The organism is Paenibacillus sp. J22R160 (assembly GCF_059692135.1).
The window spans coordinates 1-57,671 of the sequence record NZ_JCAUAU010000028.1 but is presented as its reverse complement, the minus strand read 5'-3'; the positions used below and the strand labels follow the sequence as shown (position 1 = coordinate 57,671).

The 57,671-nt window shown below is 47.3% G+C and carries 54 protein-coding genes, 1 pseudogene and 2 riboswitches (1 of these 57 running past the window's edge); of the genes and pseudogenes, 53 read left to right on the top strand and 2 right to left on the bottom strand.

What is annotated here, in order from left to right:
• Positions 1-388, top strand: the 3' portion of a protein-coding gene (locus AC58UW_RS30730; protein ID WP_497424361.1) for an HD domain-containing protein. It extends 890 nt beyond the left edge of the window; only the last 388 of its 1,278 coding nucleotides appear in the window; its start codon lies off the left edge, out of view; it ends in the stop codon at positions 386-388.
• A gap of 27 nt (positions 389-415) precedes the next feature.
• A complete protein-coding gene (locus AC58UW_RS30725; RefSeq protein WP_497424360.1) occupies positions 416-1,183 on the top strand; it encodes a TatD family hydrolase in 768 nt (255 codons plus the stop codon).
• Here AC58UW_RS30725 and AC58UW_RS30720 read toward each other — a convergent pair.
• Positions 1,169-2,401 (bottom strand): ABC transporter permease, encoded by a 1,233-nt coding sequence (locus AC58UW_RS30720; RefSeq protein WP_497424359.1) that lies wholly within the window; start codon positions 2,399-2,401, stop codon positions 1,169-1,171. The two genes, AC58UW_RS30725 and AC58UW_RS30720, sit on opposite strands and share 15 nt — an antisense overlap.
• Positions 2,398-3,141: an ABC transporter ATP-binding protein gene (locus AC58UW_RS30715; protein ID WP_497424358.1), complete on the bottom strand. Its 744-nt coding sequence runs from the start codon at positions 3,139-3,141 to the stop codon at positions 2,398-2,400. The genes AC58UW_RS30720 and AC58UW_RS30715 overlap by 4 nt, the downstream gene beginning before the upstream one ends.
• Before the next feature lie 282 nt (positions 3,142-3,423).
• Positions 3,424-3,616, top strand: a riboswitch (cyclic di-AMP (ydaO/yuaA leader).
• Between the two features lie 289 nt (positions 3,617-3,905).
• On the opposite strand from AC58UW_RS30715, the gene AC58UW_RS30710 reads away from it, so the two are divergent.
• The 51 genes and pseudogenes from AC58UW_RS30710 (at position 3,906) to lysS (ending at position 57,349) form a co-directional block, all read left to right on the top strand.
• On the top strand, positions 3,906-5,045 hold the full coding sequence (locus AC58UW_RS30710) for a resuscitation-promoting factor (RefSeq protein ID WP_497424357.1): 1,140 nt from the start codon (positions 3,906-3,908) through the stop codon (positions 5,043-5,045).
• 116 nt (positions 5,046-5,161) lie between these two features.
• Positions 5,162-5,707 (top strand): ribonuclease M5, encoded by a 546-nt coding sequence (gene rnmV / locus AC58UW_RS30705; protein ID WP_497424356.1) that lies wholly within the window; start codon positions 5,162-5,164, stop codon positions 5,705-5,707.
• A gap of 44 nt (positions 5,708-5,751) precedes the next feature.
• A complete protein-coding gene (gene rsmA, locus AC58UW_RS30700; protein ID WP_497424355.1) occupies positions 5,752-6,660 on the top strand; it encodes a 16S rRNA (adenine(1518)-N(6)/adenine(1519)-N(6))-dimethyltransferase RsmA in 909 nt (302 codons plus the stop codon).
• A 55-nt stretch (positions 6,661-6,715) separates the two neighbouring features.
• Positions 6,716-7,588 carry a sporulation peptidase YabG gene (gene yabG / locus AC58UW_RS30695; protein WP_497424354.1) on the top strand — a complete coding sequence of 291 codons (873 nt, stop codon included), beginning with the start codon at positions 6,716-6,718 and terminating at the stop codon, positions 7,586-7,588.
• Between the two features lie 264 nt (positions 7,589-7,852).
• Entirely contained in the window at positions 7,853-8,128 is a 276-nt protein-coding gene (gene veg / locus AC58UW_RS30690; protein ID WP_028557365.1) for a biofilm formation stimulator Veg, read from the top strand.
• Positions 8,129-8,282: 154 nt separating this feature from the next.
• Positions 8,283-8,453: pseudogene (locus tag AC58UW_RS30685) on the top strand (small, acid-soluble spore protein, alpha/beta type); the annotation flags it as partial.
• Positions 8,454-8,812: 359 nt separating this feature from the next.
• On the top strand, positions 8,813-9,667 hold the full coding sequence (ispE, locus tag AC58UW_RS30680) for a 4-(cytidine 5'-diphospho)-2-C-methyl-D-erythritol kinase (RefSeq protein WP_497424353.1): 855 nt from the start codon (positions 8,813-8,815) through the stop codon (positions 9,665-9,667).
• 300 nt (positions 9,668-9,967) lie between these two features.
• Entirely contained in the window at positions 9,968-10,804 is an 837-nt protein-coding gene (purR, locus tag AC58UW_RS30675; RefSeq protein WP_497424352.1) for a pur operon repressor, read from the top strand.
• A gap of 4 nt (positions 10,805-10,808) precedes the next feature.
• The gene (locus AC58UW_RS30670) at positions 10,809-11,192 is read left to right on the top strand and encodes a RidA family protein (protein ID WP_497424351.1); all 384 of its coding nucleotides are present in this window, start codon (positions 10,809-10,811) and stop codon (positions 11,190-11,192) included.
• Positions 11,193-11,310: 118 nt separating this feature from the next.
• Positions 11,311-11,595: a septation regulator SpoVG gene (gene spoVG / locus AC58UW_RS30665; RefSeq protein ID WP_028557369.1), complete on the top strand. Its 285-nt coding sequence runs from the start codon at positions 11,311-11,313 to the stop codon at positions 11,593-11,595.
• A 138-nt stretch (positions 11,596-11,733) separates the two neighbouring features.
• On the top strand, positions 11,734-13,137 hold the full coding sequence (gene glmU, locus AC58UW_RS30660) for a bifunctional UDP-N-acetylglucosamine diphosphorylase/glucosamine-1-phosphate N-acetyltransferase GlmU (protein ID WP_497424350.1): 1,404 nt from the start codon (positions 11,734-11,736) through the stop codon (positions 13,135-13,137).
• A 142-nt stretch (positions 13,138-13,279) separates the two neighbouring features.
• Positions 13,280-13,918, top strand: a complete 639-nt coding sequence (locus AC58UW_RS30655) for a 50S ribosomal protein L25 (protein WP_497424349.1) — start codon at positions 13,280-13,282, stop codon at positions 13,916-13,918.
• A gap of 391 nt (positions 13,919-14,309) precedes the next feature.
• Positions 14,310-14,870, top strand: a complete 561-nt coding sequence (pth, locus tag AC58UW_RS30650) for an aminoacyl-tRNA hydrolase (RefSeq protein ID WP_497424348.1) — start codon at positions 14,310-14,312, stop codon at positions 14,868-14,870.
• A gap of 132 nt (positions 14,871-15,002) precedes the next feature.
• Complete coding sequence (locus tag AC58UW_RS30645) at positions 15,003-15,227, top strand: anti-sigma-F factor Fin family protein (RefSeq protein ID WP_145669352.1); 225 nt, start codon at positions 15,003-15,005, stop codon at positions 15,225-15,227.
• A 95-nt stretch (positions 15,228-15,322) separates the two neighbouring features.
• Positions 15,323-18,850, top strand: coding sequence for a transcription-repair coupling factor (gene mfd / locus AC58UW_RS30640; protein WP_497424347.1), 3,528 nt, complete (start codon positions 15,323-15,325; stop codon positions 18,848-18,850).
• Between the two features lie 34 nt (positions 18,851-18,884).
• The gene (locus AC58UW_RS30635; RefSeq protein ID WP_497424346.1) at positions 18,885-19,940 is read left to right on the top strand and encodes a peptidylprolyl isomerase; all 1,056 of its coding nucleotides are present in this window, start codon (positions 18,885-18,887) and stop codon (positions 19,938-19,940) included.
• 250 nt (positions 19,941-20,190) lie between these two features.
• Positions 20,191-20,733, top strand: coding sequence for a stage V sporulation protein T (spoVT, locus tag AC58UW_RS30630; protein WP_315955951.1), 543 nt, complete (start codon positions 20,191-20,193; stop codon positions 20,731-20,733).
• Positions 20,734-20,864: 131 nt separating this feature from the next.
• Positions 20,865-22,697 carry a putative polysaccharide biosynthesis protein gene (locus tag AC58UW_RS30625; RefSeq protein ID WP_497424345.1) on the top strand — a complete coding sequence of 611 codons (1,833 nt, stop codon included), beginning with the start codon at positions 20,865-20,867 and terminating at the stop codon, positions 22,695-22,697.
• 291 nt (positions 22,698-22,988) lie between these two features.
• Positions 22,989-24,506 (top strand): bifunctional methyltransferase/pyrophosphohydrolase YabN, encoded by a 1,518-nt coding sequence (gene yabN, locus AC58UW_RS30620; protein WP_497424344.1) that lies wholly within the window; start codon positions 22,989-22,991, stop codon positions 24,504-24,506.
• A 167-nt stretch (positions 24,507-24,673) separates the two neighbouring features.
• On the top strand, positions 24,674-24,946 hold the full coding sequence (locus AC58UW_RS30615) for an HU family DNA-binding protein (RefSeq protein WP_029197991.1): 273 nt from the start codon (positions 24,674-24,676) through the stop codon (positions 24,944-24,946).
• Positions 24,946-25,209 carry an RNA-binding S4 domain-containing protein gene (locus AC58UW_RS30610; protein ID WP_497424343.1) on the top strand — a complete coding sequence of 88 codons (264 nt, stop codon included), beginning with the start codon at positions 24,946-24,948 and terminating at the stop codon, positions 25,207-25,209. Before AC58UW_RS30615 ends, AC58UW_RS30610 begins: the two co-directional genes overlap by 1 nt.
• Positions 25,210-25,325: 116 nt before the next feature.
• Positions 25,326-25,613 (top strand): sporulation protein YabP, encoded by a 288-nt coding sequence (gene yabP, locus AC58UW_RS30605; RefSeq protein WP_157324487.1) that lies wholly within the window; start codon positions 25,326-25,328, stop codon positions 25,611-25,613.
• Positions 25,610-26,185, top strand: a complete 576-nt coding sequence (gene yabQ, locus AC58UW_RS30600; protein WP_497424342.1) for a spore cortex biosynthesis protein YabQ — start codon at positions 25,610-25,612, stop codon at positions 26,183-26,185. The genes yabP and yabQ overlap by 4 nt, the downstream gene beginning before the upstream one ends.
• A gap of 15 nt (positions 26,186-26,200) precedes the next feature.
• Positions 26,201-26,521: an FtsB family cell division protein gene (locus tag AC58UW_RS30595; RefSeq protein ID WP_497424341.1), complete on the top strand. Its 321-nt coding sequence runs from the start codon at positions 26,201-26,203 to the stop codon at positions 26,519-26,521.
• A 105-nt stretch (positions 26,522-26,626) separates the two neighbouring features.
• Positions 26,627-27,217 carry a S1 domain-containing RNA-binding protein gene (locus AC58UW_RS30590; protein WP_161407611.1) on the top strand — a complete coding sequence of 197 codons (591 nt, stop codon included), beginning with the start codon at positions 26,627-26,629 and terminating at the stop codon, positions 27,215-27,217.
• A 327-nt stretch (positions 27,218-27,544) separates the two neighbouring features.
• Entirely contained in the window at positions 27,545-30,037 is a 2,493-nt protein-coding gene (gene spoIIE / locus AC58UW_RS30585; protein ID WP_497424340.1) for a stage II sporulation protein E, read from the top strand.
• A gap of 279 nt (positions 30,038-30,316) precedes the next feature.
• Positions 30,317-31,045: a class D sortase gene (locus AC58UW_RS30580; RefSeq protein ID WP_497424339.1), complete on the top strand. Its 729-nt coding sequence runs from the start codon at positions 30,317-30,319 to the stop codon at positions 31,043-31,045.
• A 72-nt stretch (positions 31,046-31,117) separates the two neighbouring features.
• Positions 31,118-31,205: riboswitch (cyclic di-GMP riboswitch) on the top strand.
• A gap of 12 nt (positions 31,206-31,217) precedes the next feature.
• Positions 31,218-32,024: a transglutaminase-like domain-containing protein gene (locus AC58UW_RS30575; RefSeq protein WP_497424338.1), complete on the top strand. Its 807-nt coding sequence runs from the start codon at positions 31,218-31,220 to the stop codon at positions 32,022-32,024.
• 197 nt (positions 32,025-32,221) lie between these two features.
• The gene (locus AC58UW_RS30570; RefSeq protein WP_497424337.1) at positions 32,222-35,569 is read left to right on the top strand and encodes a collagen binding domain-containing protein; all 3,348 of its coding nucleotides are present in this window, start codon (positions 32,222-32,224) and stop codon (positions 35,567-35,569) included.
• A 165-nt stretch (positions 35,570-35,734) separates the two neighbouring features.
• Entirely contained in the window at positions 35,735-36,454 is a 720-nt protein-coding gene (locus AC58UW_RS30565) for a vWA domain-containing protein (protein WP_497424371.1), read from the top strand.
• Positions 36,438-37,349: a protein kinase domain-containing protein gene (locus AC58UW_RS30560; protein WP_497424336.1), complete on the top strand. Its 912-nt coding sequence runs from the start codon at positions 36,438-36,440 to the stop codon at positions 37,347-37,349. The genes AC58UW_RS30565 and AC58UW_RS30560 overlap by 17 nt, the downstream gene beginning before the upstream one ends.
• A 37-nt stretch (positions 37,350-37,386) precedes the next feature.
• Positions 37,387-38,802, top strand: a complete 1,416-nt coding sequence (gene tilS, locus AC58UW_RS30555) for a tRNA lysidine(34) synthetase TilS (protein ID WP_497424335.1) — start codon at positions 37,387-37,389, stop codon at positions 38,800-38,802.
• A 70-nt stretch (positions 38,803-38,872) separates the two neighbouring features.
• On the top strand, positions 38,873-39,412 hold the full coding sequence (hpt, locus tag AC58UW_RS30550; protein ID WP_497424334.1) for a hypoxanthine phosphoribosyltransferase: 540 nt from the start codon (positions 38,873-38,875) through the stop codon (positions 39,410-39,412).
• Between the two features lie 97 nt (positions 39,413-39,509).
• Positions 39,510-41,462, top strand: a complete 1,953-nt coding sequence (gene ftsH / locus AC58UW_RS30545; protein ID WP_497424333.1) for an ATP-dependent zinc metalloprotease FtsH — start codon at positions 39,510-39,512, stop codon at positions 41,460-41,462.
• 201 nt (positions 41,463-41,663) lie between these two features.
• Positions 41,664-42,602, top strand: coding sequence for a quinolinate synthase NadA (gene nadA, locus AC58UW_RS30540; protein ID WP_157324474.1), 939 nt, complete (start codon positions 41,664-41,666; stop codon positions 42,600-42,602).
• 139 nt (positions 42,603-42,741) lie between these two features.
• Positions 42,742-44,352 carry an L-aspartate oxidase gene (gene nadB, locus AC58UW_RS30535; RefSeq protein ID WP_497424370.1) on the top strand — a complete coding sequence of 537 codons (1,611 nt, stop codon included), beginning with the start codon at positions 42,742-42,744 and terminating at the stop codon, positions 44,350-44,352.
• A gap of 1 nt (position 44,353) precedes the next feature.
• Positions 44,354-45,223, top strand: a complete 870-nt coding sequence (gene nadC / locus AC58UW_RS30530) for a carboxylating nicotinate-nucleotide diphosphorylase (RefSeq protein WP_497424332.1) — start codon at positions 44,354-44,356, stop codon at positions 45,221-45,223.
• The gene (locus AC58UW_RS30525; protein ID WP_497424331.1) at positions 45,220-45,984 is read left to right on the top strand and encodes a type III pantothenate kinase; all 765 of its coding nucleotides are present in this window, start codon (positions 45,220-45,222) and stop codon (positions 45,982-45,984) included. Before nadC ends, AC58UW_RS30525 begins: the two co-directional genes overlap by 4 nt.
• 23 nt (positions 45,985-46,007) lie before the next feature.
• Positions 46,008-46,874, top strand: a complete 867-nt coding sequence (gene hslO / locus AC58UW_RS30520; RefSeq protein WP_497424330.1) for an Hsp33 family molecular chaperone HslO — start codon at positions 46,008-46,010, stop codon at positions 46,872-46,874.
• Between the two features lie 35 nt (positions 46,875-46,909).
• A complete protein-coding gene (locus tag AC58UW_RS30515; protein WP_497424329.1) occupies positions 46,910-47,860 on the top strand; it encodes a peptidyl-prolyl cis-trans isomerase in 951 nt (316 codons plus the stop codon).
• Between the two features lie 113 nt (positions 47,861-47,973).
• Positions 47,974-48,915, top strand: coding sequence for a cysteine synthase A (cysK, locus tag AC58UW_RS30510; RefSeq protein WP_127457161.1), 942 nt, complete (start codon positions 47,974-47,976; stop codon positions 48,913-48,915).
• A gap of 117 nt (positions 48,916-49,032) precedes the next feature.
• On the top strand, positions 49,033-50,571 hold the full coding sequence (locus AC58UW_RS30505; RefSeq protein ID WP_497424328.1) for an anthranilate synthase component I family protein: 1,539 nt from the start codon (positions 49,033-49,035) through the stop codon (positions 50,569-50,571).
• A gap of 33 nt (positions 50,572-50,604) precedes the next feature.
• The gene (pabA, locus tag AC58UW_RS30500) at positions 50,605-51,186 is read left to right on the top strand and encodes an aminodeoxychorismate/anthranilate synthase component II (RefSeq protein ID WP_497424327.1); all 582 of its coding nucleotides are present in this window, start codon (positions 50,605-50,607) and stop codon (positions 51,184-51,186) included.
• A 3-nt stretch (positions 51,187-51,189) separates the two neighbouring features.
• Positions 51,190-52,056 (top strand): aminodeoxychorismate lyase, encoded by an 867-nt coding sequence (pabC, locus tag AC58UW_RS30495; protein WP_497424326.1) that lies wholly within the window; start codon positions 51,190-51,192, stop codon positions 52,054-52,056.
• A gap of 30 nt (positions 52,057-52,086) precedes the next feature.
• The gene (folP, locus tag AC58UW_RS30490; RefSeq protein WP_497424325.1) at positions 52,087-52,902 is read left to right on the top strand and encodes a dihydropteroate synthase; all 816 of its coding nucleotides are present in this window, start codon (positions 52,087-52,089) and stop codon (positions 52,900-52,902) included.
• Positions 52,903-52,919: 17 nt separating this feature from the next.
• On the top strand, positions 52,920-53,288 hold the full coding sequence (folB, locus tag AC58UW_RS30485; protein WP_497424324.1) for a dihydroneopterin aldolase: 369 nt from the start codon (positions 52,920-52,922) through the stop codon (positions 53,286-53,288).
• Positions 53,285-53,800 carry a 2-amino-4-hydroxy-6-hydroxymethyldihydropteridine diphosphokinase gene (gene folK, locus AC58UW_RS30480; protein ID WP_497424323.1) on the top strand — a complete coding sequence of 172 codons (516 nt, stop codon included), beginning with the start codon at positions 53,285-53,287 and terminating at the stop codon, positions 53,798-53,800. Before folB ends, folK begins: the two co-directional genes overlap by 4 nt.
• Positions 53,782-53,994, top strand: a complete 213-nt coding sequence (locus tag AC58UW_RS30475; protein ID WP_090826647.1) for a helix-turn-helix domain-containing protein — start codon at positions 53,782-53,784, stop codon at positions 53,992-53,994. The genes folK and AC58UW_RS30475 overlap by 19 nt, the downstream gene beginning before the upstream one ends.
• A gap of 17 nt (positions 53,995-54,011) precedes the next feature.
• Positions 54,012-55,028, top strand: a complete 1,017-nt coding sequence (gene dusB / locus AC58UW_RS30470) for a tRNA dihydrouridine synthase DusB (RefSeq protein ID WP_497424322.1) — start codon at positions 54,012-54,014, stop codon at positions 55,026-55,028.
• 222 nt (positions 55,029-55,250) lie between these two features.
• A complete protein-coding gene (gene greA / locus AC58UW_RS30465) occupies positions 55,251-55,727 on the top strand; it encodes a transcription elongation factor GreA (protein ID WP_127457170.1) in 477 nt (158 codons plus the stop codon).
• A 125-nt stretch (positions 55,728-55,852) separates the two neighbouring features.
• Positions 55,853-57,349 (top strand): lysine--tRNA ligase, encoded by a 1,497-nt coding sequence (gene lysS, locus AC58UW_RS30460; RefSeq protein ID WP_497424321.1) that lies wholly within the window; start codon positions 55,853-55,855, stop codon positions 57,347-57,349.
• The last annotated feature ends 322 nt before the right edge of the window (positions 57,350-57,671 follow it).

The window sequence follows — 57,671 nt, the reverse complement described above, 5'->3', positions numbered from 1 at the left end:
TATTCTTGCTGATATGTGCAAGCGATTCTTGGACCGCAAACTGTATAAATACAGTACCTTTGATCAATCGAATCAGCGTATCATTCAGCTTATGGAGAAAGTAATGACGGAGGTTGGCTTCGATCCAATCTACTACATGGAAATTGATTTCCCGTCGAATCAATCCTATGATGTGTACAGACCGGGGGAGACGGAGGATAATTTGCCGATCCTGCTTTTGGATCATAAGGAAACGTTAACCGAAATCACCCATCGATCGGAGATTGTTCAGTCTATTAGCGGTTTTCAAATGGGTAAGCATCATGTCTATTACCCCGAGGAGCTGTTGGAGCGGTTGAATGCTTCGGCGTATCCGGAATTATGGGAGATGCTAGGCGAGCAGGAATAATACATAAGAGGAAGCAAGGAGAAGAACATGCTAACAGACTCACACACACATTTAAATGCGGAACAGTTCAAGGAAGATCAAGACGAGGTCATACAACGTGCTCACGATGCAGGAGTTACAAGAATGGTGAATGTTGGTTTTAATCGAGAGACGATTCCTAGTTCAATAGCACTTGCCGAAAAATACGATTTCATCTACTCAACAGTAGGTTGGCATCCTGTAGACGCAATTGACATGATGCCAGGAGATTTGGAATGGATTGAATCGCTGTGTCAGCATGAGAAAGTGGTGGCAATCGGGGAAATCGGACTGGATTACTATTGGGATAAGTCTCCTAAGGATGTACAGCAGCGGGTGTTTCGGGAGCAAATCAGATTAGCAAGAAAGCTTCAAATGCCGATAGTGATTCATAATCGCGATGCGCATCAGGATATTTTGACCATTCTAAAAGAAGAGAAAGCGGCAGATGTCGGGGGGATTATGCATTGTTTCTCGGGGAGCTGGGAGACCGCAAAGCAATGTTTGGATATGAATTTTCATATTTCCTTCGGGGGACCTGTTACCTTCAAGAATGCAAGGCAGCCCAAGGAAGTGCTGGCGCAGGTTCCTTTGGACCGCTTGCTAATTGAGACGGACGCTCCTTACTTGACCCCGCATCCTTTCCGCGGCAAACGCAATGAATCGGCTTATGTTCGGTTGGTAGCCGAAACGGCCGCGGAAATTAAAGGCTTGAGTCTGGAAGAGCTTGCAGAAATAACGACAAACAACGCTATCGCCTTATTAGGTCTCAAGTAAAGCGTTCTTTGCAAATTTCCGTCGAAGCAAGACTCCGCAGCTGAGCGAGATAAAGAGGAAACCGATGAGCGGTACGACAATGTAGATAGGTGAAGATCGAATTAATAACGGAACCGAGAGCATACATAATTCTAGCAGTAAGGCTGACCAGATGATGAAGGCCAAGGAGCCGGCTTTCAGCTGACGGTTGAGCGGGTACATGTCAAGCCAAAAGGTATAGCGGTGTGAACGCTCAAGTGGCGTCAGTTGAACCATGGAAATGACTAAAGCGATAAAGAAGATGAGAAGTCGAGCTGTGCTGCTGCTTGAAACGGCGATGGCTAATGTGCCCAGTAAGGATATACGTAATACCATCGCGAATAGCTCCGTTCGTAGAAATGTTTTCATATATAGGTACAGATAAGCTGCATCCTGTTTAAAAGGAATAAATCTTGTGACCCCGCTGATCCAGCTTCGGCGGGCTATTCGCGTTCCCAACTGCGGTACATCCACGAACCAGTTGAAAAAGGCATAAAGCCGTGCCTGCTGCTGCCTTTCCTTCGCTATGAGATAGTCCCACCCGATATAGTATTTGGATATGTAATGCGCAGCTGTTAACCAAGCCAATGTAAGTACAAGAGCAGCACCGCTGGCCCAGAGAACGCTTGTAAGAAATTGCAGAGAAATCAGAGCGGCTGTTGCTATCCAGCGGAAGGTGATGGAAGCCCTTCTCGCACGCTCATGGGTGAATCGGCTTTCTTGCCAACTAGCCAATAAGTTGGCTACCTTCATTAATAGAAGCGAAGCAAGCATCCATAAGAAATGCTGTTCGGCATGACCGAGGCAGTGATGATACAAGGGCCATAGTACAACCAACGCCAGAAATGTCCAAAATGCTTGCAGCACTAAGCTGTACATGAATCCGCCACGGAAGTAAGGACCCATCTGGTGTTCAATCCTCATTAGGAACATACGGTCTGCACTTCTTACTAGTGTGCGAATCGGGCTTGAGGATAACAAAGGTACAAGCAGTAATAGGACGATCCACAGATAAGGATAATCTGTCGGAAGGCGCTGTAGTATTTTTGCATAATAATAGGAAGAAAGGATGACAAGAAATAACAGGAAGCCAAAAAAGTTGCTGCGCGCTGCATACTGCAGGTAGCCCATGGATTCCTTCATATAATGTTCAAATCTCTTCTGCCATAGGGCACGGGTGTCCATGTCCATCGCCTTCATACCAGTTCTCCTTTTACAAGCTTATAAAAGATGTCGTCCAGTGACGCTTGCTGGAGCCCAGTTTGCTGACGTAATTCGACTAAATCACCTTGAGCGACCATATGTCCTTTGTGAAGGACGACATAGTTATCGCAATATTTTTCAATCGTAGACAAAATATGCGAGGATATGAGGAATGACGCGCCATGTCGCTTCATTTTGACCATTAACTCCAGTAATGAACGGATTGCTAACGGATCGAGCCCGAGAAAAGGTTCATCAATGATGTAGAGAGAAGGTTCGATCAAGAACGCATTCATGATCATGACCTTTTGCTTCATTCCTTTGGATAGATGGCTTGCGAAGGAGTTGAGCTTGTCCTGCATGTGAAACTGCTCCAGAAGCGCTTGTGAACGGGAGAGATAGTCTTCTCTCGATAAGCCGTATGCCATGGCGGTTAACTCCAGGTGTTCCCGAATTGTAAGCTCTTCATATAGCTCTGGACTTTCGGGTACATAAGCATAAGTGGCACGGTAAGGCAGCGGATCTTCGGCTAGCGTCAAGCCGTTAATTCGGATTGAACCCCTTTGCGGTTGAAGCAGACCAAGAATGTTCTTGATGGTTGTACTTTTTCCTGCGCCATTCAGTCCGATCAACCCCATCATTTCACCCTGACGGATCGAAAATGTGAGGTCATGAAGAACAGGTTTATTTGGTAAATATCCCCCGAATAAAGAGTCGACTTGTAATATGGGCCCCATCTCAGTGCCTCCCTAAATATCTAATTATTGGAATTTAAACATAGGTTTCATACCTGATAATTATAAACAAATTTAGTTTGGAAGCCTAGTTTAAGAGTGAAAACGCGAAGAAACTTAGTAATCGTACGTTATAGTGAGATAAATGTAGATAAAAAGTGCTTTTATTTCGAAAATAAGCTATTTTTAATTGATTTAGCCCTTTTTAGTAGGTGTTAATCCCTTTACAGGCAGAGATTAACAGCGTAATATACTTTTCATAATAACTTAATAACCAATTTGCCATTTTTCCATTCGCTGAGTTCCAATTATGGGAACGGGGGAACCACTGTAAGCTTATAAAGCGGTATCGCTGACGAAGTGAACAGAGTGAGTAACAGGGGTGAATCTTGGACGTTAACGGAAGTTTACGTCTGAGTAGGGCGACTCTCACGTCCGAATCCGTCAGCTAACCTCGTAAGCGTAAGAGAGGTAACGATTGTCGTGCGTGCTATTTGTGTATTTTACTATGCAAACTAAGCCAGCGAGAAGAGTCCTCTTCTTGCTGGCTTTTTGTCCCCATAAGGACTTATAACTACTTCGGACGACTAATCGTAGCCCGGAACTCAAAGGATGATGAATAGCAAAGCGGGGCGGGACGACCAGAATGCAGCCGTTTCTAAGCAGCTGCCGATGGACGACACGTTAAGTTAAATTAAAAACCTTAGTCGCGTCAAATTTAATCATGCTGTAACCTGGCGGCGAGGCTTTGAAGGAGGACCGAAGAAGTGGGCAGTATCTCTTTTAGCGAGACCCATGTAAAACGATCATCCAGCATGTCCTTCGCATTGCGATGGAAGCATGAAAACTTGCGTTTGATTTTAAGCCTGGCTATAATCTCAATCGCAATGACTTTCATGTTTTTGGTGTTGTTGTACGGTACGGCTACCAAGAGCGTATCCGTGGTTGTGAATGGACAAGAAACCGTTGTGCATACGAAGCAATGGGTCCTGCAACGCCTACTGGATGAACAAGCCATAACGATTGGTGAACACGATGAAATATCTGCAGACCCTACAGCTACAATCAAGGGTGGGGACAAATTCGTCATCGAGCACGCTTCTCCAATTCAATTGACTGCTGATGGAAAGACCACCACTGTTTACACAACTGCAAGAACGGTTGAAAGTGCATTGCAACGTTTACATATTGCACTTGGGGAGCACGATAAGCTGACTCCCGAACCGACATCCTCTTTAAGCACAGGCGATGAGATCAAAATCGTCCGTGTGAAAAAAGAGACGGAAGAAGTAACAGAGCCGATCGCATTCGACACGGAGAAGAAAAGTGATGCATCGCTGCTTAAGGGTAAAGAGCAGGTCGTTCAAGAAGGTAAAGAGGGCGTACTTCTGAAAAAGAAAGAAAAGACTTACGAAGATGGCATGTTAATTGCTGAAGCTGTTGTAGGTCAAGAAGTACAGGAACAAAGCATTAAGAAAGTCGTGTCGGTTGGCACGAAGAATCCCGTTGTTGTTCTATCGGCATCATCCCCTAGTGTGGATGAGGTTTCTAAGAATGGTGTAACATTCGGGTATAAACAAATCTTGAAGAATGTGAAGCTCACGGCTTATTCAGCGGGAGCCGATTCAACAGGGAAATCCGAAGGTTCTCCTGGGTACGGTAAGACGTATACAGGAACTACGGTTACTGAGGGCAGAACGATTGCGGTCGATCCGAAAGTTATCCCACTGGGATGGTGGGTTTACATTGAGGGTGTTGGCTTCCGTCGTGCTGAAGATATCGGTAGCGGTGTGAAAGGCCAAATGATCGATGTCTACTTTGAAGATCATGGTTACGCCAATAAATTCGGAACGAAGCAAGGGTACACGGTCTATGTTGTAGGACCGAAAAAGCCGTCTGAAAATTAACGTGTAAACGTCTATTTCAGCGGGAACAATGTCAATATACGTTGCCAGGCAAGCAGCCTGGGCGAAAGAAGAGGGAACCCCTCTTCTTTTTCTGCGTACTGGGAAGGGAACCGATTATGATTAAAGAAGTCATTGTCGTCGAAGGCAAGGACGACACGGCAGCTATTCGCCGAGCTGTCGAGGCGGATACGATAGAGACAGGCGGCTCCGCCATCGGGCAAGCCGTATTGAAGCGAATAGCCCTCGCGCAGCAGCGCAGAGGCGTCATTATTTTTACGGATCCGGATCACGCAGGTGAACGGATTCGGAAGATTGTGGCGGCCAAGGTGCCAGGCTGCAAGCATGCTTTTATCACGCAGCAGCAGGCTGAGTATAAAGGCGACATTGGCGTGGAGAACGCAGCGCCGGAGATTGTCCGGGAAGCGCTCCAGAACCTGCGGACAGAGTACGACGGGGCTGTGTCACAGCTTACCATGGAGGATCTCATAGCCGCCGGTCTGATCGTTCATCCGGAGGCAGCCTCCCGCCGACTTGTCGTTGGCAACGCGCTTGGCATCGGTTACTGCAATGGCAAACAATTTTATAAGCGATGTGCGATGTTCCAGATCTCGCGTGAGGAATTTGAAGCTGCCTTGGAGCAGCTGGAACCGCAGTTATCGTGAAATATAGTGGAATTCAGAACCTATAGATAAAAGAGGGCTACAAAATGACTATACCCGGCAACGAAGTGATTGTAACAGCAGAAGATGTCGCAACACCTAGTAAGACGAAACAAATGATTAAAAAGCACAATCTTGTGCTCAAAAAGAGTTTGGGTCAGAACTTCTTGATTGACCAGAACATCCTGAGCAAGATCGTTTCGGCTGCTGAGCTTGGGCCTAACAAAGGCGCGCTGGAAGTCGGCCCTGGCATCGGGGCGCTCACCCAGCAGCTGGCCAAGCTCGCAGGGCGCGTCTTGGCCGTGGAGATCGATCAGCGTCTCCTGCCTATCCTAGAAGAGACGCTAGAGCCTTATCCCCATGCGAGTGTCGTGCATGGCGATATTTTGAAGACCGACCTGCCGGCATTGTTCCGGCAGCATTTTGACGGGCTTGATGGCGTCAGTGTCGTCGCCAATCTGCCGTACTACATCACGACGCCGATTATTATGAAGCTTCTCGAAGAGAAGCTTCCCCTGGAGAACATCGTCGTGATGATTCAAAAAGAGGTTGCCGACCGCATGGCGGCCCGCCCGGGCACCAAAGATTACGGCAGCCTCAGCATTGCCGTGCAGTTCCACTGCGAGCCGGAGCTTGTCACGATCGTGCCGCGCACCGTCTTTGTGCCGCAGCCGAACGTTGACTCTGCCGTCATCCGGCTGCGTGTGCGCAAAACCCCGCCGGTCGAAGTGGCGGACGTGGACTTCTTCTTCACCGTCGTCCAGGCTTCTTTCGTCCAACGTCGCAAAACCTTATACAACAACCTGGCTGCGCGGTTCTTTACCAAAGAAAACAAACCGGAGCTGGAAGCTCTGCTCCAGACTATCAACATCGAGCCTTCGCGCCGCGGCGAGACGCTCAGCATGGAAGAATTCGCGCGCTTGTCGACTGCGCTTCGCGCGCACGGATGCAAATAACCCGCACCAAATGCCCAGCCCTGCCATAGGATAACCCATGGAGGGGATTTGTGCGATGAGGCAAGGTGATTTTGTAACCCGTAAATCCTATGGCGGCGACGTCATGTTTAAGATTGAACGTATCGATCAATTGAAGGCTGTCCTGCGCGGCGTCGATTACCGGCTGCTTGCAGATGCGCCTTTAGTAGACTTAACACTGACGAACCCGACAGAGACGATGGACCACCCTAGGTCGAGTTCGCCGGAATTTCGCGAGTCACTGCGGAGGCTGGCGGTTGCCCAAGTGCAGCTCCAGGAGAAAAATCAACTCTCGGTTGCCCATAATCAGAAAGTGAACGCGGGATATTTCGAAGTCCCGGGTAAAGTGCTGCACTTGGACGGGGATCCGACCTATCTACGTAAGAGCATGCTGCTCTATGGAGAACTTCGCGTGCCCGCTGAGGGTTTCTATATTCCTGAGGCCCAGATGGCCGAAGCTCTCCACCGGCTGCTTCCACAAATTAAGCCGGATATTGTCGTCATCACGGGTCATGACGGAATACTTAAGCATCGTAAAGCCGCTGGACCAGGCGGTTTGTCTAGCTATAAGAATTCACAGAACTTTGTGAACGCTGTTCAAGTAGCGCGGCAGTATGAACGCAATCGTGATGCGATGATTGTCGTGGCTGGAGCTTGCCAGTCTCATTTTGAGGCGTTGCTTCGGGCTGGGGCGAATTTCGCGAGTTCGCCTGCGCGCATACTCATCCACGCATTAGACCCGCTGTGCATCGCTGCAAAGTTATCCTATACCTCCGTGAAGGAAACGATATCCATGTTGGATATTATGGATTTGACGGTGACCGGGCTTGATGGTTTGGGTGGTGTGGAGACAAGAGGGAGCTACCGAATGGGCGTTCCCGGTATTCAACATACAGATGAGCATGCGTAATTGCTTGATCATACATGGTTTTCTTTCATGGACACTTGCCTGCTGCTTCTCTCTTAAGAGAGGGCGGTGGAGGAGTGTTCTTTTTTATTTGGAAAAGTGTGAATAATTTGCGAACTTTGGAGACAACCTGTACAATGGGGAATTCGGTAAATAGGTGAAAATGCCGTTGACAACTGGATTATGGTGCTGATATAATATTTGACCCTGTTTGACATGCTTGTCAGAATGGGTTATAATTAACAAGGAAAGAGGTGGTAGTTGACAATGGCAAAAAATGCGCTGTTGGAAATCAAACGCAGTTTGGAGCCCCACGTCGGGCAGAAGATCATGTTGAGAGCGAATGGTGGCCGTCGAAAGACTGTCGAACGTTCCGGTGTTTTAGAAGAAACCTACCCTTCTGTGTTTATCGTGAAGCTTGACCAAGAATCACACGCCTTTAAACGAGTGTCATACAGCTACGCCGACATTCTTACCGAATCTGTTGAGGTTACGGTATGTAATGATGATGGTCAGGTTCGTATCACCTATATCCAACATTAAGCTTAATAAGTTTCTATAATGAACAGACCCTAGGGTCTGTTTTTGCATTTGAATGGACCTGCTGCGACTGGGCATACTAACTTTACTTTACGCTTACGCTGCCAGCTTTGTTTCACAGAAGCTCGTGCTAAGCTCAGGAAAAGGAGGTTTTTTGATGAGTCGCAGAAGAGGTGTTATGTCGGAAAGCTTTAAAAATGAGTTAGCGAAGGATCTTGGATTTTATGATGTTGTTCAGCGCGAGGGTTGGGAAGGAATCCGCACCAAAGATGCAGGGAATATGGTGAAGCGAGCTATTCAGATTGCGGAGGAACAGCTGGCGAAGCAGTATACAGCCTCTGCACAGCCTGTTACGCAAGCATCATACGGTCAGAATAGCTTCACACAGCCTAGCTACGCACAAGCGCCAATGTATAACCAACGGGTTGTACAGACGCCACAGCACTACGGACAGCAAACGGCGACCTTTACACCTTCCTATACATCTTCTAATTCCCAAAACATGTATGCCTCGTCTACGCCAAGCGGGCAGTCACAAGCGGGCTGGAATCCCATATCATCAACGTCTCCTCAAGCGGCGCAAGGCGAACGGCGTCCCTACTACAGCTAAAGCGAATGCTTTAGCTTTTTTTTTGCGCTTTTGTTATAATATTTGAATGGCAAACGAGCAAAAGAAGGTGAGTCCTGATGAAGATTTTTGAAAAAGCACCGGCTAAAATTAATTTATCCTTAGATGTTTTACATAAAAGATCAGATGGTTATCATGAAGTTGAGATGGTCATGACCATGGTCGACCTGGCCGACCGGATTGAGATGCAGGAGCTTTCACGGGATACGATCATTATTTCCAGCCAAGCTGGCTATATTCCGTTAGATGAGAAGAACTTGGCCTTTCAGGCTGCGCGGCTTATCAAGGATCGCTATGACGTCAAACAAGGCGTCTACATTCATTTGGATAAAAAGATCCCCGTGGCTGCAGGACTTGCAGGGGGCAGCAGTGACGCGGCAGCAACGCTTAGGGGTTTGAATCGACTTTGGAATTTAAACATCCCTATGGAGGAGCTGCAGGTGCTTGGCGCTGAGCTTGGATCGGATGTGCCTTTTTGTGTAACGGGAGGAACGGCTGTCGCCAGAGGACGCGGAGAAAAGCTGGAGCCGATCGTCTCGCCGCCGCAATGTTGGGTTGTTTTGGCCAAGCCTCCCATCAATGTGTCCACATCGGAAATCTACGGCAAGCTGAACGCCCGTGAGATCAAGAATCACCCTTCAACAGAGAATGTGCTGAAGGCGATTCGTGAGAAGCAGTTTGATCAGCTCTGCGGAAACCTCGGCAACGTGCTGGAGGAAGTGACGCTGGACCTCTACCCGGAGGTTAGGCAACTGAAAGATTGCATGCAGCGTCTCGGTGCAGATGGTGTTTTAATGTCCGGAAGCGGACCAACGGTGTTCGGACTTGTCTCCAAGGAAGCGAAGGTGCCCCGTATATATAATGGGCTTCGAGGCTTCTGTAAGGATGTTTATGCGGTTCGGATGTTGACCTAGCATAGTGAAGTTGTGTGCAAGGAGCCCAGAAAGGGCTCTTTTTTAACGGAGTGGATAAAGGGACAGCGCTTAATCTACTGGAAGTTGTCTCGTTGTCTCATAAAGCAACAAAGATAAGCCGTCAGGCTCCTGCCTAGGCGGCGCTTTTTTGCGGAAATGTCCCCTCACCGAGGAGTGTTTTCCTTCGTGTTAGTATTATGTTAGGTATATGTTAAGTTAATTTTCATGTGAAGCTTGAATAAATACGTATAAAAGTGGTATATTTTCTTTATATTATTCGGATTTTTGGGGGGTAGTGCGATGAAAAAGTTGAAAAGGAGCGCTAGGCTGGTAGAAATGACGCAATACTTGTTATTTCGCCCCCATTCGTTAATTCCTTTAACGACTTTTGCCGAGCGTTACAACTCAGCGAAGTCCTCGATCAGTGAGGATTTGGCGATTATTAAAGAAGTTTTTGAAGAAGAAGGACTCGGCGAGCTGCAAACGCTTGCGGGCGCGGCCGGCGGTGTGAAGTTTTCACCGAAGGTACCAAAGGAAACCTCATTGAAGTTCATAGGGCAGCTCTGCTTGCAGTTGCAGCAGCCTGAACGGATCCTGCCTGGCGGTTATTTATATATGTCCGATATTATGGGGCAGCCCCAGTATTTAAATGAAATAGGCAAAACCTTTGCATCTGCGTTCGCAGGGCGTGATATCGATGTGATTATGACCGTAGAAACGAAAGGCATTCCGCTCGCGTACGCGACGGCTACTTATATGAATTTACCCGTTGTTATCGTTCGCAGGGATAGTCGGGTAACAGAAGGTTCGGCCGTAAGCATTAACTATGTTTCGGGCTCGAACAAGCGTATTCAGACCATGTCGCTCGCAAGACGCGCTCTGAAAGAGGAATCCAAGGTGCTTATCATCGACGATTTCATGCATGTTGGCGGAACCATTCACGGCATGATGGATTTGCTGGCGGAATTCAAGGCCTCAGTCCAAGGGGTTGGCGTCTTCATGGAATCTGTTGAAGTGGAAGAGCGTTTAGTAGATCAATACGTATCGCTGGCCCGACTGTTTGGCGTAGATTCCAAGACTAAGCAAATCACGGTAGAACCAGGTAATTATTTTGATAGTAAAAAAGGAGACGCGTAAAACGATGGAATTCATTTCAACAACAGCAGCGCCTGCTGCAATCGGACCTTACTCGCAAGCCGTTAAGCTAGGAAACTTGCTGTTTACTTCGGGACAAATCCCGCTCGGTTTGGATGGACAAATCGTAGAGGGCGGCATTAAGGAGCAAGCACATCAAGTGTTTGCAAATTTGAAAGGCGTGTTGGAAGCAGCGGGCACATCTTTTGGTCAAGTTGTGAAAGCGACCGTTTTCTTGAAGGATATGAATCAGTTCGCTGAGCTGAATGAAATCTATGGCGCCTATTTTGGTGAACACAAACCGGCTAGATCGACTGTCGAAGTGGCCAGATTACCACGTGATGTTTTTGTCGAAATAGAGGTAATTGCTGTGATTCCTGTCGAAATTTAACAGTAACATTAAGATTGTATAAAATTATCGAAAATTTCAAAAAAATAAGAAGGAATTTGCACAACGATGTGGAATATTACACCCAAGTCTCAGAGATGGAAAAAGGTGGTGAACACAAGTGCAAATTACAGATGTAAGGCTCCGCCGGGTCAACTCCGAGGGGAGGATGAAGGCAATTGCTTCCATAACTATCGATAATGAGTTCGTAGTACACGACATACGTGTTATCGATGGGAATAACGGTATGTTCGTGGCTATGCCAAGCAAACGGACTCCGGATGGGGAGTTTCGAGATATCGCTCATCCAATTTCTTCTACTACCCGCGAGAAAATTCAAGCTGCCGTATTAGCTGAATACGACCGTGCAGCGGTAGAAGAAGAGGTTATTGAAGAAGGTGCATAACGTATATTAATTGAGGGGGCCCATCAGGGCTCTCTTTTCTTTTGGGTGGCTTTGATGCTATATTTGGTAAAGAACTGTTAACTACATTATTTAGGCGTAAATCATACAGCTATTTATAATAAAGGGGTTGGATAGTCTTTGAAGCTCATGGCGATTGTGTTAGCGGCAGGACAAGGTAAACGAATGAAATCGAAGCTGTATAAGGTGCTTCATCCAGTTGCAGGCAAACCGATGGTAGGGCATGTTGTAGATACACTTCGGCAAATAGATGTAACAAGAACTATGGTTATTGTGGGATATGGAGCAGAAGCGGTACAGAGCTATCTTGGAGATCAAGTTGAGTATGCGCTGCAGGAGCAACAGTGCGGGACGGGTCATGCGGTGCTGCAAGCAAAGGAGTTACTAGGCGACGAAGACGGGATGACGGTTGTCATTTGCGGAGATACGCCACTGATCTCAGATGTAACGCTTAAGAATACGATTGAACTTCATCAGCGTTCGGGCGCGTCGGCTACAATCCTGACTGCGAATCTCGATGAGCCGCAAGGCTATGGTCGTGTTATTCGCGGTGAAGATGGCAGAGTTGCGCGAATAGTCGAACAGAAGGACTGCAATACCGAGGAAGCGGCTGTTCAGGAGATTAATACGGGTACGTACATTTTCGATAACCGGAAGCTCTTCAAAGCGCTGAGCTCTGTCACAAACAACAATGCTCAGAATGAATATTACTTGACGGATGTCATCGGTATCATGACGGGTGCAGGGGAAACTGTGCAAGGGTACTGTATGGCGGATGCTGCGGAATCTATCGGGGTGAACGATCGTGTTGCGCTAGCGGAAGCAGAACGCTTGTTCAAAGCGCGCATTAACCGTGAACACATGCTGAACGGGGTTACGATTATTGATCCTGCCAACACGTACATTGAGAAAGATGTTGTGATCGGAGCGGACACCGTTCTGCTGCCAGGTACTATTTTGCGCGGGAAAACAATCATTGGTGAGCAGTGTACGATCGGACCTCAAACCGAGATTATCGACTCTGTTGTGAAGGATAACGTTACGATTAAGCAATCCGTGCTGCAAGAGGCCTATGTGGATAATGAAGCTAGCGTTGGGCCTTTCGCTTATTTGAGGCCTGGAGCGGATATAGGGAAGCAAGTGAAGATTGGCGACTTCGTCGAAATCAAGAATGCGAAGCTTGGCGACGGTTCGAAAGTATCTCATTTAAGCTATGTAGGTGACGCGATTGTCGGCACGAACGTGAACATTGGCTGCGGCGCGATTACAGTGAACTACGATGGATTCAACAAGAATATAACGGAAATCGGGAACGATGCGTTCGTAGGCAGTAATGTGAACTTGATTGCTCCTGTGAAAATCGGCAATGGTGCGTACGTTGTCGCAGGCTCGACGATTACACATGCCGTGAACGATGGGGATCTGGCTATCGCGCGGGAAAGACAAACGAACAAACCGGGATATGCGGATAAAATCAAAGGCCGGATGAAAGCAAAGAAAGAAAACAAAGCAAAAAAAGAATAGGAAAACGTTAAATTTCCCTTGCAAGGGGGAATTTGGATGGAATCTCTTAAGGATGGGTACGCTATGAACTAGCTGTTACCCACTTGGCGTCGTTTACGAAAGTAAATGTGCTGAGCAAAATTCTTAGGAGGTTCTTTTTCATATGGCATTGTCACTGAAAGCGGAAGCCCGCAAGGACACAACGAAAAACGATATTAAACAACTGCGTGTAAAAGGCAAGGTGCCTGCGGTCGTATACGGCAAAAAGGTGGCTGCAACGGTCATTACCGTCGACCAGAAGGAATTAGTGGCGCTGCTTCGCAAAAGCCCGCACGCCGTTATTGAGCTGGAGATGCCGGACGGCAGCGGCAAGCAGCCGGTCATGATCAATGAAATACAGCGTAACCCGCTGAACCGGGAGCTGCTCCATGTTGACTTCCATCAAATCAATATGGATGAGCCGGTCAAAACGGTGGTTACCCTGGAATTCATCGGGGAAGCCGTGGGGGCCAAAGAGGGCGGTATTTTGCAGATTCAATTGCATGAGCTGGAAATCCGCTGTTTGCCGAACGAAATACCGGCTTCCATCGCTGTGGATATTTCGAAAGTAGGAATCGGAGAGAATATGCTGGTCAGTGAACTCAACGTGCCGGGGAAGATTGAAGTGAAGTCTGATCCGAGCGAGCTTGTTCTCACCATTCTGGCGCCTCAGAAAGAGGCTCCTGAGGAAGTTGCTGCTCAGGGCAAAGAGGATAAGCCAAGCGAGGCTAGTGAGGAAGCGAAAGAAGAGCAGACCGTATAGACTTAAAGAAGGGTACCCTCGCCGATGCGCAAAGGGTATCCTTTATTTTTCCTCTTCCTTCCGCTAATACCCAGGCCTGGAAACAATAAAGTGCGTATTTCTGTTATAAAACGTATTATTAATTTTAATAAAATGAGGGCTGTAAAATTCAATATAGCCTATATCCTTATGTAGATTTTGATAGTATACTTGGACGGGAATACCGGCATCTATATGATCTTGAAAATGATGATCGCTTGTAAGTTGTTGACCGTTTAGATACATATTCGCTGTTTCACCCGCAGTTATGAATTTTATGGTTCATTTTAGTAACATATAGGTAAACAATAACCTTAAGATGCAGGTTACGCCAAGGATTTTTTAGTAAACGGCTAGGAGGAACTGGAAGAAAATGAAATGTTTTATTGGACTGGGTAACCCGGGAAAGCAATATGAGATGAATCGGCATAATGTTGGGTTCATGGCCATAGATCGTTTTGCCGCCAAATGGGGAATCAACTCTTTTCAAAATAAGGGTAAGGGACTGCTGGGAGAGGGGAACGTGAACGGCACGAAAGTATTTTTGCTGAAGCCGATGACGTATATGAATCTTTCAGGTGAATCGATGAGAGCGATCTTGGACTTTTATAAAGCGAAGGTGGAGGATGTCGTCATTATTTATGATGATATGGATACGCCTTACGGGCAGATCAGGCTTCGCTATCAAGGGAGTGCAGGCGGCCACAACGGGATTAAGTCCATTATTCAGCATGCCGGGACACAAAGCTTCAACCGCATTCGCGTAGGCGTGAACCGACCTGCTCCTGGCTATAATATCGCCGATTATGTCTTAGCCAACTTTTCCAAGGAAGAGATGAAGTCGCTGGATGACGTGCTGGATCTGACCTGCGAAGCGATGTTGTCGTGCCTGGATGAGCCTTTCGAGAAGACGATGGGCAAATTTAATAAATAAGCAAGAATCGCTTGTCTTAAAAACATAATATGCATGGTCCTTATTCGAAAATGACAATGGTACATTCGGCTAATTTCTCCGGAGAATGGTCATACTAGGATGTAATCGAATCGTCGAAGGAGGCATACATATATGATTAAGTACATTTGCAGGCATTGTCATACCTTTGTCGGGGAAATTAATCAAGCCATAACGGAGCAGCAACTGGGCTTCCATTTCTTGACCCCTGATGAGCGTAGAGATATAATATCGTATAACACGAATGGTGATGTTACGGTTAGGGTTGTTTGCGACTACTGCCGCGAGGCGCTGGAGGCCAATCCAGAGCTGTCCCTGCTGGCAAGTCCACTGCAGTAACATGATGTTTTCGCTGAATGAATTTGATGAAGATGAAGAGTTAATAGCCGAGGCAAGTGTGCCAAGGCTTCTTTTTGTGAGAGGAGTGTACTTGTTTGCAAGCTTTAATTCAGGCTTTTTCTGCGGATACCGACTTTCAAACGATCGTGTCAGGCATCAGGTCCGAGATGAAAGAGCAGCTCGTTGCCGGACTTACCGGTTCCTCCAAGCAAGTGATGATCGCAACTCTTGCGCGAGAGCTAACGCGCCCGCTATTCATTGTTACTCATAATATGTTTGCCGCTCAAAAGATAGCGGAGGATTTGCTAGAATGCCTATCATCCGATGATGTTCTACTCTATCCGTCGCAAGAGCTTCTGACAGCGGAGGAAGCAGCATCCAGCCCAGAGATGCTGGCACAGCGCATTGATGTGCTCACTAAGCTGGCAGGCGGTTACCGCGGAATTGTGATTGCTCCGTTCGCAGGAGTGCGCAGATTACTACCGGTTAAGCAAGTTTTCGAGGAATCCCGAATAACCGTTAAGGTTGGGGATACCGTTCAACTGGATGAGCTCCTCAGCACGTTATCCAATTTGGGCTACGAACGCGTGGAGCGGGTTGAGACCAAAGGGGAGATGAGCGTTCGCGGCGGCATTTTGGATTTGTTTCCGTTGACGTCGGAATATGCGATCCGAATTGAACTTTTTGATGTCGATGTTGACTCTATTCGTACTTTTGATGTAAGTGACCAGCGGTCAATAGATAAATTAGAGTCGATTACGATTCCTCCCTGCCGTGAGATTCAAGCGGATAGAAAGCGATTACAAGCTGCTGCGCAGCATGCGTATGAGCTTTTACAGGCTCAGCTGGAGAAAATGACCGACCGGACAGCCAAAGACAAGCTGCTCGAAGGGATCGGACATGATATCGAACGGCTCCGTGAAGGGCAGACGTTCCCAGGTATTTATAAATATATTTCTCTTTTATATACGGAAAGACAGACCCTCATAGACTACATGCCTAAGGATGCTGTGCTGATTATCGACGAACCGGCTCGTTTGCTGGAGACCGCGAAGCAGCTCGAACGCGACGAGGCAGAGTGGATGATGCATGCGCTGACAGAGGGGAAGAGCTTGCCGGCTTTTGTGCTGTCCAAAACGTACGAAACGCTGCTGCATCGCAGACCGTTTCCAACGTTATATTTATCTCTATTTCTGCGCCAGGTCGTTGGGATTCAACCGCAAAATATCGTGAACTTCGTCAGTCGCGTTATGCAGAATTTCCATGGGCAGATGAATCTGCTCAAAGCGGAGATGGAGCGCTGGAAGAAAAACGGGGCTAATGTCATTCTCCTCGCCAACGGCGAAGAACGTGCCGAACGGGTGAGGCGTGTTCTGAACGACTACCAGATCGACGTGCCTGAAATTGTAGATGGGAATCTGCAAACAGGGTTTGAATTGCCTTCGATTCATTTGGTTGTCATTACAGAAGGCGAGATTTTCACACAGAAGCAGCGCAAAGCCCGTAAGGTCGAGAAGAAGCTGGAGAACGCCGAGCGGATCAAAAGCTATCAAGAGCTTAAAATTGGCGACTACGTTGTTCATGTGAACCATGGGATCGGGAAATACGTCGGTATAGGTACGCTCGAAGTGGGCGGTATTCATAAAGATTATCTGCATATCATGTATGCCGGCGGCGATAAACTGTCTGTGCCGATTGACCAGATTGATCTGATTCAGAAATATGTAGGTTCCGAAGAGAAGGAGCCGAAGGTTTATAAGCTTGGCGGAGCCGATTGGGCCAGAGTGAAGAGCAAGGCAAGGGCATCCGTTAAGGATATTGCCGACGAGCTGATTAAGCTTTACGCTGAACGACAGTCTACGACAGGTTATGGATTTAGCAAAGACAGCTCCTATCAAAACGAGTTCGAAGCGATGTTCCCTTACGATGAAACGCGGGATCAGCTTCGTGCGATCGAAGAAATTAAGAACGACATGGAGAAATCACGTCCGATGGATCGCTTGCTTTGCGGCGACGTTGGGTACGGGAAGACCGAGGTTGCCGTTCGAGCGGCCTTTAAGGCAGCTATTGACGGGAAGCAGGTTGCTGTCTTGGTGCCAACGACAATTTTGGCGCAGCAGCACTACGAGACATTCCGCGAGCGCTTCTCAGGCTATCCGTTTAATGTGAAGGTGCTCAGCCGTTTCCGCTCGAAGAAAGAGCAGACGGAAGTAATGAAGGGTGTCAAAAAAGGGACAGTTGACGTTGTCATCGGAACGCATAGGTTACTGTCGCAAGACGTGCAGTTCAAGGATCTTGGCCTGCTGATTGTCGATGAGGAGCAGCGGTTTGGTGTGTCTCACAAAGAGAAGCTGAAGCGGCTCAAGACGAATGTCGATGTGCTGACACTGACGGCAACGCCGATTCCAAGAACGCTGCATATGTCCATGCTCGGTGTTCGGGACTTGTCCGTTATTGAAACGCCGCCGGAGAATCGTTTCCCTGTCCAGACCTATGTGGTCGAATATGGCCCGACACTGGTTCGTGAAGCGATTGAGCGGGAGTTAGCGCGTGAAGGTCAAGTGTATTACCTCTACAACCGTGTTCAAGGGATTACGCAAATTGCCGATCAAATCTCGATGATGATACCGGATGCCCGTGTTACGGTTGCCCATGGTCAGATGGGTGAGCAGGAGCTGGAGAAAACGATCCTCGATTTCCTTGACGGGGAGTACGATGTACTGGTCAGTACGAGCATTATCGAGACGGGTGTCGATATCCCGAATGTTAACACGCTCATCGTCCATGATGCGGATAAAATGGGACTTTCCCAGCTGTATCAGCTGCGTGGGCGCGTTGGGCGATCTAATCGCGTAGCTTATGCCTATTTCACGTATCAGCGGGATAAAGTGCTCACGGAAGTGGCAGAGAAACGACTGCAAGCGATTAAAGAGTTTACAGAACTGGGCTCAGGCTTTAAAATTGCGATGAGGGATTTGTCGATTCGAGGCGCAGGGAACTTGCTGGGTGCCGAACAGCATGGCTTCATTGCTTCCGTAGGATTCGACCTCTACTCACAGATGTTAGCCGAAGAAATTGCAAAGCTGAAACTAGAAATAGATGGGGAAGCGGCCATACCGGAACCGGAATGGAACACTTCCATCGATATACAATTGGATGCCTACTTGCCATCCGACTACATCTACGACAGCATGCAAAAGATCGAGATTTACAAAAAAGTGGCCGCGATTCGCACGTTGGAAGAAGCGGCAGACCTGCATGATGAGCTCGTGGATCGCTTCGGAGATCTGCCGCAGGCCGTGTTTAACTTGCTGTCAGTGGCTCGCCTGAAAGCATACGGCGCGGAGTACCGAATTGAAACGATCAGCCAAAAAGGGGATGATTACCTAATCAAGGTGCATATTGACCAAAATGGCAGGCTGGATGGACAGAAGCTGCTCAATTTGTCCAAAGGCTTTGATGGGCGAATCAAGCTCAACGCAGACCCGCAGTTGCATATTGTTATTCGTTGTAAAGGTATGAAGCCAGAAGCTTCCATCGAGTTGGTGGAGAAGTTCTTGGTACAATATAAGGATGTTCTTAAAACGAAAGGGGAATTAAAGGATGTTGCCAAATCATACTAGCAAACGACTTTTTTCTAAAAAATGGATATTAAGCATGGTAGCATTGCTACTGGCATTCTCTGTACTAAGTGCATGTGGAAGCAAAAAGGAGGAGGGTGCAGCAACAGCTTCACCTTCCCCGTCTGCAGCAGCAACAGCAACAGGTAATCCGGCTGACGTGATCGCTACTTACAAAGAGGGCGGCAAAATCACTCGCGGTGAATTCGACTCTTTCATCAACGTGAACAAAATGTTCTCGCCGCAATTGGCGCAATTCATGGCAGATCCAGCTTTTCAACAAGATATGTTGAAGCAAATGGTTACTTTCCGTGTGTTGTCTGCGAAAGCTGATGACAAAGTAAAAGCTGATGCTGACAAACAAGTCACAGAGCAAATGAAAGCTATCACGGATTACTTCGGTAAGCAAGAAGGCGGAATGGACAAGCAGTTGAAAGACAACGGTATCGAGCTGAAAGATATCGAATCTTTGATGAAAATGAGCTTCTACACGATGGGCAGCATGGAAAGCAAAATCACGGACAAAGCTGTGCAAGATTCCTATAACGAGCAAGCAGCCGCGCATGCGTTTGATATCGCAACAGTTAGCCACATTCTGATCTCCTTGAAGGATGCAGCTACTCAGAAAGATCTGCGCACTAAGGAAGAGGCTTTGGCAAGAGCGAAAGAAGTAAAAGGCAAGTTGGATAGTGGCGGAGACTTCGCGGCTCTAGCGAAAGAGTATTCCGATGATCCAGGTTCTAAAGATGCAGGCGGTACGTATAAAGATGCAGACATCAATCAATGGGTGCCTGAATTTAAAGAAGCAGCAAGCACACTTCCTTTGAACAAAATTTCCGATCCGGTTGAATCCTCTTTTGGCTACCACGTTATGAAAGTGGAGTCCAGAAGCACGAAACAGCTTGATGATACCCTTAAAACACAAATCAAATCTCAGCTTGCAGAGAAATCCCTCTCTGAGTTTGCAGAGAAAGAATACCCGAACTTGATCGAAACGAATAATCTGCCTAAACCGGAAGCAAGCCCAGCTCCAGCGGCAAGCCCTGCTGCAAGTCCAGCAGCGAGCCCAGCAGCAAGCCCGGCGGCAAAGTAAGAACTTACCAGGATGTCCGAATATGGACATCCTGTTTTTATTTGTTATTTTTGGACAACATAATCACAGCAGGGTGCAATGCAAAGTTACATAAAGAAAAATTCCTTAGCAGAAGCGACTGCATAGAAGATTGGGAAGTGAAGAATACTATGGATAGAATTCAAGTTCCCACCAAAACCCGATCTAGCATACAAGATTTCATGCTCCTGTCGTATCTAATTCTTGAGCGGAAAGTGAGGCATCTAGAGGTATGAAAGCAACTGGAATTGTCCGTCGGATAGATGATTTAGGGAGAGTTGTTATTCCCAAGGAAATACGACGCACACTGCGAATTCGCGAAGGTGACCCTTTGGAAATTTTCGTGGATCGTGATGGTGAAGTGATTCTGAAGAAATATTCACCTATTGGTGAACTTGGTGATTTTGCTAAGGAGTACGCAGAGTCGTTGTTTGAGAGTACGAATCATGTTGCCATGATTTCAGATCGAGACACGATTATTGCTATGGCTGGTGGGTCCAAAAAGGATTTCTTAGAAAAATCAGTTGGGTCAATTATTGAATCCTGTATGGAAAACCGCAAACCGATTTTGGAGAGTAACTCCGGACAGTTTGAGATTATTAAAGATATGAATGAAACTTTCTCTTCTTTCGTGGCAGCTCCGATTGTGGCTGGGGGCGATCCTATTGGCTCCGTTATTTTGATCTCGAAAGACGAGAGCGTGAAAATGGGGAACATGGAAGTGAAGATGGTAGAGACAGCGGCTGGTTTTCTGGCGAAACAGATGGAACAATAGACAAAAACATAATACACAAAGGCTTCCTTACTGAGGTGATGTTCATCTGTAAGTGAAGCTTTTTTTGTCTGCAAAGAGCTATTTCGTTATAATACGTGTATATGTATGACATCAGGTAGAGGAGAAATAGGATGGGGGAGACCGGCAAGGGGCATCACATGGGTCGCGAAGAGCTCCAGCAGACTGTCGGAAAACAGGGTACGACCAAGCTGTTAAAAGGGGCTGCTGTCCTTGGGGCCGCGGCTGTACTCTCGAAATTACTGGGTACATTGCAAAAAATACCGCTGCAAAATGTAGCGGGGGATGCCGCTTTTGGCATTTATAATGCGGTTTATCCGCTTTATATTTTGATCTTATTTGCGGCAACGGCAGGTTTTCCTGTCGCTGTTTCCAAGTTTGTGGCGGAGAGTGTCATTCACGGCGACCATCTGGAGGCTAAACGCATCGCCCGCATATCCGGAGCGGTGCTGCTAGGCAGCGGTATCGTTTTGTTTGTACTGCTCTACCTTGGAGCGGGTGAGATTGCTGGCTGGATTGGGATCCAGCAGACGGAAAAGGCGATTCGTAGTAGTTCCTTTGCGCTGCTATTAGCTCCAACATTAGCTGTCTTGCGTGGCTATTTTCAAGGGTACCAATACATGCTGCCAACCGCTGTCTCGCAAGTGATTGAGCAGTTGATACGGGTTATTACGATGGTTGCTTTGCTGCTTTATTTGGCGGCACTTGCTTATGATGAGGAGTGGATTGCGGCAGGGGCGACTTTCGGTTCCGTTACTGGCGCAGCCGCTGGGTTAGTTGTTATGTATGTATATTGGCGAAAAGCGATGCGGGATCTGAAGTATTCGGAGGAGCTGGGGAGCGGGGGGAGGACTGAGCTTAAGCAAGGGCAAGAGAAGGCGCAAGAGCAGGTGCAAGTGCAAGAGCAAGAGCAGGCGCAGGAGCAGGCGCAAGAGCACGTGCAAGAGCCAAAACCAAAGCGAAAGCCTAGGACAGTACCAAAACCTGGGCCCTTGTCCTCTTGGCAGTGGGTGAGGCGGATTGCAGCCTATGCGATTCCTGTCTGCTTAGGTGCGATCGTTGTGCCTCTGTTGACATTGGTCGATACGTTTACGATGCCGCGGCTGTTAGAAGCTTCGCAGGGTAGCGAGCTTGAAGCGATGCGGCAGTTCGGCTTATATAATCGCGGATTGCCGCTTGTTCAGCTTGTTGTTATGGTTGCTTCTTCGATGTCTGCTGTCCTCGTTCCCGCGATGGCGGACGCGAAGGCGAGAGGTCTGACTGATGTGATGCGCTCTCGTGCGGAGATGTCCATCAGGCTTTCTTGGCTTATTGGACTTGGCGCCTCATTTGGTCTGGCGTTTGCCGCGTTCCCGATTAATATCATGCTGTATAAAAACGGCGAGGCCAGTCTAACCATGGCCGTGCTGGCTTTCACAGCCCTATTCAGCACGCTGAACGCTGTCTCCGCCAGCGTGCTGCAGGGTGCCGGCGCGATTCACACGCCGGCGCAGGCCTTGCTCGTTGCCATCGTGCTGAAAGCACTCGGCAACGTCATGCTCGTGCCCCGCTGGGGCATCGACGGCGCCGCGCTCAGCGCGGTGATCGCCTACGCCGCTGCGGCGGGGCTGAATCTGGTGCAGCTGCGCCGCTGCACCGGGGCGCGCTTCGCGCTGCGGCCGTACGTCATCGCACCCACGCTGGGCGTGGTGGCGATGGGCGTCTGCCTCGCAGCGCTGCAGCTGTTAGCCATGCCCGCTGTGGCGGCATGGCACGCGCCTGAGCGATTGAGCGCGAGCGCAATCGCTTTGGTTGGGGTAGCCGGCGGCGCGGCCGTCTACGGGCTTGCGCTGCTGCGCAGCGGCAGCATCAGCCGGGAGGAGCTGCGGCTGATGCCGGAGCTGGACCGGAAGCTAGCGCCGGTCCTGGCTCGGATCTGGCCGGCGGGGCGTTCGGCCGGCCGGTAGAGGTGCAGTTGGTTTGCAGCCTGCTTTGATGAGCCGACAGCACAAACCCTGCTGTATGTTGCACAACATACAATGATCTTGTCCCCAAAAGTCAGCTCAGTGCTTCTATGTTGCATTTTGTACAACGATCTGAGTAACATAGCCGTATTTTATGGAGAAAAGCTTAAAATGGTTGTACATCGTACAACATAGATAGCTTGTTTACTGGAAAATGACGAAATGCTTGCACAAAATACAACATAGAGTGAAGGCATTTTTCCAAATAACAACAAATTTCAGGAGGTGCAACCCATGTCAACTCAAGCTCAAATAACCGTCGTCGGACTCGGAACGGGAGACGAAGACCAGCTCACACTCGGTGTCTGGAAAAAGCTCCAAAATGCAGCAAAGTCACAAGCGGCACTCTATTTGCGTACGGAGGACCATCCAATGGTCCGCATGCTGGACAGCAATCAAGTCCCTTATCAAACTTTCGACGCCAATTATATGGCTCATCAAAGTTTTGAAGGCGTTTATGAATCTATTGCGGCTGCACTCATTCAATCTGCCAAAAACGCATCTACCGAAGTCATATACGCAGTGCCGGGTCACCCCATGGTGGCGGAATATACGGTTCAGCTATTGAAGCAACGGTGTCCGGAAGAAGGCATCTCGCTTCAAGTGATGGGAGGAGAAAGCTTTTTGGATCAGGCTTTCTTACGCTTCGGCTTTGATCCGATCGATGGCTTTCAGCTGCTTGATGCGACTAGCCTTAGCCGCTATGCGCTTAATCCTCAGATGCACACAATTATTGGGCAGGTCTATGATACTTATACGGCGTCAGATCTCAAGATCTCCCTCATGGATACATACCCAGATGAATACCGTGTTGTTGTAGGCCACTCCCTAGGTGTGGCAGGTGCCGAGCAGATCATCGAAGTGCCGCTGCATGAGCTGGATCATGTGAAAGGTTTCGGGAATCTATCGCTAGTTTGGGTACCTAAGAGCGAGGAGGACGTGGTCCGCTATCGTACCTTTGGCCGTTTGCATGAAATCGTACAAATTCTTCGGAGTCCAGAGGGCTGCCCTTGGGATCGCGAACAGACGCATGCCAGCCTGCGCAAAAATCTCATCGAAGAAGCCTACGAAGTGCTGGAAACGATCGATGAAGATGATCCTGAGCACATGTGCGAAGAGCTGGGAGACCTGCTGCTGCAAGTTATGCTCCATGCGCAGATGGAAGAGGAGATCGGGACGTTCACGGTGTATGACGTAATTGCTACGTTGAACGAGAAGCTCATTCGCCGCCATCCGCACGTATTCGGGGACAACAAAGCAGAGGATGCGGATGAGGCGCTTGTGAACTGGAATGCGATGAAAGCCGAGGAGAAGCGGAAGAAAGGCATTGACGTGACGAAGCAATCTGTCCTGGACGGTATTCCACGCGAATTGCCAGGGCTCATGAAGGCCTTGAAACTGCAGAAGAAGGCCGCTACCGTTGGCTTTGATTGGCCGGAGCTGCGAGAAGTGCTTCAGAAGGTGGATGAAGAGCTGGCAGAGCTGCGCGAGGCCATTGATAATCCGTCGGAAGAAGCGGCTCAAGACCGACTTGATGAGCTTGGGGATGTGCTTTTTTCTATCGTAAATGTTGCTAGATTCCTCAAAATTGATCCGGAAGAAGCTATTGCGCACACAAATCGCAAATTTATTCAAAGATTTTCATATATGGAAGATCAGCTACGTTTAAAAGGGCTTTCTTTTGAACAAACTGGGTTATCAGAGATGGAAAATTATTGGCAGGAAGCAAAAAAAGTTACAAAACTTCGCTAGTAATAGAAGGAATTTGACGAAAAAAGAAGAATACTAAGTTTGGTGTAAGGTTGAATATGGAAATTTAATAGTAGGGATATTTGAACATCGTTCAAAGTCTCTCAGCTTTGCGGCTTTGGTACATAGAAGACATGATCTTCAACTATTTTTGGGAGGTAACAAATCACATGAACAAAACGGATTTGATCAACAACATTGCAGAAAAAAGCGGACTCACTAAGAAAGACGTAGAAGTTGTACTTAACGGATTCCTTGGTGAAGTTACAGACGCTCTTTCATCCGGAGATAAAGTTCAATTAATCGGTTTCGGAACTTTCGAAACTCGTAAACGTTCCGGTCGTACAGGCCGCAACCCGCAAACAGGTAACCCAATCGTGATCGCGGAATCCAACGTTCCAGCTTTCAAAGCGGGTAACAAGCTTAAAGACGCTGTAAAATAATGCGAATCGACAAGTTCTTAAAAGTATCTCGACTGATTAAGCGCCGAACCGTAGCGAAGGATGTGTCTGATCAAGGACGTGTCTGGATTAACGGCAGAGATGCCAAGGCGAGTACGCAAGTGAAGGTCGGCGACGAACTAGCTATTCAATTTGGCCAGAAAAAGGTGACGATTCGCGTGGAGCTCCTATCGGAGTCGACCCGCAAGGATGACGCTGCGAAGATGTACACGCTGGTCAAGGAAGAAGCTTATCAGTCCGAGTAACACGGTAAACACCGAATAGTCCAGGATTCCCGGATGAGGGATCTTGGGCTTTTTTTTGGTTCTAAAATAGGACATCCTCCCATATTGTAATGATAGATGAAGGAGGGGTACAGGCCATGATGGAACCCGTTAAAAACACGAACAAACGGCAAGAAATCAAAATGCTGAATCGCAAGCTCTTGGAGATCTCCGGAGTTTTGAACGTAGAGAGCTTTGACAGCGAAGAGTTCCTCCTAGAAACGGAAATGGGCTATCTGATGATTAAGGGGCAGAATTTGCACATTAAGAATTTGAGCTTGGAACAGGGGTTAGTCGCCATCGAAGGACTTATTCAAGAATTATCGTATGTGGATGGAAATACCCAGGAGAAATCCAAGGGGTTTCTTGGTAAATTGTTCAAGTGACCCTGAACGTTCAATTCCATACGATTTTCATGATGTTTTTGAGCGGGGTCGCCATCAGTGCGATGTTTGATGTGTTTCGTGTGCTCTCCGGTAAGCTCAAGCTGCCGCGATGGACGATTCCGCTCGTTGATACGGTGTATTGGATTGTGGCGACAATCCTCGTGTTCCGTTTGCTCATTTACAGCAATGAAGGACAAGTTCGTATGTTTATTTTTCTGGGAATGGGGATCGGGATTTGCTTTTATTTCGCCTTCCTCAGCCAGGTAGTGGTTCACCTGACGCTGCTTCTTATACGAGTTGTCGTTGCGATTTACAAGTTTATTGCAAAAACCGTCGAAATTCTTATCATTAAACCGATCATTGGCTTATATCGTCTAACTGTGATAATTTTGGGCTTTTTGCTAGCTGTAGCTATATTCCTTTACAGAATTGTGCTACAATTGCTTTATCCTTTGTGGAGATTACTCCTCTGGATGACTCGGCCTGTGCATAAATATTTCGTGATCCCTGATTGGTTTAAGAAGCTGACGGGTAAGATCGTAACGTTGTATCACAGGTTATTCTCAAAGTAGGAGGAATTCCTATACATGCAGGCTCAAGCAACCGCACCAAACAAGCGCAGCAGTAGTGTAGGCTCAAAGCGAAGACTGCGTTTTCTCATGATCTTTGTCCTATGTTTTATGAGTTGGGCTGCTGTTAACATTTGGGGGCAGTTCGCTAAGCTTCACGAGAAGAGAAATGCCGTAGCGAATATGGAGCAACAGCTCGTTGATGCGAAGAAGGTCAAGGAGCAGACCCAGAAGGAAATCGGTAGGCTTCATAATGACGAATACTTGGATCAAATTATTCGCCGGGATTTTCACTATAGCAAAACGGGAGAGACGCCACTTAGTGTCTCGAAGCAATAAAAGGACTGTAGAAGGGGCGAATGCCGTGTTGACCGTGGTTTCTGCATCGGTTATAATCGGCGTAGCCAGTGTTTTCAACATTTTAAGGGAGGAACATTTTACTTTATGGCAATTGAAGTTGGCACCAAGTTAGAGGGTAGAGTGACGGGGATTACTCACTTTGGAGCATTCGTCGAGCTTGCTGAAGGAGTTACCGGTCTTGTTCACATTTCGGAGATCGCGGACAATTATGTGAAAGACGTTAATGACCATTTAAAGCTGGAAGACAAAGTATTGGTCAAAGTGATTAACGTGGACAAGGATGGCAAGATCGGACTGTCGATCAAGCAAACGGTTGACAAGCCAGTTGAGGAAAGACCAGCTCGTCCTGAACGTACAGGTGGCAGCAGCTATCAAGGACGCCCGAGCGGAGATCGTCCAGGCGGCTTCCAAGGTGGTCGTCCAAGCAGTGGCGGAGAACGCAGTGGTCCTCCAAGTGGTGGCCAAGGCGGCGGTCGTCCAGGCGGCGGTGGCTTCAATCGTGGCGGCGGCGGTGGTGGCGGTCGCGGCGGCTTTAACAAGCAGCAAGGCGGAGCTAGACCGTTCTCGTTCGAAGATAAAGTATCTCGTTTCCTTAAAGATAGTGAAGAGCGGATTTCGTCCCTGAAGAAGAACACCGAGTCCAAACGCGGTGGTCGAGGCGGAAGAAGAGACTAATAGATGCGTATAACAGAACCACATTTCGCTTAGGCGGATGTGGTTTTTTATTTCCAATTATTACAATTCATCGTATGGTCAATTCCAATCGACATGGAGTTACGGGTATCTCCCCCATCTGCGTGGCCAAAGTTCGGGAGGATCAGACTTTTGGATACGCTTACATGGCAACGAAGCGAGACACGGTAAGGGCTGGAGGCTAATGACACGGCTGGCGCGGCTTGTCGGAAATTTCTTTGAATCTATCAACTCATTCTGACAAACTTTCTGCTAGATTGTCTCTATACTAGAGAAACAAATAAGGGAAGAATGGATGGTGTTCAACGTATGCAAAGAAGAAGCCTAGGCGCGACGATTAGTGGTGGATGGTCAGGAATATGGCAACGAGCCAAAACGGGTGCTCACAGCGCTGCAGTGGAAAATCGTTTTGTTCAAGCTTTTGTAGCTAAGAAGTGGACGTTTCTCCTCATCGTTATGGCTTTCCTTCTTGGGCGTGCGATGATCCTGGAACAGTTATCTCCGTTTGCTTTAGCCTTTATCGCGGTTATTTATTTTACGAGGAGAGATATTTTACACTGGGTAGGTATTGCGGCATTTGCTGGGAGCTTATTGTCCCTGAATTCGAATACGGGATATCTCGTAACTGAGATTATCGTCTTCCTACTTATTCAAAAAGCGTTTGAGAAATTTGAACGTTCAGATTTAACATTGGCGCCGCTGCTCGTTTTCAGCTCAACCTTCTTGGTTCAGCTTTTTGCACAGTTGGTGGTCTCGAACTTAAGCTGGTATTCACTGATGATGATATCCGTAGAGGCCCTGCTCAGTCTAGTGCTGACATTAATTTTCATACAAGCTATTCCTGTATTCACACTTACCCGTAAAAACTATCATTTGAAACACGAGGAAATCATTTGCTTAATTATTCTACTAGCATCCGTAATGACAGGGACGGTGAGCTGGGTAATGGGACCTGTCACGGTGGAGCACGTGCTCTCCCGATACTTGATTCTGTTATTTGCGCTGGTAGGCGGAGCACCTTTCGGAGCTTCAGTTGGCGTCATCACAGGGCTGATCTTAAGTCTTGCGAATAGCAACGCCATCTACCAAATGAGCTTGCTTGCCTTCTCCGGGATGTTAGCCGGACTTCTCAAGGAAGGGAATCGGCTCGCTGTTGCCTTCGGTATGCTGTTAGGATCTTCGATTCTATCGTTCTATATAGGTTCGAGTGCTGATATGATCAATTCCGCGTGGGAATCGCTTGCAGCCGTTACGCTGTTTCTCCTTACACCTCGGAGTCTGATTCTCACGCTTGCCAAATATGTTCCGGGCACGCAGGAGAATCTCAAATCGCAGCAGGACTATGCGAAGCGGGTCCGCGATGTGACCGCCAGTCGTGTGGAACAGTTCTCGGAAGTGTTCCGGCAACTGTCGCGCAGCTTTAAGCAATTAACGACGGATGACGCGGTAAGCCGCAAGGAGGAGGAAGTTGGGCATTTCATGAATGCCGTCGCACAGAAGACTTGTGAATCCTGCTGGAAAAAAAGCCAGTGCTGGGATCAGAAGTTTTACCAAACGTATACGTTTATGACCGATATGATGACCAATATTGAGACGAAGGAGAATATGACGAAGAAACAAATACCAGCGGAGTGGAAGAAGGTGTGTAATCGTACCGATCAAGTGCTAGATGTGATGAAGCAGCAGTATAGCTTGTATAAGAATGATTTGCACTGGAAAAAGCAAATTATGGACAGCCGTCATCTCGTGGCTGATCAGCTGTCTGGCGTTTCGCAGGTCATGGAGGACTTAGCGAAGGAAATTAAACGGGAAGGGCAGGAGTTGTTCCTTCAAGAAGAGCAAATCCGCAATGCCCTGGAGGAGCTGGGCTTATCTATTCATACAATCGACATTATTTCCTTGGATGAAGGAAATATTGAAATTGAGATTATTCATCAATACACGAAGGGTTTCGATGAATGCCGGAAAATCATTGCGCCGCTGTTGAGCGAAATCATCGGCGAGAATGTCGCCGTAATGCGCGAGGACATGCATGAGCGGGGCGAAGGCTACAGCACGGTCGTATTCGGCTCTGCCAAGGAATTCGAGGTAGAGACCGGGGTCGCCGGCGCAGCCAAAGGGGGCGACCTCTTCTCGGGCGACAGCTTCTCCACGGTGGAGCTGGGCAATGGCAAGTATGCCGTTGCGCTTAGCGACGGCATGGGCAATGGCGAGCGTGCGCGGGCCGAGAGTCAGACCGCCCTTAGCATCCTGCAGCAGCTGCTGCAGTCTGGTATGGATGAGAAGCTGGCGATCAAGTCGCTGAACTCCGTGCTCATGCTCCGATCCTCCGATGAGATGTATGCGACGGTGGATATGGCTTTGATTGACATGTATAACGCAAATACAACGTTCATGAAAATTGGCTCCATACCGAGCTTTATTAAGCGTGGGAACGAAGTGATTTCGATCTCGGCAAATAATCTGCCAGTGGGGATTTTGAGCGAGATCGATGTCGATCTGGTTTCTATTCCTCTCCAGTCGGGAGATATCCTCGTCATGATGACCGATGGGATCTATGATGCGCCAGGCCATGCGGTGAATAAGGAGATGTGGATGAAGCGCATGATCCAAGAAATCGATACGACCTTGCCGCAAGAGTTCGCGGATTGTTTACTGGAACGAATTTTCCGCCATCATCATGGCGAAATTCAAGATGATATGACGGTCGTTGTCGCTCGCGTAGAGAAGCGGCAGCCGGAGTGGGCGACGTTCCGCTGGCCGGGCATCACGCGCATGGAGCGTCCGAAAACGGTCAGTTAGTTAGCTGACGAAATAATAGCTGCTGTCTTATAAGTCATGATTAGTAATGGAAAGCCTGCGATTAAGCAGGCTTTTTAAGCTTTTTTCTACGATGACATGACTAGCTATTACATGTTTCAATGTTCTCTTTGCTTTGACTGCGAGGGCAGGGACAGCCTTCACAGACCGTGGGGCAGGGATTCCTTCAGCAATATAGAATAAAATAAGGCATATTATTTGTGGGATTATTTGGTAGTGCGTGCTTGCGCATGAGATCCACGAGAAAGGCAGGTACCTCTGGTGATTAGAAAAAAGCTGTCACTGTTATGTATCATTCTTGGGATTATCATTTTCTTGTATCCGATGGCTAACGACCGGTATGAGAGCTTTCAGCAGCAGAAGATTTTGAAGCAATGGGAGGAGAATTTGCAAATGATGGATCAGGCTGTTGTTGAGCCCGAGGAATCACTGCCAGAGGATGCGCCCGTCGTGGCTTCCCCTCGTCCTGCGGTTGAGGGTGCGCCTGTCATGGCTTCTCCTCGTCCCACGGTTGAGGGTGCGCCGACAAGCAGCCAGCAGGCCCCTGTAGTCGTCGCAGCAACACCGAAGCCTGTGGCGTTGCCGAAGAACATGGAAGGTGTTCTCATTATCGATAAAATAGATCTCAAGCTGCCTATTCTAACGGATGCTACAGTGAATAATTTAAAAGTCTCCGTTGCCAGTATCGCCAATACCGGAAAAGCAGGGGCAATTGGCAATTATGCGATTGCAGGCCATCGAAATTTGACCTACGGGAAAAACTTCAATCGATTAGATGAAGTCACCGAAGGCGATTTAGTCGAAGTAGATACCGGGAATAAAAAGTATGTCTATAAAGTTGTTGATAAGCAGTACGTTCTCCCGGAAGACGTCTGGGTGCTCAAAGGTAATGGCAAGGATCGGGAGATTACGCTAATTACTTGCCATCCTATGGAGAATCCGACTCACCGTATTGCGATTAAGGGGATCCTGGTGTCGTCTGAGAAATAAAATATGTAATATTTTGTCTATTCAGAGATACAAGCCTATGTTAAGATTGCTGTATAGGGATTCGGTGCTTTTCTCCGATAAAGGCAAATCTAGCGAAAACTAGAGACGCAAAGCTAAAGGGCCTTCCTTAGTAGAACTAAGTTGGCAGCCAGTTACCGAAGGGAGATTTATTGTGTTTAAGAAACCAGTCAGACTTGCAATTCTTGCAACTATACTAGGCAGTCTTGCCCCTCAAGGGATATTGGCAGCTTCCCCAACGCCCATTATTGACAAAGTTGCACTGAATAAGGGGATTATCTCGGTTAACTATGAAAGAGCGAAGAGTACCAAAGTTCTCGTCCGAATCATAAGTGGGAATGCCAGATATGACTACACCTTTGCAGAGGGCGATCAGTATCCTTTGCAGCTTGGCAATGGCGCATATAACGTGGTGATTGGCGAGTCCATAGGGACGAATAAATATAAAGTAGTTGCGCAAGAACAAATAGATTTGAAGATGGAAGACGAGAATGCCGTTTTTCTGCAGTCCATTCCACTGATTGATTGGAATATGGAGTCGAAAGCAGTCGTTAAGGCTAAGCAATTAGTGGGCAGTAAAGAAACGGATATGGATAAACTAAAGGCCATTTACGGTTTTATCACGACCCAATTTAAGTACGATTATAAGAAGGCCGAAACCGTTGCAGACAAATATATACCTGATCTGGATACGGTTTACGAGGCCTCCGGAGGCATCTGCTACGACTTTTCTTCTACTTTTGCAGCAATGGCAAGAAGTGAGGGAATTCCAACCCGTCTGGTTATGGGGTATGAGGTACAAGCTCCTGAGACCTATCATGCATGGAATCAAGTTTTCTTGAAGGAACGTAATGAGTGGGTGACAATTGATACCACGTATGATGCTGTGCATGTACAAGCTGGTGAAGCCGTAGAGTTAGAAAAAAACAGTGCTAATTATCAAGTAGCCAGAATATATTAAGATAGGAAAGACACCTGTACTCATAACTGAGTGCAGGTTTTTTTTATTTGCCTTTCTAAGTGAGCAAATAGGAATTCCAATGATTTACAATACAAGTCGTATCATATAGTATTAATAATGATACGACTTGTATCTTTTACATAAGAAATGAACCAATAATTTCTACAAGAATTAAATTGTGAATGGAGGTTTGAATAATGATGTTGAAGAAGAAGATGAGTACGCTGCTAATTACGCTGTTAATACTTATGCAGAGTCTTTACGGTATTGGCTTTGGCGTTGGGACAGTGGCCCGTGCGAATGCAATTAACGAGAATATTATAGACAGTGTGACCATGGCTGTTTACAACAGTGCAGGACAGGTCGTGACCGGTGATGTTTACGAACCGAACTCCACGATACAGCTGGATTACACCTGGTCTCTGCCGAATGGTCAGTATCATAGCGGCTATACGTATACCTTTTATCTGCCGCAGCAATTCTTGCTTTTTAATGATATCAGCGGTGGCTTAGTGATGGGGCAGGATCAGTTAGGAACGTTTCATGTTGACCGCACTAGTCGTCAAGTATTGATCACCTTTAACGACTACATAGAAAGCCATGATAATGTACATGGTACGCTCACCTTCAGAACGCAAATAGATAAAAGCCAGCTAACCGAAAGCACGATTGTCAATATTACCATACCGGTTAATACAGGTGATCAGATTTTCACTCTTCATTTTCGACCGACGGTCACCTCGACAATAGATAAAAAAGGAGTATCTACGGGGTTCAATTCCAAGGATATTAATTGGACTGTTGATGTGAATAAAGCACTGGATTCTGTTCAGAATGCGGTGGTAACGGATCCTATCCCAGCGGGACTATCTGTTCCTGTTACAGTAGCCGTTTATGAGCTAGGAGTTCATCTAGATGGAACTGTGGTACAGGGAGCATTGCTGGATACCAGCCAATATACAGTCGATATAACGGCGGCAAATCTTGCTATTCGTTTCACGGATAGCCCCATTACTAAGGCTTATCGCATTCAATATACGACGACTATAACGGATTCTAATAAAGAGACTTTTGTGAATACAGCAACTTTCGGAGGAAGCAATAAAGCCGCTGTTTCCGCTACTGCAACGGTTCAGGTGCAGCAAGGTAGAGATTTGGATAAAGCGCAGGATGGCTATAATCCCATTACACAAGTCGTTAGTTGGTCTATAAAATATAATTATAAAGAGAAGACTATTGCTCAACCGGTTGCCTTCCTAAAGGACTTATTTAATGATACGCAAGAGCTAGTCGCCGGCTCTCTTCATGTCTATCCGGTTACTCTGAGTTCGAGCGGGACTGAAACACTGGGCAGTGAACTGCCGGCTTCTGAGTACACGGTAACGTCGGAGGCAGCCCCTGGCCGCAAAGGATTTAAACTGCAATTTAATCACCAAATCTCCTCGGCCTATAAAATCATTTACCAAACCAAAACAATCGATCGTGTGCTGAATAACGTGAACATTACGAATACAGTCGAGTCAGGAAGCGGATATAGTGATTCAGCTACACGCCCTGTTGAACAGGGAGTTATTTTTAAATATCCTGGACCGGCGGATTACAAGGCTAGAACGGAAGCTTGGATGCTGGTCATTAACCGGGATAGTTATTTGATGAACAGCGTGGTTGTGAGAGATACCTTTCCGAATAAGGGCATGCGTTTCATACCAAGCTCGCTCGTTATCAAAAAAGGGACAGTGACCTTAACATCGGTCGATTATGTTCTGGATAGTTCGATCGATTCCAGCGATGGATTCCTCATAAAACTGACTAACCCAATCTCAGAGCCTTTGACGATTACTTACAAAACAGACTTTAATTTAGATTGGATTAGTCCTCTGGGAACTACAAGGTTCACAAATTCAGCTACAATTGATTGGCTAGACGAAACTGAAGTCTCGCGGACCAAAACGGCAAATGCAATATTTGACCCCAGAGTTGAAGTAATAAATAACGGGTATAAATTTGGCGCCTACAATGCGGCTTCCAAAAAGATTACTTGGACAGTGGGGGTCAATTACAACAGCAAGGCTACTGAAATGACCACTGTTCAGGATACATTGGAGCCTAATCAGAAGCTAGTAGATGGTTCGCTTGCTGTCTATAACATGATCATCGCTGTAAATGGTAATGCATCCCTGGGGTTACCAGTCGACAAGTCGAAATACACTTACACGGTTGATAGCCAGAATAAATTAATTATAAAATTCGATCAATCCCTCCAAGGTGCGTATCAAATTGTCTTTGACACGAGCCTGGAAGGCCAGCTTATTGACCGTTTTGTTTCCAACACGGCGAGAGTATTTAATGGAGATACTCCTATCTCTAATAATTTAAGCGCCAGCTTCGAAATCCCTATGGGCGGAGAATACGTCAGCAAAAGCGGCGAGCAAATTGTGGATAAAATAAACTGGACCATTCTTATTAATCGCAACCAATCCACGTTGACCGACGCCAAAATCGTTGATACGCCTACAAGTAATCAGCAATTACTGCCCAATTCCTTCCACTTATTCGCTACGACTGTAGCGGAGAATGGCAATGTGACCAAAGGATCGGAATTAACAAAGGGCACGGACTACAAGTTGGACATTAAAACAAGCAATGATGGTAAGCAAACTTTTGAACTGAGCTTCGTTAATCAGATATCGAGTCCTTATATTTTGGAGTATCAGTCCTTGATTAAGGCTAATGATCACGAAACGGTCTCCAATAAAGTTAATCTCAGCGGCAGCAACGTAACCTCAGTGGTTAAAGAAACAACGAAGGATATCGTAGTAGGTGTTTCTGGAGGGTCGGGTACAGGCGGCGGGGTCCGAGGATCATTGACCGTTAAGAAAATTGATTCAACGAATAACACCTTATTGCTCAGTGGAGCAACTTTTGAATTATATCGGAAGTCAGGTACGACAAGGACGCTGATTAACACATTAAAGACAGACGAAACAGGTTCTGTTATCTTTAGGGAACTGCTTGCAGGCGATTATGTTGTAGTTGAGAAAACAGCGCCATCTGGTTATGTACTAAACAGAGTAGAGAACCCTATAACGCTTCATTCAGGGGATGTTCTGAGTTTAAATGTCATAAATACTAAGGAGTCTGCTCCACCAACGCCAACAACTACACCAACAACTACACCAACAACTACGCCAACAACTACACCAACGTCAGATGAACCAACGTCAAGTCCGACACCAAGTCCAACATCGAAACCAGTACCGAGCCCAGCACCGAGCACTACGCCAGCGCCGTCGAAACCGCCAGCGCCCACTGTAACGCCAATGCCATCACCGCCAGCGGTTCCTACTCCTTCAACGGATCCCAAACCGCCGGCGCCTGACATTCCGATCGATAGTGATAACAACGTTCCGTTAGGGGGAATCCCGCCTATAACGAAGCCTGAAACCCTTCCGGTAACCGGGGAGTCTAGCCATCTGTATGTAGAAATTGCAGGTATCACCCTGGTCCTGTTGGGCCTTATCCTAAGAAGAAGATTCAGACCGTAGTATCCAATTCAAATTTCAATCTTAAGACAGTCTGCCTGTTCCATCGGCAGGCTGCCTTTTTGTTTCCTATGCTCAATCCATGATTAGAGCCTCTCAAAAATGGAAAAACTAGGAGAAGAACTGCTAGAGAGCAAATTTCCTTAAGCCAGGGAGGCAAATGTCATGATGAAACAGATTTTGTTAATTACAGATGGATGTTCGAATGTTGGCGTGAGTCCAGTCATCGCGGCTGCACAAGCGCATACAGAAGGTGTAACTGTGAATGTCATAGGTGTGGTCGACCAAGGGGAGCTAGGCATGCTAGGCACTGAAGAGATTCGCGAGATTGCCGCTGCAGGCGGGGGGATGAGTCGAATTGTCAATTCGGTTCAGCTGTCCCAAACGGTTCAAATGATGACTCGCAAAACCGTAACGACCACGATTCAGCATGCGGTAGGCAAAGAATTGCAAAGCATTCTAGGGATTAATCAACTAGAACAGCTTCCGCCAGAGAAGCGAGCAGAGGTCGTGCAGGTGATCGATTCCATGAGCGAGACTACTTCCCTTCGCGTAGCGCTTTTAATAGATGCTAGTGCTAGTATGAAGCCTAAGCTAGCGGCTGTGAAGGAAGCTATTCATGATCTTCTGCTAAGTCTTAGAGCCCGCAGTGGCAAAAGCGAATTAGCTGTATTCCATTTTCCGTCAACCAAAACGAGAGACCAAGAGCTGGAGATGGATCTCAACTGGACGAATCAGCTTGCAAATTTAGACAAGATGTTCTATAAAATAAACATGAAGGGTACGACTCCGACAGGTCCGGCGCTCCTGCAAACGCTGCAGTTCGTGACGGAGAAGCCTGTCGCACCAACAACCGAGGATGGGATGCTGAGTGACTACGTGGTATGAGGAAGCTTTCCGTCCAGGGACAGAAATCCAAGGCAAATGGAACGGCCATAGCTATGTGGTCGAGCGTTTATTAGGTGCTGGCTCTAACGGTGTTGTGGTTCTCGTACGAAGAGGAACGGCAAGATTTGCATTAAAAGCAGGACATGAAACGGTTGATCACCAATCGGAGATTAATTCGCTTCTCGCCATATCCCTCACAGATACTTCTTTTAAGAATTTCTTAATCGATGCGGATGATATGAAGGTTCGCGGGAAAGATATATCTTTCTATGTCATGCGGTATATTGAAGGTATGAAGATCTCTCATTTTATACATAAGCGCGGGCAGGATTGGGTCTATGTCATTGGCTCAAACCTGCTTCGAAAGCTGACAGAGATTCATAAGAGCGGTTATGTGTTTGGAGATCTGAAGATTGAGAACATGATCGTATCCAAGTATGGCAATGTGGACCTCATTGATTTTGGCGGCGTGACACCGAAGGGTCGAGCGATTAAGCAATTAACAGAAGTGTACGATCGCGGCTATTGGAATTTGGGGGAGCGGGTAGCGGAAGAGAGCTATGATTTATTTTCATTTGCCATTTTACTTTTAAAATCGCTCGATCAGCGCAAACGCTTCATGGCTATCAACAAAATGCTGCCTCAGAACAGGGACATGGATCAACTTATGGTCATTATGCGAGAAAATTCAGCAGCTGCCCAGATCGCGCCATTTCTTCAAAAAGCGTTGAAAGGCGAGTTTACTACGTCGCAGGAAGCTTTTAATTATTGGAAAAAGCTCATTTCGGGTAAAAAGCTTTCACAGCCCGCTCTGAAAATGCCATGGCTGAAAATTTGCTTCGCCGCCTCTATTTTTATTTTTGCAGCTACTGTTTATGTGTATTTGTTGAATTAATTACAAGGGGAACATGCAGGACGGAAAGGAAGACAGAATGGAAATCGATCTTGTCGCCAAGGTGCGCCAGCGAGTGATTGAAGAGAAGTTAGCGGATTCGGGAGATGTCGTCGTCGTTGCGGTTTCAGGAGGACCTGATTCCGTGGCGCTGCTTCATGTCCTTTTTGCGCTAGCACCCAGTTTCAACTGGAAGCTGGTTGTAGCTCATGTGAATCATCAGTTCCGAGGTGCGGAATCGGATGCGGAAGCCTCTTTTGTAATGGAGCTAGCGAAAGAACGGAGTCTCCCTTATGAAATTGGCGTTATCGATGTACCGGCTTATATAGAGGAAACATCGTTGAATGGACAAGCAGCCGCGCGGGAGAAGCGGTATGAATTCCTTCACCAGGTTGCTGCCGATTATGGGGCTCAGCGAATTGCATTCGCACATCATGCCGATGATCAAGCGGAGACGGTCGTGATGAGAATCCTCCGGGGAACAGGTCCATCTGGACTTGTCGGTATGCCAGAACGCAGGCGAGAAAAAAAAGTGGAACTGATTCGTCCTTTCTTACGTATATACAAATCAGATATTGTGAATTATTGCGCTCAGCACCAAATTACTTATTGTAAAGACAGCAGCAATGAGCTGCGGAAGTACTTTCGTAATCAAATTCGGCTGGATGTCATGCCGATGCTGAAGCAGTACAATGAACATCTTCCGGAGTCACTGAATCGATTGACGGAAATGATGCGCGCTGAGGATGATTATTTGGCTGGGGAGACCGAGCAGGTTTTACGCCGGATAGTGACTTTTCAGGAAGCGGCTTGCCGGCTTAAGAGAAGTGATTTTGGCGGACTTCACGTTGCTTTACAAAGGCGTTTGATTAAATTAATATTAAACTGTCTTTGTTTGGGAATGGACCGGCTGGAATTTAACCGAATTGAAAGTATCCGCGAGCTGATCTTGCAGGATCAGGTTTCTAATCAAGTACTGCAGGTAGATGATGCACTTTATATTGTGAGAGAATATGAAGACATTCAATTTCAGACAGTTGCTCCCTCGCCGAAGCCTTATGCTTATGCGATAGGATCCGATACTGATGAGCTGAACCTGCCGGAAATAGAAGCCAAGCTGCTTTGCTCTTGGATGCCTGTCAGTTCGCTAGAGACAGCTGCTTTGCTCTCATCCGCAACGGACGTATTTTTGGATCTGGATCAACTTCAACTACCGCTTGTTATTCGAAGCCGCAGGTCGGGAGATCGATTGGAACCGTATGGTTTAAACGGGTCCAAAAAGGTAAAAGATATGTTCATTGATGCCAAAATGCCGCTAAGTCGGCGTGAGGTCATCCCGTTACTGGTCGATGCTTCCGGACATATCCTTTGGATTGCCGGCTTTCGTAGGTCTAAGCACGCTCTTGTCGGACCTGATACAGAACGTGTGCTTCATCTGAAGCTCGTGCTGAAGTAACATGCGTAAATTTCGTTCTTCTAGAATGTAAATTTATAAGGATTCATAATATAAACTAGGGGGTTCATCCTTGTTAAGCGACATTCAAGACGTTCTTTTCAGTGAAGAACAGATTCAAGGGAAGATTAAAGAATTAGGAGAGCAACTCTCCAAAGATTACGAAGGCAAGAATCCATTGGTCATTTGCGTGCTTAAGGGAGCTTTTATTTTCATGGCTGATCTTGTGAAGCAAATTACAGTGCCGTTGGAACTCGACTTCATGGCCGTTTCGAGCTATGGTCAATCCACGAAGTCATCCGGTGTCGTTAAGATTATCAAAGATCTTGATGTTCCCGTAGAAGGACGGCACATTCTTATCGTGGAGGACATTATCGACAGCGGTTTAACGCTGAGTTATCTGATAGATGTGCTAGAGCGACGCAATGCGAAGACGATCTCGGTCGTTGCGCTGTTTAATAAACCGGCACGCAGAACCGTTGAACTCGAACCTGATTACGCAGGTTATGTGCTTCCAGATGAGTTCGTTGTCGGATATGGTCTGGATTATGCAGAGAAATATCGTAACCTTCCATTTGTCGGCATATTGAAACCAGAGATTTACTCAACTTAATGTCATATCTCCGGGCTTCTTCAATGCGGTTATGTTGTAGTGCTTTACCGGGATATGGTAAAATAATAAAAGTGTGCCGTTCGAGAGGAGGCTTGGGATGAATCGAATTATCCGGAATACCGGTTTTTATTTACTTATATTTTTGGTAACAGTAGGTATCGTCCATTTCATCAGTACCCAAAACGAACAAAAGGAATTAATTACTTACGATAAATTCCGCCAAGCGGTCGTTAACAAAAATGTGGAATCCGTAACGCTGAAGTTCGATGGATACACGTATTTGATTAAAGGTAAGTATATTAACCCTCCAAGCGGTGCGGATAAGAAGAGCTTTGAAACTCACGCTCCGTATGAGCCTTTGGTCGTTCAATTGATTGAAGCAAATGGTGTTCCATCAGAAACGTATGAGACAATGGAGCGGGACAGCGTCTGGATTAGCTTCCTAACTTCTATCATCCCATTTGTCATTATCTTCATCTTGTTTTTCTTCTTACTGAACCAAGCTCAGGGTGGCGGCGGCAAAGTGATGAACTTCGGCAAAAGCCGTGCCCGCTTATATAATGAGGAGAAGAAACGTGTCACATTTGAAGATGTGGCCGGTGCTGATGAGGAGAAGCAAGAATTAATCGAAGTTGTTGAGTTCCTCAAAGATCCAAGGAAATTCGCAGCGGTTGGCGCTAGAATCCCTAAAGGGGTCCTGCTCAATGGTCCTCCGGGAACAGGTAAAACATTGCTTGCACGGGCAGTTGCCGGTGAAGCAGGCGTTCCGTTCTTCAGTATTTCCGGTTCTGACTTCGTAGAGATGTTCGTCGGTGTCGGCGCATCCCGTGTTCGTGATTTGTTCGAGAACGCGAAAAAGAACTCGCCTTGTATCATTTTCATTGATGAGATCGATGCAGTCGGTCGTCAACGTGGCGCTGGCTTAGGCGGCGGACATGACGAGCGTGAGCAGACCCTCAATCAGTTGCTTGTTGAGATGGACGGGTTTGGCGCTAACGAAGGTATTATTATCGTTGCTGCAACGAACCGCCCTGATATTCTTGACCCAGCCTTATTGCGTCCAGGTCGTTTCGACCGTCAAATCACGGTTGACCGTCCGGATATTAAAGGCCGTGAAGCTGTGCTGAAAGTACATGCACGTAATAAACCGCTTGCCAAAGATGTGAAGTTGGACGCTTTGTCCCGTTACACGACTGGATTTACTGGCGCTGATCTAGAGAATCTATTGAATGAAGCAGCTCTAATTGCTGCTCGTCGTAACCGTAAAGATATTTCTATGGCTGAGATCGAGGAAGCTTTTGACCGTATTATTGTAGGTACGCAAAAGAAAAGCCGGATCATCAGTGAGGCTGAGAAACGCATTGTTGCTTATCATGAAGCCGGACACGCAATCATTGGTTATCATGCGGAGAATGCAGATATGGTGCACAAAGTAACGATCGTTCCGCGCGGACGCGCTGGCGGTTACGTGATGATGTTGCCCAAAGAAGGCGAAGACCGCATGATGCAGACGAAGAACGAGCTGTTGGATAAAATAACTGGACTCCTTGGCGGTCGTGTTGCCGAAGAACTATTTATCGGTGAGATCGGTACAGGGGCATACAGTGACTTCCAGAAGGCTACTGGCATCGTCCGCCGCATGATTATGGAATACGGTATGAGCGATAAGCTTGGACCGATGCAGTTCGGAAGCTCTCAAGGTCAAGTGTTCTTAGGCCGCGATATCGGTCATGAACAAAACTATAGTGATGCAATCGCTTATGAGATTGACCAAGAGATGCAAAGCTTTATTCGCACTTGTTATGACCGCGCACGCGCCATTCTTACTGAGCATGCCGATCAGATGCATCTCGTAGCCAAAACGCTGCTTGAGAAAGAAACACTCGATAAGGATGAAATTATTGAGCTTCTGGAGAAAGGCAAGCTGAATGCTGGCGGAGCTGACGAGGACGTTAAAGTGAACATTCAACCACAAAGCAAAGAGAATGAAAGCAACAAGTTAGAGTTCGAAAAAGATAAAGATCCAAATTCGGAGCAATCCGAAGAGTAACAAGCAATGGCAACTCGTAAATCCGGTGTACACATCACGTGTACCCGGATTTTCTGCTTATTTCCGCTTTTTTACGCATTGACAGGGGATGCTGGAATGTGTAAATTAGTTGTAAATCTCTAATTTTAACGAGCTTAGATCATACTACTTTTAGATAGTTAAGAAATACAATTAACATCCCAGACAGGGGAGGAAGCATCCATGGAAGCTTTAGCACTAGAGCGCAAAGCGGAGCAGAACCGAGAACTGAAAGAGCGGTTGCTTCAATTGAAGAAAGAACGGAATGCTATTATTCTTGCTCATTATTATCAGCGTGACGAGGTTCAAGAGGTTGCCGATTTCCGGGGGGATTCCTTTTTGCTAGCGCAAAAAGCGGCACAAACAGATGCAGATGTCATTGTTTTTTGCGGCGTTCATTTTATGGGGGAAAGCGCCAAAATTTTGGCTCCGAACAAAACCGTGATTATTCCCGATGAACGTGCAGGCTGTCCAATGGCGGATATGGTCAATGTTGAGGGTCTTCGTGCCTTGAAGCGCCAACATCCTAAAGCTAAGGTTGTTGCCTACATCAACACATCAGCCGACGTCAAATCAGAAACAGATATTTGTTGTACATCCGCAAATGCCATAAACGTTATTAATTCCGTCGATTCGGATGAGATCATCTGGGTACCGGATAAAAATTTGGGCGACTATGTATCAAAATTCACAAGCAAGAAAGTGATCATCTGGGAAGGCTATTGCAACACCCATGATATGCTGACTGTCAAAGATGTTGAAGAAATGAAAGCGCAGTATCCGAATGCGCAATTTGTTGTGCATCCGGAGTGCCGGCCAGAAGTCGTGAAGTTGGGCGACTTCGTAGGAAGTACGACAGCGATTATTAAATATTGCAAAGAGTCAGATTGCAAAGAGTTTATTGTTGGGACGGAAGACGGGACAGGATACCAATTGCGCTTGGATAGCCCGGACAAACAATTCCATTTTGCAACCAAGTACCTGGTCTGCCCAAATATGAAAGTAAACAATTTAAAGAAAATTGTGAAATGTTTGGAGACCATGCAGCCAGAGATTTATGTACCGGAAGATGTAGCTGATAAAGCGAGATTGTCCTTAGAGCGCATGTTACAAGTGAAGTAGCATGCGCTACTCTCTTGTTTAAGTGAAAGAACGCATCAAATCATTTTTGTTTATTTACCCTCGCAAAGAAACAGAATCTCACTTTTTTTCCGGGTTCTGTTTCTTTGCGAGAATTCATGGTGAAGATCGGGTGAGCGGCATGATTCCTAGATACCTCGTAGATGTAGACTTAAATTCCATTCCTCATGTACATACAGATGTGATTGTGATTGGCGCAGGTATTGCAGGATTGTTTACGGCTCTGCGCGCTAGTGAAAATAAGAAAGTTCTGATGATTACGAAGAAATCTCTCCTCGATAGCAATACCCGTTATGCACAAGGCGGGATTGCAGCTGTCATTTCCGACGAGGATTCACCTGAATATCATATGCAGGATACTTTGATCGCCGGCGCCGGCCTCTGCTCACCAGAGGCTGTAGATGTTCTTGTTCATGAAGGACCTAACGGCGTACAGGATTTGATTCACATGGGCACTCAGTTCGATCTGGAGAATGGAGAGTTCGCTTTGACGAAGGAAGGGGCTCACAGTCAGCGGCGCATCTTGCATGCGCACGGCGATGCTACTGGCGCCGAAATTGTACGAGCCCTTTCGGAGCGCACGAAGCAAGATCCGAACATCGAGATCTGGGACGATCACTTCGTGATCGACCTGATCACGCAAGATGGCGAGTGCTACGGCGCACTCGTGCAGAAACCGGGCGGCCAGCGGGTGTTTGTCCGCGGCAACGCCACGATCCTCTGCTCTGGCGGTGCGGGGCAGCTGTTCCGCTACACCACCAATCCCGATATCGCGACGGGTGACGGCATCGCGATTGCTTACCGTGCCGGTGCGCAAATTCAAGATGTGGAATTCGTTCAATTCCACCCAACGGCGCTGTGCTACCCTGGCGCTCCGCGCTTTCTAATCTCGGAAGCGGTGCGCGGCGAGGGGGCTTATCTTCGCAACATCAAAGGTGAGCGCTTTATGGATAGGTACCATCCGCAGCTTGAGTTAGCACCTAGAGATGTTGTAGCTCGCGCCATCGTTGACGAGATGGAGAGTTGCAAGTCGACTTTTGTATACATAGATATTACACATGAATCCGAGGAACTAATTAAACATCGCTTTCCAACGATTTATGAATTTTGCCTGAATTATGGCTTGGATATGAGCACGGACTGGATTCCAGTTGCTCCTGCGGCTCATTATATGATGGGTGGCGTGAAGACTGATTTGCACGGAGAAACCCACGTTCGCCGACTTTTTGCATGCGGTGAAGTGTCTTCTACAGGTGTACATGGCGCTAACCGCCTTGCGAGTAACTCTTTATCGGAAGCTATCGTATTCGGCAGAAGGATCATAGAACGTATTCAAGAGCTGCCTGCTCTGGAAGGCGACATTCAAATCCGCGCAGAGTCAGAAGCGCCAAGAACGGAGATTCCGAATCAAGCTGTTGTCGAAAAGAAGCTGAAGCTGCAGAAAGTTATGCTTCGCTACGCTGGCTTGAAACGTTCAGCCAAAGGTCTGCAAAAAGGCCACGACGAACTGTCCAGACAGCTTTCCATTTTTGGTTCCTTGATGACAAAACGTGAAGATTATGAGTTTGCTAATTTACTGAGTTGTGCATTGCTTACGACAACAGCCGCGTTGGTGCGTGAGGAAAGTCGCGGCGGTCATTACCGCGAGGACTTCCCTGAACGGGATGATCAAACTTGGAAGAAGCATATTGTTTTTAAGCGCGGGGAAGATAGCATAGAGGAGTGGATTTAATATGCTGGATTTAAATATGGAACTTATTCGTAAACAGATTCGGCTTTGGTTAGAAGAAGATATTGGCACCGGTGATGTCACGACTCTGACAACGATCCCTTTGGACCATGCGTCCAAAGGGATTATCCACGTCAAAGAAGACGGAATCATCTGCGGTCTGCAGATCGCGCGCGAGGTTTTCGCTGTCGTCGATTCATCTCTTCATTTTGAAACAAAAGTAGCAGAAGGATCGTCTGTTACTAAAGGGACGATTATTGCTGAAGTAGAAGGAAACACGCGGAGCATTCTGCTTGGCGAGCGTTTGAGTCTTAACCTCATGCAGAGGTTGTCCGGTATTGCGACCAGAACGCGGGAGTTTGTTAATGCTCTGGAAGGCTTGCCGACTAGACTTGTTGACACAAGAAAGACAACACCGGGTCACCGGCTTCTTGAGAAATATGCCGTTCGCGTAGGCGGCGGACATAATCACCGTTTCGGTCTTTATGATGCTGTTATGATTAAGGATAATCACATCAAGGGCTCTGGCGGTATAACACAGGCTGTGCAAGCAGCTAGGCAGCAGATCCCCCACACCATGAAAATTGAGGTAGAGGTCGAAGATTTTGACCAACTGAATGAAGCGCTATCAGCCCAAGCTGACATTATCATGCTGGATAACATGGCACCGGTTAAAATGAAGGAAGCAGTTTCCATAATTAAAAGCAAAGCTCCGCATATTGTAGTAGAGGGGTCAGGATCTGTAACGGCGCAGACGATTAAAGCTATGGCTGAGTCGGGTGTAGATGTGATCTCGGTTGGACGGTTGACCTACTCGGTTGCAGCGCTGGATATTTCACTTGACCTTAATGAGCGGAAGGGGACAGCGTTATGATTCTCGTGATTGATGTGGGGAATACCAATATTGTGCTTGGCCTTTACCAAGAGCGTACGCTCCTGCACCATTGGCGGGTGAGCACGAATCGTTCGGCTACCGTTGATGAGTACGGCATGCAGTTGCACAGCCTGTTTCAACACTCAGGGATTAAGTTCAGTGAAGTTGAGGGCGTTATCGTCTCTTCCGTTGTCCCTCCACTTGTTAGTGTGATGGAAAACCTTTGTAAGCAATATTTAAAAAGGACGCCATTTACCGTAGGTCCCGGCATTAAAACAGGATTGAATGTGCGGGTAGACAATCCCAAAGAGGTTGGGGCGGATCGCATTGTAAATGCTGTGGCAGCTCTTGAGCTGTATGGAGCTCCTTGTATAATTGTTGATTTCGGAACAGCAACAACCTATGACTATATCGATCCAGCCCAACAGCTAGTGGGATGTGCGATTGCGCCGGGCATCGGTATCTCTACAGAAGCGTTATATCAAAAGGCGGCGAAACTTCCGCGTATTGAGCTTGTGAAGCCGAAGAGTGTAGTAGGTAAAAATACAGTAGCCGCTATGCAGGCTGGGATTATTTACGGTTACGTCGGTCAGGTAGACGGCATTGTAGAACGTGTAAAACAGGAGTTTAATGTGAATCCTACCGTCATAGCAACGGGAGGACTTGCAGAGTTGATCTCCAGTGAGTCCCGTACGATTCAGATCGTGAATCCTCTGCTGACATTGCAAGGTTTACAAATGATTTATGAAAGAAATGCATAAGCTGTTTAAGGAAAGGACGTAACATGGGCGATTATTTAATTCGAGGAACGGCCCTCCAGGGGCGCGTTCGTGCTTTTGCGGTACAAACCACCGCCCTCACAGATGAACTTAGCCGAAGACACCAAACGACCCCTACGGCCACAGCGGCTTTAGGAAGGACGGCAGCAGCCGGTCTTCTTCTAGGAGCCATGCTCAAAGGTGAGGAGCATCTCATTATTCAAGTCAAAGGAGACGGCCCAATCGGGCAGATTGTGGTCGATGCCAATGCCAAAGGTGAGGTGCGCGGTTATGTGGATAATCCGCTAGTTGACCCTCCCCTCAAAGCGAATGGCAAGCTCGATGTTGCCGCTGCGGTGGGAACGGAAGGCTTTTTGTACATAACCAAAGATTTAGGTCTCAAAGAACCCTATAAAGGCAGTACGCCACTGGTTACCGGAGAACTAGCTGAAGATTTCACCTACTATTTTGCGAAATCGGAGCAGACGCCTTCAGCTGTAGCCCTGGGTGTTTTGGTAAATACCGATCACTCCATCCTGGCTGCAGGCGGATTTGTCATTCAATTGCTTCCTGGATTAAGCGACCAGGAGATTGGCGAAATTGAGGAAATTCTCTCGCGTATCCCTTCCTTTACAAGCATGCTCGGCGGCGGATTAAGCCTGGAAGAAATTTTGCAGACCGTATTACCTTCTTTTCAAACACTTGATCAGATGGACGTCATGTTCCGCTGCAAATGCGATCGGGAAAGAATTGAAACCACACTGATTTCCCTGGGGAAAGCGGAGCTTCAAGAAATTCTCGATGACGAAGGCTTTGCCGAAGTCGTGTGTCATTTCTGTAATGAAGTATATCGTTTCAATGAAGAAGAGTTGCAACGGATGATTGATCTGTAGATCAGCAGCATTATGGAAATGAAGAGGGAGTCAGGATGCAGAACGTAAAGCGACTGTGGGGAGTCATCATTTTGATGGCTGTATGTAATCTCGTGCTCGCATCCTTGCTGATCACCCATACTATGAACCAATCAGAACCGAGTCACCCAGCGGATCCTGAGCAGCAAGGCGAGCAGAACAATGAGCAGGTCGTAGCCAAAATTGGAAGTCGAGAAATTACGCGGCAGGAGCTTCGAACAGCGCTTGAACGTCATTACGGTGCAGAACTGTTAGGTCAACTGTTGGATCGCGAAGTGATACGTCTGGAAGGAAACGAGACGGGGACTGCTATTGCAGACGCGGAGATTGCACGTGAGTTGAAACGGATGCAGCAAGGTTATGAGAGCGAAGAACAATTTTATGCCTCTATGCAAAATCAGTTGGGGCTGTCCCAGCAAGAAATCAAAGAGGATGTCACGAATAAACTGCTTTTGGAGAAACTGGCAACCAGCCATATTCAAATAACGGATGCTCAAGTGGAATCTTATGTCCAAGCGCATCCTGATGAATTTAAGCAGGAAACCGAGTACAACATCCAGCAGATTATTGTTTCTACCAAGGATCAGGCGAACAAGGTTATTACCGCACTGGCGAAAGGCGAAAGCTTCGAAATCCTGGCTAGAGATCGATCCCTGGATGACGCAACCAATAACACCGGAGGGGACCTCGGCTGGATAGAGGGAGATGACCCTTTTGTGGCAGCGCCCGTTCTGGAGGCAGCGAAATCGCTGAAGGCTGGGGAAGTCAGTAAGCCAGTAGCGTTAACGCAAGGATTTGCCGTAGTGAAGCTGAAAAACAAGCGGGAGAAAGAAAATCCGGATCAAGCGTTTATTCGTGAAAATGTGCGCAGAGAGCTGGCACTGCAGGAGGCGCCGCCGCTTAAGGATTATGTTTCGCAGCTTAGAACGAAGTGGAAAGTAGCGATTATTGATCCAGAGTTTAAATAGCACCTGGTGAAAATGTGGTTGACAACTAGTGGACGCATTGATAAGATTAAATGTATAATACCGACTAATTAACTCGGAAATCATCTATTACTCAATCTGGAGGGGAACTAGAAATGGCAAGATTAGTACAAAGTATTACGGATTTGATTGGAGATACACCGCTTGTTCGCTTGAATCGTGTGGTTCCGGAAGGAAGCGCAGAGGTTTATGTTAAATTGGAGTATCAGAACCCTGGTGCCAGCGTTAAAGACCGTATTGCCATCTCCATGATCGAAGTAGCTGAGCAAGAAGGCAAACTTAAGCCTGGTGATACAATTGTTGAGCCAACTAGCGGTAACACAGGAATCGGAATTGCATTAGTTGCAGCAGCAAAAGGATATAAAGCGATTCTGGTTATGCCAGAAACGATGTCCCTAGAAAGACGTAACCTGCTTCGTGCTTACGGTGCGCAGCTTGTTCTTACACCGGGAGCAGAAGGCATGAAGGGTGCTATCAAACGTGCGGAAGAACTGAAAGCGGAGAATCCTTCCTACTTCATCCCACAACAATTTGAAAACCCAGCTAACGTGAAAGTTCACCGTGAAACAACAGGTCCCGAAATCGTGGAAGCGATCAAAGGTCATGATGGTAAATTGGATGCATTCATTTCCGGTATCGGTACGGGTGGAACAATTTCAGGCGCTGGCGGCGTGTTGAAAGAAAACTTCCCAGATATCAAAATTTATGCTGTAGAGCCTGCAGCTTCACCGGTTCTTTCCGGCGGTAAGCCAGGTCCTCACAAAATTCAAGGTATTGGTGCAGGCTTTGTTCCTGGTATTTTGAACACAAACATTTATGATGAAATCATAGCGGTTGAGAATGAAGATGCTTTCGAAACTTCCCGTCGTGTAGCCAAAGAAGAAGGTATTCTTGGCGGCATTTCCTCAGGCGCAGCGATTTTTGCAGCTTTGAAAGTTGCCAAAGAGCTTGGAGCTGGCAAACGTGTCGTTGCTATCGTGCCAAGTAACGGCGAGCGTTACCTGTCTACGCCGCTTTACCAATTCGAAGAGCAATAAAGCCCACTTCCGACCCAACAAGCCTCAGCTCCCGCAGCTGGGGCTTTTTTTCTGTGATAGGTTGGAGTATACTAATGGACAACTAATCCTCGGATATTATTGGAAGGAGGGGCAAGCATGAGATTAACAACCCTAGAGCAATGGCGCAGTTGGTCCTCCGCGTATACCATGCTGCCTTACGTCGTCAAGCTTGATCTGGACGAAGACCGCATCGTCTCATGGGAATTAGCCTGGAAGGAAGCGGCACCAGATTCGTTTGTACTGGAGAGCGGTAAGGGAGGACGCTACACGTTCCTCGGGTTACAACCATTTTCGACTGTACATGGAAAAGGGCTGGAGGCCGAAATTACCTTGCACGGCAATGTAATCCGTACGATAGGCGAACCGTTATCGATCGTGAAACAATGGATGTCCTCCTATCATAGTCCCAAAGTAGAAGGCGGTCCTAAGTTTTTAGGCGGATGCGTCGGATATTGGAGTTACGATGTGATTCGTACAATCGAAAAGCTTCCAACACAAGCGGCGGATGATCTGCCAATTCCGGATTACAGCTTCGCTATGTATGATCAAGTGTGGGCTGTGGATCACCTTGAGAAAAGCCTATACATCACGGTCCACATGCCCCTGCAGCCGGACTTGGCTGCGGATGACGCCTATCTGCAGCAGCTATACGCGCAGGCTCAAGACCAGGCGGATGCCATGCTCCGTCGCTGGCAGGCCATCTGCGCTAGCGGCGCAGCGGGCTCGCAGCGCGGCGGCCCGGACGGGACATCGATCGCGCGCGAGCAGCTGCACATCGATGTAGAGAGCATCGCAGGCATCCAGCCTGCGTTCGGCAAAGCCGATTACATGGCGGCGGTGCAGCGCATCCAAGCGTACATCTCTCAAGGTGACGTGTTCCAAGTCAACTTGTCAGTGAGACAGAGCCGGCGCTTGAACACGACGCCGGAAGAGATCTACGAGGCGCTGCGCATCGTCAATCCCTCGCCTTATATGGGCTTGCTGCGCTTCGCAGGCTTCGCCCTCGTCTCCGGCTCGCCGGAGCTGCTCGTGCAGCTGGAGGACGGCGTCCTGCGGACGCGTCCTATCGCAGGCACGCGCCCGCGCGGCAAGGACGAACAGGATGACCTGCGCCTGGCCGGCGAGCTCATCGACAACGAAAAAGAGCGCGCCGAACACGTCATGCTGGTCGATCTCGAGCGCAATGACCTTGGCCGCATCTCCAAGTACGGCTCCGTCCGCGTCAAAGATTTTATGGTCATCGAGTACTATTCCCATGTCATGCACATCGTCTCCGAAGTAGTAGGCGAGTTGGCGGAAGGAAAGGATGCATACGATGTCATTGCAGCCACGTTCCCTGGAGGAACAATCACAGGCGCGCCGAAAATTCGGACGATGGAAATCATCGAAGAATTAGAACCAGTCCGCCGCGGCCCGTACACGGGTTCTATGGGGTGGATTGACTATAATGGGAATATGGAATTTAATATTATTATACGCACGCTTGTAGCGGCAGAAGGTATGGGGCATATTCAAGCGGGAGCTGGGATCGTCATCGATTCTATTCCTGAGCGTGAGTATATCGAATCCTTGAATAAAGCCAAAGCGATGTGGAAAGCAATCGAATATAGCGAGCGGAGCATGAGCCGAGCTTAAGCCTGAGCAGGGCTGACGAAAGGGGAGCTTAGAATGATTTTAGTGATTGATAATTATGATTCGTTTACGTACAACCTCGTCCAATACTTGGGAGAAATTGGGGAAGAAGTGATCGTTCGTCGCAACGACGAAATTGATTTAGCAGGTGTGGAGGCCTTAAAGCCGGACCATATCTTAATCTCTCCGGGTCCTTGCACGCCGAATGAAGCCGGTATTAGCCTATCACTGATTGACCATTTCAAGGGTAAAATCCCCATTTTCGGCGTTTGTCTGGGACATCAGTCCATCGGACAAGCTTTTGGCGGCGACGTCATTCGCGCTGAGCGTTTAATGCACGGCAAGACTTCAGAAATTTTTCATGATGGCCGGACGCTATTCGAAGGGTTGCCATCTCCTTTCATCGCGACGCGTTACCATTCCTTAATTGTCAAAGCAGAGACGCTGCCGGATTGCTTGGAAGTTAGTGCCCGTACCGCTGAAGGGGAAATTATGGCGCTGCGTCATAAAGAATATCCGATAGAGGGCGTTCAGTTTCACCCCGAATCGATTATCACGGAGCACGGCCACCAAATGCTGCGCAATTTCCTTCGCCGCACGACGAAAGCAGGAGCTTGATTTATGATGATTAGCATCAATGGCATACTTATGGATGAACAACAAGCCGTGGTCTCGGTTTATGATCACGGTTTTCTTTACGGACTAGGTCTCTTTGAGACCTTCCGTACCTATAACAAAGTTCCTTTTCTCCTCCCTGAACACATGAATCGCCTTGCGGAGGGGTGTAAGGAACTGGGTATTGGGTATGAGCCTGATCTTGAGCGCGTAAAGAAGCTAATCAATGAACTGCTTGAGGCGAACGAGCTTCAGGATGCGTATATCCGGTTTTCCATATCAGCTGGAGTAGAAGCGCTTGGTCTTCCTACGGAGGACTACGGGCAGCCTAACGAAATTGTCTATATTAAAGCTCTCCCGCCTAGGGATACGAAGACCTACGAAGAAGGTAAAGCTTTGCAGCTTCTGAAGCTGCCTCGAAATACACCGGAGGGCTTATACCGATTCAAGTCCTTTCACTATATGAACAATATTTTGGCTAAAAGAGAGCTAGGCCAATACCCTTGGGCCACAGGCGCAGAGGGTCTGATGATGAGTGAAGAGGGATATGTGGCTGAAGGCATTGTCAGCAATATCTTTTTCATTAAGGATGGAACTTGCTACACGCCATCACTGGATACGGGCATTTTAGCGGGAATCACTAGAGCTCATGTACTGCGGGTTGCCCAGCAAGGACAGATGCCTACCCAGGATGGTTTATATCGTTGGGAAGATTTAATAGATGCCGATGAGGTGTTTCTGGTCAATTCTATTCAAGAGATAGTTCCGGTCACTACCTTGTATACACCAAGCGGACAAGCGATCTCAGTTGGCACAGGATCGGTGGGTCCAATAACTCTTGAGCTTAGTCGGAAATATAACGAATACTTATAAAATGAGTAACATACAGGAAGTGAACAGCAGATGAAAGTGTTATCCTGTAAAGGACACGAGCTGCCCATCGGTGATCGAACGATCATCATGGGCATATTGAACGTAACGCCGGATTCCTTTTCGGACGGCGGATCTTATGTCACAGTGGAAGACGCAATACGCAGAGCTCGGCAGATGGTTGAGGATGGCGCAGACATCATTGATATCGGAGGCGAGTCCACCCGTCCGGGATCTGCTGAGGTGACTGAGGAGGAAGAGCTTCGCCGGGTAATCCCCGTCATTGAAGCGCTAAGTCGTGAAATTAACGTTCCTATTTCTATAGATACGTATAAAGCCGAAGTTGCCAAGCAAGCTTTGGCGGCGGGGGCGCATATCATCAACGATGTATGGGGCGGGCAGGCCGACCCTCGAATGGCTTCCGTAGCGGCGAACTACGATTGTCCCTTTATTATTACCCATAACCGATCGAATACGGATTATAAGGATTTTCTACCAGAGGTGCTAGACGATCTACAGCAATATGTCAGTCAAGCACGAGACGCGGGTGTTCGCGACGAACGGATTATTTTGGACCCCGGTATCGGTTTTGCTAAATCCTACGAACAGAACTTACAGCTTATGAACCAACTGCGTCCTCTTGTTGATCTGGGGTATCCGGTTCTCTTGGGTACATCGCGCAAAAGCGTGATCGGCATGACATTGAATCTGCCACCTACAGAGCGGTTGGAAGGGTCACTTTCAACGGTGGTCCTCGGCATTGCGCAGGGATGCGGTATCGTTCGTGTGCATGACGTACAAGCAACCAAGCGGGCGGCCGTCATGACGGATGCCATTATTCGCTCATAATGAAGGAGGTTACAACAATGGACAAAATCACTCTGTCCCGTATGCAGTTTTTTGGTAATCATGGTGTTTTTCCAGAAGAGAATAAATTGGGCCAGCGTTTTTACGTGGATGTAGAGCTGATGCTTCCGCTTCATAAACCCGGCAAGTCGGATCATCTCGAAGATACCGTGAATTACGGCGAAGTTTTTTTCAAAGTGAAAGAAATTGTCGAAGGTCGCACTTTCCAATTAATTGAAGCTTTAGCGGAAAACATTGCATCAGAGCTTCTTCATACTTATACTAGTATCAATGAAGTGACGGTTCGCGTCATCAAGCCGCATCCGCCCTTTGCCGTTATTTTTGACGGCGTTACTGTAGAGATCAACCGAAAGCGGGCAACGTCATGACAGCCGAAGAACGAGAACGAACAATTGCAGCGTATGTCGCATTAGGATCCAATATTAATAATCGCGAACAATATTTGCAGGATGCGATTACAGCGCTGAACCAGGAGCCCGGTATTGTCGTAACTGGCTTGTCCAGTATTTACGAAACCGAGCCGGTCGGTTATGTAGACCAGTCTGCTTTTCTTAATATGGTCGTTCAAATTCAAACGGTTATTCCAGCAGAAGATCTGTTATTTAAATTACTGGACATTGAGAATGGATTGGGAAGAAAGCGCGACGTGCGCTGGGGTCCGAGAACGATCGATTTGGATTTACTTCTGTATGGCGACGAGCAGTTTACGACCCCCGACTTGATCATTCCGCATCCGCGGATGCATGAGCGGGCTTTTGTATTAGTCCCTCTCTCAGAGGTTCTCTACGAGCGGCAAGATGCTGCATTTGAATTCATCTCCGCGAATTTGGAGAAACTGGAAGGAAAGGAAGGCGTTGTGTTATGGAAAAAAGCTCAGTAGCTCAGCGCATACGCGCTTTTCGCAAGTTAAAAGGTTATACCCAGAATGAATTAGCTGATTTGCTCGGCGTATCGATCGCCATTTTGGGCGCAATTGAAAGAGGAACACGTAAGCCGGATACGAAAATCATTAATAAGATCTCGCAGGTGCTTGATATAGAGCCGGACGAATTAGTCGCAGTGGTTGCGAGATAAGAGAGGTGGAATCTTCGGTGCTGAAAATAGGTAATGTCGAAGCTCCCAATAAAGTTGTGCTTGCCCCGATGGCGGGCGTTTGTAATCCTGCATTCCGTCTGATTGCCAAAGAGTTTGGCACAGGTCTGGTCTGTGCGGAGATGGTAAGTGATAAGGCTATCGTTCACGGGAATACCCGTTCGATGGAAATGCTGTATGTAGATGACCGGGAGAAACCGCTCAGCTTACAAATCTTCGGCGGCGACACGGAGACACTCGTGCAAGCAGCTAAGATCGTTGATCAACAAACCAACGCAGATATTATTGATATTAATATGGGCTGTCCGGTGCCCAAAATCACCAAATGCGATGCTGGCGCACGCTGGCTGCTTCAACCGGATAAAATTGAACAAATGATTGAAACCGTCGTTAAGGCAGTAAATAAGCCTGTCACCGTGAAAATGCGGATCGGCTGGGATTCCGATCACATCTATGCTGTCGAAAATGCAAAGGCTGTCGAAAGAGGCGGAGGCAGCGCAGTTAGCGTTCATGGACGTACGCGTGAGCAGCTCTACACGGGGAAAGCGGATTGGAACATTATCCGAGAAGTGAAGCAGGCTTTGTCGATTCCTGTTATTGGCAACGGTGATGTGGTAACGCCTGAGGATGCCAAACGCATGTTGGACCAAACGGGTGTGGATGGCGTCATGATCGGCCGCGGCGCACTGGGCAATCCATGGATGCTTTACCGTACGGTTCAATATCTAGCTAATGGCGAGCTGCCACCGGAACCTACACCGGAAGAGAAGATCCGCATTGCAATCCTGCACATGGACCGACTCGTAGCACTCAAAGGCGAGCACGTTGCCGTAAAAGAAATGCGTAAACATATGGCTTGGTACCTCAAAGGAATGACGGGAGCAGCTCGTGTGAAGGACGTCATTATGGAGTTATTGAAACGTGATGAAATGGTTCGGACACTGAATGAATACGTTGAACACCTTGCTGCGCAATCGTCGACATCCAGCCAAGAAGAAGCGCCCGTACTGCATTAAATCATGCAGCTATGGTTGAGATTGACATTTTGAAACGGTTGCAATATAATCAGTCAATATTAATGTGTTCCTGCATATATTGAAAGACAAACGAGTAAGTTCCTAATTTTTATAACCGTGAATTCATACTACTTGAATCAGCTCTATAAAGACCTAACTCCTAGCAGGAAGCATCGATTCAACGATATGAAAATCTTTCACATGACGGGAGATCAGTTGGTAATGGCTGAAAAAGAGGTCATTCTTACACCAGAAGGCTTGAGAAGGCTCGAGGACGAGCTTGAGCATCTTAAATCAGTGAAGCGCCGCGAAGTTGCGGAAAGAATTAAGGTTGCCATCGGGTATGGCGATATTAGTGAGAACTCCGAGTACGAAGATGCGAAGAACGAACAGGCTTTTATTGAAGGCAGAATCATCACTTTAGAAAAAATGCTGCGCAATGCGCGGATTATTAATAACGACGATGTTGATATCAACACGGTAAGTGTAGGATCCATCGTCACACTGAAGGATTTGGAATTCGGTGATTTAGTTGAGTACAATATCGTAGGTACTGCGGAGTCCGATCCGCTACAGAATAAGATTTCTAATGAAAGCCCGGTGGGCAAAGCAATTCTTGGCAAGCAAAAGGGCGCAACCGTTGATGTTAACGTTCCAGCTGGCGTCATTCAGTATCAAATTGTTGATATTAAAAAGTAGCGTGCAGCCGCAGCCCCGTTGCAGTTTACCTTTGCTCAGCATAGGCAAATTGTCTGGAAAGCTTCCTTACGGAAGCTTTTTTCCGGTTTTAGCACCCTTTACTAAAATATGTAGGAGATGAAAACATGAGTCAGGAAGTGGAATTGAACGAATTGCTCGTCATTCGCCGTAACAAATTGGACGAGCTTCGCGGTCTGGGCGTTGATCCTTTCGGCAGCAAATACGTTAGAACGCATACAACACTAGATATCTTGACAGCTTACCAGGATAAAACGAAGGAAGAGCTGGACGAAGAGCATCACCAGGTTAGTATTGCGGGACGTATTATGCAAAAAAGAGGCATGGGTAAAGCGAGTTTCGCCCATATCCAAGACATTACAGGGAAAATTCAAATCTACGTTCGGGAAGATGCGTTGGATGCGAACAAGTACAAAGCCTTTGATCTTTTGGATCTAGGTGACATGGTTGGCGTTCAAGGTGTTGTTTTTAAAACGAAAACCGGAGAAACTTCCATTAAGGTCAAGTCTCTTGAGGTTTTGACCAAATCCTTGCTTCCGCTTCCAGACAAATTTCATGGTCTTAGCGATGTAGAGTTGCGCTATCGCCAACGTTATGTTGATTTGATTATGAATCAGGATGTTCAACAGACATTTATTCTGCGTTCCCGTATTATTCAGTCGATGCGTCGTTACCTAGACTCACTGGGTTATTTAGAGGTGGAAACACCAACACTTCATTCTGTAGCAGGGGGAGCTTCTGCTCGTCCTTTTAATACGCATCACAATGCTTTGGATATGCAGCTTCATATGCGGATCGCGATTGAGCTTCACTTGAAACGCCTTATTGTCGGCGGACTAGAGAAAGTTTACGAAATCGGTCGTGTATACCGGAACGAAGGTATCTCCACGCGCCATAATCCAGAGTTTACGATGATTGAACTGTACGAGGCTTATGCTGACTACAAAGACATCATGAAGCTGACAGAGGAACTTATTGCGCATATCGCTCAAGAGGTTCTTGGGACTACTTCGATTCCTTACGGAGATCATGTGGTTGATCTGGCTGTTGGCTGGAGACGTGTCTCCATGGTCGATGCGGTTAAAGAAGTTAAAGGTGTAGATTTCGGTGTTCAAATGACGAACGAGGAAGCGCATCGTTTAGCCAAAGAGCACAATGTGCCAGTAGAGCCGCATATGACATTTGGTCATATCTTGAACCAATTCTTTGAGACGTTTGTAGAAGAGACACTGATACAGCCAACCTTTATCTATGGACACCCATTAGAAATATCACCTCTTGCCAAAAAGAACCCGGAAGATCCCCGGTTCACAGATCGCTTCGAGCTCTTTATCGTAGCTCGTGAGCATGCGAATGCATTCACTGAGCTTAACGATCCTATCGATCAAAGAGAGCGTTTTGAAGCTCAGCTTCGTGAGAAAGAGCAGGGGAATGATGAGGCTCATGAGATGGATGAGGACTTCATTCGTGCTCTGGAGTATGGAATGCCGCCAACGGGAGGTCTAGGAATAGGAATTGACCGTTTGGTTATGCTATTGACCAATGCCCCATCTATTCGCGACGTACTGTTGTTCCCGCTTATGCGTGAGCGCCAAGGAGAATAATGGAACCATTTCGGGGCATCGCAAGGTGCCTCGAAATTTTTTGTCGAAAGTACTTGCATTGTCTGTATCGTCTGTGGTATCTTATAAAAGTTGCCGCTGAGGTCGACGAACAAATGATTGGAAACAACTTAAGAAATAAGTTGCAAACAAAAACTCAGTATGTTATATTGGTCTTCCGGCTTTCGAAAGAGAGCGGGTAGGACAAGAGTATTTGATCTTTGAAAACTGAACAACGAGTGAGTAAGCACGAACGAGAAATCGTTCAAAAATAGAGATTATTTGTAATCTCGCTAGCAAGTCAATGAGTACAATTAAGCTTTTC

Bases quoted from the DNA above. Each gene is read 5' to 3' on its own strand.
- AC58UW_RS30725 (WP_497424360.1), top strand. From the start codon at position 416: ATGCTAACAGACTCACACACACATTTAAATGCGGAACAGTTCAAGGAA.
- AC58UW_RS30720 (WP_497424359.1), bottom strand. From the start codon at position 2,401: ATGAAGGCGATGGACATGGACACCCGTGCCCTATGGCAGAAGAGATTT.
- AC58UW_RS30715 (WP_497424358.1), bottom strand. From the start codon at position 3,141: ATGGGGCCCATATTACAAGTCGACTCTTTATTCGGGGGATATTTACCA.
- rnmV (WP_497424356.1), top strand. From the start codon at position 5,162: ATGATTAAAGAAGTCATTGTCGTCGAAGGCAAGGACGACACGGCAGCT.
- rsmA (WP_497424355.1), top strand. From the start codon at position 5,752: ATGACTATACCCGGCAACGAAGTGATTGTAACAGCAGAAGATGTCGCA.
- yabG (WP_497424354.1), top strand. From the start codon at position 6,716: ATGAGGCAAGGTGATTTTGTAACCCGTAAATCCTATGGCGGCGACGTC.
- veg (WP_028557365.1), top strand. From the start codon at position 7,853: ATGGCAAAAAATGCGCTGTTGGAAATCAAACGCAGTTTGGAGCCCCAC.
- ispE (WP_497424353.1), top strand. From the start codon at position 8,813: ATGAAGATTTTTGAAAAAGCACCGGCTAAAATTAATTTATCCTTAGAT.
- purR (WP_497424352.1), top strand. From the start codon at position 9,968: ATGAAAAAGTTGAAAAGGAGCGCTAGGCTGGTAGAAATGACGCAATAC.
- AC58UW_RS30670 (WP_497424351.1), top strand. From the start codon at position 10,809: ATGGAATTCATTTCAACAACAGCAGCGCCTGCTGCAATCGGACCTTAC.
- AC58UW_RS30655 (WP_497424349.1), top strand. From the start codon at position 13,280: ATGGCATTGTCACTGAAAGCGGAAGCCCGCAAGGACACAACGAAAAAC.
- pth (WP_497424348.1), top strand. From the start codon at position 14,310: ATGAAATGTTTTATTGGACTGGGTAACCCGGGAAAGCAATATGAGATG.
- AC58UW_RS30645 (WP_145669352.1), top strand. From the start codon at position 15,003: ATGATTAAGTACATTTGCAGGCATTGTCATACCTTTGTCGGGGAAATT.
- AC58UW_RS30635 (WP_497424346.1), top strand. From the start codon at position 18,885: ATGGTAGCATTGCTACTGGCATTCTCTGTACTAAGTGCATGTGGAAGC.
- spoVT (WP_315955951.1), top strand. From the start codon at position 20,191: ATGAAAGCAACTGGAATTGTCCGTCGGATAGATGATTTAGGGAGAGTT.
- AC58UW_RS30625 (WP_497424345.1), top strand. From the start codon at position 20,865: ATGGGGGAGACCGGCAAGGGGCATCACATGGGTCGCGAAGAGCTCCAG.
- yabN (WP_497424344.1), top strand. From the start codon at position 22,989: ATGTCAACTCAAGCTCAAATAACCGTCGTCGGACTCGGAACGGGAGAC.
- AC58UW_RS30615 (WP_029197991.1), top strand. From the start codon at position 24,674: ATGAACAAAACGGATTTGATCAACAACATTGCAGAAAAAAGCGGACTC.
- AC58UW_RS30610 (WP_497424343.1), top strand. From the start codon at position 24,946: ATGCGAATCGACAAGTTCTTAAAAGTATCTCGACTGATTAAGCGCCGA.
- yabP (WP_157324487.1), top strand. From the start codon at position 25,326: ATGATGGAACCCGTTAAAAACACGAACAAACGGCAAGAAATCAAAATG.
- AC58UW_RS30595 (WP_497424341.1), top strand. From the start codon at position 26,201: ATGCAGGCTCAAGCAACCGCACCAAACAAGCGCAGCAGTAGTGTAGGC.
- AC58UW_RS30590 (WP_161407611.1), top strand. From the start codon at position 26,627: ATGGCAATTGAAGTTGGCACCAAGTTAGAGGGTAGAGTGACGGGGATT.
- spoIIE (WP_497424340.1), top strand. From the start codon at position 27,545: ATGCAAAGAAGAAGCCTAGGCGCGACGATTAGTGGTGGATGGTCAGGA.
- AC58UW_RS30570 (WP_497424337.1), top strand. From the start codon at position 32,222: ATGATGTTGAAGAAGAAGATGAGTACGCTGCTAATTACGCTGTTAATA.
- AC58UW_RS30565 (WP_497424371.1), top strand. From the start codon at position 35,735: ATGAAACAGATTTTGTTAATTACAGATGGATGTTCGAATGTTGGCGTG.
- tilS (WP_497424335.1), top strand. From the start codon at position 37,387: ATGGAAATCGATCTTGTCGCCAAGGTGCGCCAGCGAGTGATTGAAGAG.
- ftsH (WP_497424333.1), top strand. From the start codon at position 39,510: ATGAATCGAATTATCCGGAATACCGGTTTTTATTTACTTATATTTTTG.
- nadA (WP_157324474.1), top strand. From the start codon at position 41,664: ATGGAAGCTTTAGCACTAGAGCGCAAAGCGGAGCAGAACCGAGAACTG.
- nadB (WP_497424370.1), top strand. From the start codon at position 42,742: ATGATTCCTAGATACCTCGTAGATGTAGACTTAAATTCCATTCCTCAT.
- nadC (WP_497424332.1), top strand. From the start codon at position 44,354: ATGCTGGATTTAAATATGGAACTTATTCGTAAACAGATTCGGCTTTGG.
- AC58UW_RS30525 (WP_497424331.1), top strand. From the start codon at position 45,220: ATGATTCTCGTGATTGATGTGGGGAATACCAATATTGTGCTTGGCCTT.
- hslO (WP_497424330.1), top strand. From the start codon at position 46,008: ATGGGCGATTATTTAATTCGAGGAACGGCCCTCCAGGGGCGCGTTCGT.
- AC58UW_RS30515 (WP_497424329.1), top strand. From the start codon at position 46,910: ATGCAGAACGTAAAGCGACTGTGGGGAGTCATCATTTTGATGGCTGTA.
- cysK (WP_127457161.1), top strand. From the start codon at position 47,974: ATGGCAAGATTAGTACAAAGTATTACGGATTTGATTGGAGATACACCG.
- AC58UW_RS30505 (WP_497424328.1), top strand. From the start codon at position 49,033: ATGAGATTAACAACCCTAGAGCAATGGCGCAGTTGGTCCTCCGCGTAT.
- pabA (WP_497424327.1), top strand. From the start codon at position 50,605: ATGATTTTAGTGATTGATAATTATGATTCGTTTACGTACAACCTCGTC.
- pabC (WP_497424326.1), top strand. From the start codon at position 51,190: ATGATGATTAGCATCAATGGCATACTTATGGATGAACAACAAGCCGTG.
- folP (WP_497424325.1), top strand. From the start codon at position 52,087: ATGAAAGTGTTATCCTGTAAAGGACACGAGCTGCCCATCGGTGATCGA.
- folB (WP_497424324.1), top strand. From the start codon at position 52,920: ATGGACAAAATCACTCTGTCCCGTATGCAGTTTTTTGGTAATCATGGT.
- folK (WP_497424323.1), top strand. From the start codon at position 53,285: ATGACAGCCGAAGAACGAGAACGAACAATTGCAGCGTATGTCGCATTA.
- AC58UW_RS30475 (WP_090826647.1), top strand. From the start codon at position 53,782: ATGGAAAAAAGCTCAGTAGCTCAGCGCATACGCGCTTTTCGCAAGTTA.
- greA (WP_127457170.1), top strand. From the start codon at position 55,251: ATGGCTGAAAAAGAGGTCATTCTTACACCAGAAGGCTTGAGAAGGCTC.
- lysS (WP_497424321.1), top strand. From the start codon at position 55,853: ATGAGTCAGGAAGTGGAATTGAACGAATTGCTCGTCATTCGCCGTAAC.